The organism is Salicola sp. Rm-C-2C1-2, from assembly GCF_040196175.1.
GTDB lineage: Bacteria > Pseudomonadota > Gammaproteobacteria > Pseudomonadales > Oleiphilaceae > Halospina.
On sequence record NZ_JBEFNF010000001.1, the window covers coordinates 283,730 to 341,400 of the forward strand.

Annotated in this window: 50 protein-coding genes and 3 tRNA genes (1 of these 53 cut by a window edge); 38 read left to right on the top strand and 15 right to left on the bottom strand. The window is 59.6% G+C overall.

Annotated features, from left to right (window positions below):
* Positions 1-24 precede the first annotated feature (24 nt).
* The gene (map, locus tag AAF659_RS01285) at positions 25-795 is read right to left on the bottom strand and encodes a type I methionyl aminopeptidase (protein WP_349749892.1); all 771 of its coding nucleotides are present in this window, start codon (positions 793-795) and stop codon (positions 25-27) included.
* Between the two features lie 302 nt (positions 796-1,097).
* Between map and rpsB the strand changes: the two genes are divergently transcribed.
* From rpsB to rnhB, 15 genes are all read left to right on the top strand, one after another.
* Positions 1,098-1,847 (top strand): 30S ribosomal protein S2, encoded by a 750-nt coding sequence (rpsB, locus tag AAF659_RS01290; protein ID WP_349749893.1) that lies wholly within the window; start codon positions 1,098-1,100, stop codon positions 1,845-1,847.
* A 53-nt stretch (positions 1,848-1,900) separates the two neighbouring features.
* Entirely contained in the window at positions 1,901-2,761 is an 861-nt protein-coding gene (tsf, locus tag AAF659_RS01295) for a translation elongation factor Ts (RefSeq protein WP_349749894.1), read from the top strand.
* A gap of 118 nt (positions 2,762-2,879) precedes the next feature.
* Positions 2,880-3,614, top strand: coding sequence for a UMP kinase (pyrH, locus tag AAF659_RS01300; RefSeq protein ID WP_349749895.1), 735 nt, complete (start codon positions 2,880-2,882; stop codon positions 3,612-3,614).
* 17 nt (positions 3,615-3,631) lie between these two features.
* Positions 3,632-4,189, top strand: coding sequence for a ribosome recycling factor (gene frr, locus AAF659_RS01305; protein WP_349749896.1), 558 nt, complete (start codon positions 3,632-3,634; stop codon positions 4,187-4,189).
* Between the two features lie 22 nt (positions 4,190-4,211).
* A complete protein-coding gene (uppS, locus tag AAF659_RS01310; RefSeq protein ID WP_349749897.1) occupies positions 4,212-4,997 on the top strand; it encodes a polyprenyl diphosphate synthase in 786 nt (261 codons plus the stop codon).
* A gap of 9 nt (positions 4,998-5,006) precedes the next feature.
* Positions 5,007-5,843, top strand: a complete 837-nt coding sequence (locus tag AAF659_RS01315) for a phosphatidate cytidylyltransferase (protein ID WP_349749898.1) — start codon at positions 5,007-5,009, stop codon at positions 5,841-5,843.
* 25 nt (positions 5,844-5,868) lie between these two features.
* A complete protein-coding gene (gene ispC, locus AAF659_RS01320) occupies positions 5,869-7,062 on the top strand; it encodes a 1-deoxy-D-xylulose-5-phosphate reductoisomerase (RefSeq protein WP_349749899.1) in 1,194 nt (397 codons plus the stop codon).
* Positions 7,059-8,408, top strand: a complete 1,350-nt coding sequence (gene rseP / locus AAF659_RS01325) for an RIP metalloprotease RseP (protein ID WP_349749900.1) — start codon at positions 7,059-7,061, stop codon at positions 8,406-8,408. Before ispC ends, rseP begins: the two co-directional genes overlap by 4 nt.
* Before the next feature lie 136 nt (positions 8,409-8,544).
* A complete protein-coding gene (bamA, locus tag AAF659_RS01330) occupies positions 8,545-10,857 on the top strand; it encodes an outer membrane protein assembly factor BamA (protein ID WP_349749901.1) in 2,313 nt (770 codons plus the stop codon).
* Between the two features lie 88 nt (positions 10,858-10,945).
* Entirely contained in the window at positions 10,946-11,482 is a 537-nt protein-coding gene (locus tag AAF659_RS01335) for an OmpH/Skp family outer membrane protein (protein ID WP_349749902.1), read from the top strand.
* A 28-nt stretch (positions 11,483-11,510) separates the two neighbouring features.
* A complete protein-coding gene (gene lpxD, locus AAF659_RS01340) occupies positions 11,511-12,536 on the top strand; it encodes a UDP-3-O-(3-hydroxymyristoyl)glucosamine N-acyltransferase (RefSeq protein ID WP_349749903.1) in 1,026 nt (341 codons plus the stop codon).
* Positions 12,537-12,553: 17 nt separating this feature from the next.
* A complete protein-coding gene (fabZ, locus tag AAF659_RS01345) occupies positions 12,554-12,988 on the top strand; it encodes a 3-hydroxyacyl-ACP dehydratase FabZ (protein ID WP_349749904.1) in 435 nt (144 codons plus the stop codon).
* Positions 12,988-13,779, top strand: a complete 792-nt coding sequence (gene lpxA, locus AAF659_RS01350) for an acyl-ACP--UDP-N-acetylglucosamine O-acyltransferase (protein WP_349749905.1) — start codon at positions 12,988-12,990, stop codon at positions 13,777-13,779. The genes fabZ and lpxA overlap by 1 nt, the downstream gene beginning before the upstream one ends.
* A gap of 6 nt (positions 13,780-13,785) precedes the next feature.
* The gene (lpxB, locus tag AAF659_RS01355) at positions 13,786-15,000 is read left to right on the top strand and encodes a lipid-A-disaccharide synthase (RefSeq protein ID WP_349749906.1); all 1,215 of its coding nucleotides are present in this window, start codon (positions 13,786-13,788) and stop codon (positions 14,998-15,000) included.
* Entirely contained in the window at positions 14,997-15,587 is a 591-nt protein-coding gene (gene rnhB, locus AAF659_RS01360; RefSeq protein WP_349749907.1) for a ribonuclease HII, read from the top strand. The genes lpxB and rnhB overlap by 4 nt, the downstream gene beginning before the upstream one ends.
* A gap of 9 nt (positions 15,588-15,596) precedes the next feature.
* Here the strand turns inward: rnhB and AAF659_RS01365 are convergent, their stop codons facing one another.
* Positions 15,597-16,802: a TraB/GumN family protein gene (locus AAF659_RS01365; protein ID WP_349749908.1), complete on the bottom strand. Its 1,206-nt coding sequence runs from the start codon at positions 16,800-16,802 to the stop codon at positions 15,597-15,599.
* A 183-nt stretch (positions 16,803-16,985) separates the two neighbouring features.
* On the opposite strand from AAF659_RS01365, the gene AAF659_RS01370 reads away from it, so the two are divergent.
* A complete protein-coding gene (locus AAF659_RS01370) occupies positions 16,986-18,041 on the top strand; it encodes an NAD(P)-dependent alcohol dehydrogenase (RefSeq protein WP_349749909.1) in 1,056 nt (351 codons plus the stop codon).
* 28 nt (positions 18,042-18,069) lie between these two features.
* Here the strand turns inward: AAF659_RS01370 and AAF659_RS01375 are convergent, their stop codons facing one another.
* Entirely contained in the window at positions 18,070-19,191 is a 1,122-nt protein-coding gene (locus tag AAF659_RS01375) for a CaiB/BaiF CoA transferase family protein (RefSeq protein ID WP_349749910.1), read from the bottom strand.
* A gap of 112 nt (positions 19,192-19,303) precedes the next feature.
* Here AAF659_RS01375 and AAF659_RS01380 point away from each other — a divergent pair, with 112 nt between their 5' ends.
* A complete protein-coding gene (locus AAF659_RS01380) occupies positions 19,304-20,314 on the top strand; it encodes an AraC family transcriptional regulator (protein ID WP_349749911.1) in 1,011 nt (336 codons plus the stop codon).
* Here the strand turns inward: AAF659_RS01380 and AAF659_RS01385 are convergent.
* A complete protein-coding gene (locus AAF659_RS01385; RefSeq protein ID WP_349749912.1) occupies positions 20,290-21,327 on the bottom strand; it encodes a GGDEF domain-containing protein in 1,038 nt (345 codons plus the stop codon). The two genes, AAF659_RS01380 and AAF659_RS01385, sit on opposite strands and share 25 nt — an antisense overlap.
* Positions 21,328-21,574: 247 nt before the next feature.
* Between AAF659_RS01385 and AAF659_RS01390 the strand changes: the two genes are divergently transcribed.
* Positions 21,575-21,651: transfer RNA gene (locus AAF659_RS01390), tRNA-Met, on the top strand.
* Positions 21,652-21,991: 340 nt separating this feature from the next.
* Here the strand turns inward: AAF659_RS01390 and AAF659_RS01395 are convergent.
* The 3 genes from AAF659_RS01395 to AAF659_RS01405 are packed head-to-tail and all read right to left on the bottom strand — an operon-like array spanning position 21,992 to position 24,380.
* Positions 21,992-22,915: a 5-oxoprolinase subunit C family protein gene (locus AAF659_RS01395; protein WP_349749913.1), complete on the bottom strand. Its 924-nt coding sequence runs from the start codon at positions 22,913-22,915 to the stop codon at positions 21,992-21,994.
* Entirely contained in the window at positions 22,912-23,628 is a 717-nt protein-coding gene (gene pxpB, locus AAF659_RS01400; RefSeq protein ID WP_349749914.1) for a 5-oxoprolinase subunit PxpB, read from the bottom strand. Before pxpB ends, AAF659_RS01395 begins: the two co-directional genes overlap by 4 nt.
* Positions 23,625-24,380: a 5-oxoprolinase subunit PxpA gene (locus tag AAF659_RS01405; RefSeq protein ID WP_349749915.1), complete on the bottom strand. Its 756-nt coding sequence runs from the start codon at positions 24,378-24,380 to the stop codon at positions 23,625-23,627. The genes pxpB and AAF659_RS01405 overlap by 4 nt, the downstream gene beginning before the upstream one ends.
* A gap of 213 nt (positions 24,381-24,593) precedes the next feature.
* On the opposite strand from AAF659_RS01405, the gene AAF659_RS01410 reads away from it, so the two are divergent.
* The 5 genes from AAF659_RS01410 (at position 24,594) to AAF659_RS01430 (ending at position 33,095) form a co-directional block, all read left to right on the top strand.
* Positions 24,594-26,789 (top strand): putative bifunctional diguanylate cyclase/phosphodiesterase, encoded by a 2,196-nt coding sequence (locus AAF659_RS01410; RefSeq protein ID WP_349749916.1) that lies wholly within the window; start codon positions 24,594-24,596, stop codon positions 26,787-26,789.
* Positions 26,790-26,904: 115 nt separating this feature from the next.
* Entirely contained in the window at positions 26,905-28,218 is a 1,314-nt protein-coding gene (locus AAF659_RS01415) for a sensor domain-containing diguanylate cyclase (RefSeq protein WP_349749917.1), read from the top strand.
* A 112-nt stretch (positions 28,219-28,330) separates the two neighbouring features.
* Positions 28,331-29,944: an FAD-binding oxidoreductase gene (locus AAF659_RS01420; RefSeq protein WP_349749918.1), complete on the top strand. Its 1,614-nt coding sequence runs from the start codon at positions 28,331-28,333 to the stop codon at positions 29,942-29,944.
* On the top strand, positions 29,941-31,539 hold the full coding sequence (locus tag AAF659_RS01425) for a glycerol-3-phosphate dehydrogenase/oxidase (RefSeq protein ID WP_349749919.1): 1,599 nt from the start codon (positions 29,941-29,943) through the stop codon (positions 31,537-31,539). Before AAF659_RS01420 ends, AAF659_RS01425 begins: the two co-directional genes overlap by 4 nt.
* On the top strand, positions 31,536-33,095 hold the full coding sequence (locus tag AAF659_RS01430) for an FGGY-family carbohydrate kinase (protein WP_349749920.1): 1,560 nt from the start codon (positions 31,536-31,538) through the stop codon (positions 33,093-33,095). The genes AAF659_RS01425 and AAF659_RS01430 overlap by 4 nt, the downstream gene beginning before the upstream one ends.
* A gap of 548 nt (positions 33,096-33,643) precedes the next feature.
* Here AAF659_RS01430 and AAF659_RS01435 read toward each other — a convergent pair.
* Both AAF659_RS01435 and AAF659_RS01440 read right to left on the bottom strand, forming a co-directional pair.
* Positions 33,644-34,606, bottom strand: a complete 963-nt coding sequence (locus tag AAF659_RS01435; protein WP_349749921.1) for a response regulator — start codon at positions 34,604-34,606, stop codon at positions 33,644-33,646.
* A gap of 129 nt (positions 34,607-34,735) precedes the next feature.
* On the bottom strand, positions 34,736-36,091 hold the full coding sequence (locus AAF659_RS01440) for an AmpG family muropeptide MFS transporter (RefSeq protein ID WP_349749922.1): 1,356 nt from the start codon (positions 36,089-36,091) through the stop codon (positions 34,736-34,738).
* A gap of 77 nt (positions 36,092-36,168) precedes the next feature.
* Here AAF659_RS01440 and AAF659_RS01445 point away from each other — a divergent pair, with 77 nt between their 5' ends.
* From AAF659_RS01445 to gspD, 6 genes are all read left to right on the top strand, one after another.
* Positions 36,169-36,687: an FxsA family protein gene (locus AAF659_RS01445; protein ID WP_349749923.1), complete on the top strand. Its 519-nt coding sequence runs from the start codon at positions 36,169-36,171 to the stop codon at positions 36,685-36,687.
* A gap of 128 nt (positions 36,688-36,815) precedes the next feature.
* Positions 36,816-37,106: a co-chaperone GroES gene (groES, locus tag AAF659_RS01450; protein WP_349749924.1), complete on the top strand. Its 291-nt coding sequence runs from the start codon at positions 36,816-36,818 to the stop codon at positions 37,104-37,106.
* A gap of 55 nt (positions 37,107-37,161) precedes the next feature.
* Positions 37,162-38,820: a chaperonin GroEL gene (gene groL / locus AAF659_RS01455; RefSeq protein ID WP_349749925.1), complete on the top strand. Its 1,659-nt coding sequence runs from the start codon at positions 37,162-37,164 to the stop codon at positions 38,818-38,820.
* A gap of 231 nt (positions 38,821-39,051) precedes the next feature.
* Positions 39,052-39,762 carry a type II secretion system protein N gene (gene gspN, locus AAF659_RS01460; protein ID WP_349750738.1) on the top strand — a complete coding sequence of 237 codons (711 nt, stop codon included), beginning with the start codon at positions 39,052-39,054 and terminating at the stop codon, positions 39,760-39,762.
* Positions 39,759-40,571, top strand: a complete 813-nt coding sequence (locus tag AAF659_RS01465; RefSeq protein WP_349749926.1) for a type II secretion system protein N — start codon at positions 39,759-39,761, stop codon at positions 40,569-40,571. The genes gspN and AAF659_RS01465 overlap by 4 nt, the downstream gene beginning before the upstream one ends.
* A 47-nt stretch (positions 40,572-40,618) precedes the next feature.
* A complete protein-coding gene (gspD, locus tag AAF659_RS01470; RefSeq protein ID WP_349749927.1) occupies positions 40,619-42,610 on the top strand; it encodes a type II secretion system secretin GspD in 1,992 nt (663 codons plus the stop codon).
* A gap of 61 nt (positions 42,611-42,671) precedes the next feature.
* On the opposite strand, the gene AAF659_RS01475 is transcribed toward gspD, so the two are convergent.
* The 3 genes from AAF659_RS01475 to purE form a co-directional block, all read right to left on the bottom strand.
* Positions 42,672-44,720 (bottom strand): putative bifunctional diguanylate cyclase/phosphodiesterase, encoded by a 2,049-nt coding sequence (locus tag AAF659_RS01475; protein ID WP_349749928.1) that lies wholly within the window; start codon positions 44,718-44,720, stop codon positions 42,672-42,674.
* Between the two features lie 106 nt (positions 44,721-44,826).
* Positions 44,827-45,933, bottom strand: a complete 1,107-nt coding sequence (locus AAF659_RS01480) for a 5-(carboxyamino)imidazole ribonucleotide synthase (protein WP_349749929.1) — start codon at positions 45,931-45,933, stop codon at positions 44,827-44,829.
* 28 nt (positions 45,934-45,961) lie between these two features.
* Positions 45,962-46,459, bottom strand: a complete 498-nt coding sequence (gene purE, locus AAF659_RS01485) for a 5-(carboxyamino)imidazole ribonucleotide mutase (RefSeq protein WP_349749930.1) — start codon at positions 46,457-46,459, stop codon at positions 45,962-45,964.
* Between the two features lie 164 nt (positions 46,460-46,623).
* Between purE and AAF659_RS01490 the strand changes: the two genes are divergently transcribed.
* The 4 genes from AAF659_RS01490 (at position 46,624) to AAF659_RS01505 (ending at position 47,954) form a co-directional block, all read left to right on the top strand.
* Positions 46,624-47,448 (top strand): hypothetical protein, encoded by an 825-nt coding sequence (locus AAF659_RS01490; RefSeq protein WP_349749931.1) that lies wholly within the window; start codon positions 46,624-46,626, stop codon positions 47,446-47,448.
* A gap of 1 nt (position 47,449) precedes the next feature.
* Positions 47,450-47,707, top strand: a complete 258-nt coding sequence (locus AAF659_RS01495) for a hypothetical protein (protein ID WP_349749932.1) — start codon at positions 47,450-47,452, stop codon at positions 47,705-47,707.
* Positions 47,708-47,794: 87 nt separating this feature from the next.
* Positions 47,795-47,871: transfer RNA gene (locus AAF659_RS01500), tRNA-Asp, on the top strand.
* A gap of 6 nt (positions 47,872-47,877) precedes the next feature.
* Positions 47,878-47,954 (top strand) — tRNA-Val (locus tag AAF659_RS01505).
* A gap of 150 nt (positions 47,955-48,104) precedes the next feature.
* Here the strand turns inward: AAF659_RS01505 and AAF659_RS01510 are convergent.
* Entirely contained in the window at positions 48,105-49,532 is a 1,428-nt protein-coding gene (locus tag AAF659_RS01510; RefSeq protein ID WP_349749933.1) for a 3-oxoacyl-ACP reductase, read from the bottom strand.
* Between the two features lie 357 nt (positions 49,533-49,889).
* Between AAF659_RS01510 and AAF659_RS01515 the strand changes: the two genes are divergently transcribed.
* Complete coding sequence (locus AAF659_RS01515; RefSeq protein WP_349750739.1) at positions 49,890-51,164, top strand: acetyl-CoA C-acetyltransferase; 1,275 nt, start codon at positions 49,890-49,892, stop codon at positions 51,162-51,164.
* Between the two features lie 5 nt (positions 51,165-51,169).
* Here AAF659_RS01515 and AAF659_RS01520 read toward each other — a convergent pair whose 3' ends face one another.
* Together AAF659_RS01520 and AAF659_RS01525 are read right to left on the bottom strand one after the other, a co-directional pair.
* Entirely contained in the window at positions 51,170-52,639 is a 1,470-nt protein-coding gene (locus AAF659_RS01520) for an amidase family protein (RefSeq protein WP_349749934.1), read from the bottom strand.
* A complete protein-coding gene (locus tag AAF659_RS01525; RefSeq protein WP_349749935.1) occupies positions 52,636-53,697 on the bottom strand; it encodes an ion transporter in 1,062 nt (353 codons plus the stop codon). Before AAF659_RS01525 ends, AAF659_RS01520 begins: the two co-directional genes overlap by 4 nt.
* Before the next feature lie 134 nt (positions 53,698-53,831).
* Between AAF659_RS01525 and AAF659_RS01530 the strand changes: the two genes are divergently transcribed.
* The 4 genes from AAF659_RS01530 to AAF659_RS01545 all read left to right on the top strand — a co-directional run.
* The gene (locus AAF659_RS01530) at positions 53,832-54,098 is read left to right on the top strand and encodes a hypothetical protein (protein WP_349749936.1); all 267 of its coding nucleotides are present in this window, start codon (positions 53,832-53,834) and stop codon (positions 54,096-54,098) included.
* A gap of 121 nt (positions 54,099-54,219) precedes the next feature.
* The gene (locus AAF659_RS01535; protein WP_349749937.1) at positions 54,220-55,623 is read left to right on the top strand and encodes a WS/DGAT/MGAT family O-acyltransferase; all 1,404 of its coding nucleotides are present in this window, start codon (positions 54,220-54,222) and stop codon (positions 55,621-55,623) included.
* A gap of 57 nt (positions 55,624-55,680) precedes the next feature.
* Positions 55,681-56,331 carry a PAQR family membrane homeostasis protein TrhA gene (gene trhA, locus AAF659_RS01540; protein WP_349749938.1) on the top strand — a complete coding sequence of 217 codons (651 nt, stop codon included), beginning with the start codon at positions 55,681-55,683 and terminating at the stop codon, positions 56,329-56,331.
* A 58-nt stretch (positions 56,332-56,389) separates the two neighbouring features.
* Positions 56,390-57,671: the 5' portion of an autotransporter assembly complex protein TamA gene (locus AAF659_RS01545; RefSeq protein WP_349749939.1), read on the top strand. The gene runs 443 nt beyond the window's last position; only the first 1,282 of its 1,725 coding nucleotides appear in the window; its start codon is at positions 56,390-56,392; its stop codon lies off the right edge, out of view.

Sequence of the window (57,671 nt, forward strand, 5' to 3'; positions counted from 1 at the left end):
CCGCGAGGCAGATGATGACAGGGGTCAGGCCGGCTCCTCACCGTTACGCAGGGTCAGGACCTCGTAACCCGCGGCGGTCACCAGCACTGTGTGCTCCCATTGAGCGGACAGTTTGCGGTCCCGGGTAACCACTGTCCAGCCATCCGGCAGAACCTTGCTGTGGCGCTTGCCCTGGTTAACCATCGGCTCGATCGTAAAGGTCATGCCCTCTTGTAGTTCGAGTCCTGTACCAGCCTTGCCAAAGTGCATGACCTGGGGCTCTTCGTGGAAGCCCTGACCGATACCGTGGCCGCAGTACTCGCGCACGATGCTGTAGTGGTTGGACTCGGCATGTTTCTGGATGGCGGCACCAATATCACCGAGTTTGGCGCCTGGGCGCACCATTTCGATGCCACGGAAAAGACATTCCCGGGTGACACGGTTGAGCCGCTCGGCCGCAGGGTTGGCTTTGCCGGCGACGAACATCTTGCTGGTGTCGCCGTGATAGCCGTCCTTGATGACGGTGACATCAATATTGAGAATGTCGCCATTCTTCAGAACCTTTTTCTCACTGGGTATGCCGTGACAGATCACCTGGTTGACGGAGATGCACACAGACTTGGGGAAGCCCTTGTAGTTCAGCGGCGCCGGGGTGGCCTCGTGTCCAACAATGTACTCGTGGCAGAGCCGGTCGAGTTCCTCCGTGCTCACACCCGGTGCGATGTGCTCACCAATCATCTCCAGGACACTGGCGGCCAGCCGCCCGGCTGCCCGCATCTTTTCGATTTCCTCAGCCGATTTGATCTGAACGCTCATGCCGCACTCACAGTCTGTTGATTCAAAGGGGTGTTATTCTACCGACTCACGCCCCTGGATTGAACCTACCTGAAGATCCGGAATAAGTCGCCGTTACACCGGGTTTGTTCGGCGGCGTAACTTCCTTTCAGGCGCGTTTTATGGTAAAAAATGCGCGCCTCTGCGGGGATGAACCGGCAGCGGTAAAATCAAATACACACACGCATCGGCACATTGTCCCGGGTGCTCCGAGAGCCGGGTGGCTTCGGGGTCGGATAATGGGGTGCGTGGAGGCGTAACCCAACCAGAAAAAGGTGATTACCATGGCACAGGTTAGTATGCGCGACCTGCTCAAAGCGGGCGCACACTTCGGGCACCAGACACGCTACTGGAACCCGAAGATGGGCAAGTACATCTTCGGCGCGCGCAACAAGATCCACATTATCAACCTCGAACACACGGTTCCGGCTCTCAATCAGGCGCTCAGCCAGGCGCAGAAAATGGCTGAGAACAAGAACCAGATCCTGTTCGTCGGCACCAAGCGGTCCGCGAGCAAGATCGTGAAGGAAGAAGCTGAACGCTGCGGCATGCCCTTTGTCAACCATCGCTGGCTGGGCGGCATGCTCACGAACTATAAGACCATCCGTAATTCCATCCGCCGCTACCGTGACCTTGAGCAACAGGACCAGGACGGCACCCTGGATAAGCTGACCAAGAAGGAAGCGCTGGACCATCGTCGCGAGATGGAAAAGCTGGATCGTCATATCGGTGGCATCAAGGATATGGGTGGCCTGCCGGACGCGCTTTTTGTGATTGACGTGGACCACGAGGACATCGCCATCAAGGAAGCCAACAAGCTGGGCATCCCGGTGATCGGCGTGGTGGACACCAACAGCGATCCCAAGGGCGTTGATGTAGTCATCCCGGGTAATGATGACGCCATCCGGGCAGTACAGATCTACGTGCGCGCCGTTGCCGATGCTGTGATTGAAGGCAAGCAGGCCGGCGGTGGTGCCGCAGACGAGTTTGTTGAAGTCAGCGAAGAGGAACAGCAGACGCCGGCGGCTGAATAAGCCGCAGCTCTGGATGTGGAAATAACCGAATTGATACAAGTGGGGAACAGATAATGGCTGCAATCTCTGCCGCACAGGTTAAAGAGCTGCGTGAGCGCACGGGCCTGGGCATGATGGAATGCAAGAAGGCGCTGGTGGAGGCGGAAGGCGACGTCGAAACGGCGATCAGTGATCTGCGGAAAAATTCCGGCCTCAAGGCTGCCAAAAAGGCGGGTCGTACCGCCGCTGAAGGTGTTGTGCGCCTGAAGGTCGCCGATGATGCAAGCGTTGGCATGATGGTGGAGGTTAACTCAGAAACAGACTTTGTCGCGCGTGACGAAGGGTTTCTGGCGTTTGCGGATCGCGTGCTCGATGCTGCGTATCAGAATGGCGAAACCGATATCGAAAAGCTCGTTGTTGACGACCTCGAGAAGGAACGTGAAGAACTGGTTCAGAAGATCGGTGAAAACATCACTGTCCGCCGTGCTGTCTGTGTTAAGGGTGAAGCCGTTGGTGGCTATGTCCACTCCAACAACGGCATGGGTGCACTGGTCGTTCTGACGGGCGGCTCCGGAGAGCTGGCGCGGGATCTGGCTATGCATGTAACGGCCGTGAATCCGCGCGTGGCAACGCCGGATGACATGCCTGAGGACGAGGTCGAGAAAGAGCGCCAGGTGATCCGTTCGCAGCCTGATATGGAAGGCAAAAAGCCGGAAATCGTCGAGAAGATGATGACGGGCCGGATCCAGAAATTCCTGAAGGAGAACAGTCTCGTTGAGCAGGGATTCGTGAAGAATCCGGAGCAGTCCGTGAAAGACCTGCTTAACGAGCACGGTGCCGAAATTATCAGCTTTGTGCGCTATGAAGTGGGAGAAGGCATCCAGAAGGAAGAGTCGGACTTCGCCTCCGAGGTTGCGGCGCAACTCGGCGACTGAGCATTGCGTCCAGGCGGGGTGCCCCGTCATCGATTCGGGCCGCATCTTCCGGCGTTTGACGCGTTCGGGGAGTTGCGGCCGGTTTGTATACAGAATACCGGTCAGGAGATGACAGACCATGCCCCCCCAGAGTACGACTCAGATCCGATACAAACGCGTTCTGCTCAAGCTCAGCGGCGAGGCCCTGATCGGTGATCACGAATTCGGGATCGATCCCAAGGTTCTTGACCGCATGGCGGCTGAAATTGACTCGCTGGTCAGCATTGGCGTTCAGGTGGCCATTGTCATTGGTGGCGGTAATCTGTTCCGCGGCGCTGTGTTGAGTGAGGCGGGTATGGACCGCGTCACCGGCGATCACATGGGGATGCTTGCTACCATGATGAATGGACTGGCCATGCGGGACGCGCTTGAGCGGTCCAATATCCAGAGCCGGGTGATGTCAGCCATTCCAATGAGTGGCATCGTGGAGCATTACGACCGCCGGGAGGCCATGCGTGACCTTAAGGGTGGCGATGTGATGGTTTTTACCGCGGGTACCGGCAATCCGTTTTTTACTACTGATTCCGCAGCATGCCTGCGTGCCATCGAAATCGATGCCGATGTGGTGCTCAAGGCAACCAAAGTGGATGGTGTTTACAATGACGACCCGGTCTCCAATCCGGAGGCGTTTAAGTATGATCGGCTGACCTACGATGAAGTGTTGCAGAGCCGTTTGGGGGTGATGGATCTCACGGCCATCTGCCTGTGTCGTGACCACAATATGCCCGTGCGTGTGTTCAATATGGGCAAGCCGGGGGTGCTACGTGACATTGCCATCGGTGGCAACGAAGGAACACTCATTGAAGAAGCCTGAACAAAGGGGCGGAAACCGTGTTAGACGAGCTTAAGCAAGACACTGAACAACGAATGCACAAGGCGGTTGAATCCGTTAGCAAGGCCTTTGCGCGCATCCGCACCGGGCGGGCCCACCCGAGCATCCTGGATGATGTGCAGGTTGAATACTATGGCATGGATACGCCGCTCAAGCAGCTGGCCAATGTGTCCGCCGAGGATAGCCGGACACTCGCTGTCTCGCCTTATGAGAAGAAGCTGGCGCCCAAGATCGAGAAGGCCATCATGAAAGCGGATCTGGGCCTCAATCCGGCAACGACGGGCGAGGTGGTCCGGGTGCCGATGCCTACCCTGACTGAAGATACGCGTAAGGAATACGTGCGTCATGCGCGTAATGAAGCTGAACAGGGGCGGGTTGCAGTGCGCGGTGTGCGCCGGGATGTGAACAGTGACATCAAGGAACTGCTCAAGGAAAAGGAAATCACCGAAGACGAAGAAAAGAAGGCCGAAAACGAGATTCAGAAGCTTACAGACAAGTACGTTGCCAAGATCGATGAGCTTCTCAAGGAAAAGGAAAGCGACCTGATGGCCATTTGAGGCCGGGTGCCCAGGGGCAAGCATGACCGAGACGGAACAGGAAACGGCCATACCGCCGCTGGCTGGCTGTCCGCGCCATGTGGCGGTGATTATGGATGGCAACAACCGCTGGGCCCGTGCTCGTGGTCAGCGCGGTATGAGCGGCCATAGGGCAGGGGTGAAGTCTGTGCGGGCAGCGATTGAGACATGCGGTAAATCCGGTGTCGAGATTCTCACCGTGTTCGCGTTCAGCAGCGAGAACTGGCGGCGCCCGAAAGACGAAGTGAGCGCCCTGATGACGCTGTTCCTGCGGTCGCTGCGCAAGGAAGTAAGGCGGCTGCGGGAAAACAACATCCGCCTGTCGTTCATTGGTAACCGTGAGCGTTTCAGCCATACGCTTCAGCAGCATATGGCGAGGGCGGAACAGGAAACAGCGCACTGCGAGGGTATGGAGCTGGTGGTCGCTGCGGATTATGGCGGTCATTGGGATATGACCCAGGCAAGCCGGCGAATCGCTGAAGACGTGGCGTCAGGCCGTCTCCGTCCGGACGAGGTGAACGAGGACCTGGTGCAGCAGTACATTAGTCTTGGTGATCGACCGATGCCGGATCTGCTGATCCGTACTGGCGGTGAACAGCGCATCAGTAACTTTCTGCTGTGGCAGTTTGCTTATACAGAATTCTATTTCTCGCCGCTGTATTGGCCTGATTTCCAGCATTCTGCCATGCGCGAGGCACTGGAGAACTTTGCCGGTCGCCAGCGCCGTTTTGGTCAGACCGGTGAACAGGTGGCGGCTGAACCAGCCCTGGCGCAGACCCGCTATGCATAAGGGGGCGCGGTGCTGAAACAGCGAGTGATTACAGCGCTAGTCCTGGCACCCATTGTGCTGGGCGGTGTCTTTATGCTGCCCCCCGAAGGGTTTGCCGTCTTTACCGGCGCCCTGCTGGCTATTGCTGGTTGGGAATGGGCCAATCTGTCCGGCTTTGTGGGGGGCGTGCAACGCTGGGTCTTCGCCCTGGTGCTTATTGCGATCATGGGCGTGTGTAAGGCGTTGCCTGTGGTGCCGCTTCTGGGCGTGATGGCGGCGTTCTGGCTGTTGGTGACTGGTCTGGTGGTCGCTTATCCCCGAGCTACAGCGCTCTGGGAGCCCCGACCTGTGCGCCTGGCCTTTGGCGGGCTGGCGCTTGTTGGAGCCTGGTTGGCGTTGAATCACTTGCGTGGCGGTGAACTCGTTCTTGGGCATACCGGGAATAATCTGCTGCTGATCCTGTATACGTTGCTGATGGTCTGGGGGGCGGATATCGGAGCTTATTTCGCTGGTCGGGCTTTCGGGCGGCGCAAGCTGGCACCCGCGGTCAGTCCGGGTAAGACCTGGGCCGGCGTCTGGGGGGGGGTTGCAGTAGTGGCCGTGCTGGCACTGGCAATCAGCTGTTGGCTTGACCTGGCTGCCACGGTGGTGATTCAGTTGCTGCTTGTGTCGCTGTTGACCGCGCTCGCTTCGGTGTTGGGCGACCTGTTTGAGAGCATGCTCAAGCGCCACCGCGATATCAAGGACAGCAGTCAGCTTCTGCCAGGCCATGGCGGCGTATTGGATCGTATTGACAGCCTCTTGGTCGCGATCCCGGTACTGGCGTCCTGTTTCACTCTTTTGGGCTGGCTGACGCCAGTTCAGTAACGCTTCGATACGGACTGGAACCCGGATGGGTGAAACCTCACCACAGACCCTGACCATACTCGGCGCTACGGGTTCGATTGGCACCAGTACGCTCGACGTTGTTGCACGTCACCCAGACCGTTTCCACGTCCACGCGTTGAGCGCCCACGCCAATGTGGAAGGGCTTGCCGATCTGTGTCGCCGGTTTCGCCCGCAGCTTGCGGTGATCAGTGATCCATCACGGGAGCAAGCCCTCCGCGAGGCCCTGAGTGATCTCGCAATTACTGTCCTCAGCGGTGAGTCCGGCCTTTGCGAGGCCGCCTCAGCTGAAGTCGTGGATACGGTTATGGCCTCCATTGTGGGGGCGGCAGGTCTCACTCCGACCATGGCGGCCATCGAGCAGGGCAAGCGGGTGCTGCTGGCCAACAAAGAAGCCCTCGTGATGTCCGGAGGGCTTTTCATGGAGGCTGTCGAGCGCCACGGCGCAACACTTCTGCCAATCGACTCTGAACACAATGCTATTTTTCAGTGCCTGCCGCGCGCTGGTGCGGGTGTCAGAGAGTCTGGTGTCACGCGTATCCTGCTGACCGCTTCCGGGGGGCCCTTCCGGACAACCCCGGCTTTGGAGCTTGAAAACGTGGGCCCGAACCAAGCCTGTGCTCATCCCAACTGGGCCATGGGGCGTAAAATCTCTGTGGATTCAGCAACCCTGATGAATAAAGGGCTGGAGCTGATTGAGGCGTGCTGGTTGTTCGGAACGACCCCGGAGCATGTTCAGGTGCATGTGCATCCCGAAAGCATCATTCATTCAATGGTCGAATATCGTGACGGTTCTGTGCTTGCCCAGCTCGCAAGCCCGGACATGCGCACTCCAATAGCGAATGCATTGGCCTGGCCGGAGCGTATTGACGCGGGCGTGGCACCGCTGGATCTGTTTGAGCTGGCCTCTTTCCATTTTGAGCGTCCGGACCTTGAGCGGTTTCCGGCTTTGCGTTTGGCTGCCGAGGCCTTCCGCGCAGGGGGCACAGCGCCAGCCATCCTGAATGCAGCCAATGAAGTCGCGGTGGATGCCTTCCTGTCGGGTCGTATCGGCTTTACCCGTATTTCAGGTCTGGTGGAAGAGGCGTTGGCGGCACTTACCCCACATCCTGTGGACGGCATTGAGGCGGTTATGGCCTGTGACACCCGCGCCCGGGAATGGGCCATGAACCGTCTCAATACCATGGAGATTTCCTCATGAGCGTGATCCAGACTGTTCTGGCGTTGATTGTCACTCTCGGCATCCTGGTCACGGTGCATGAATTCGGGCATTTCTGGGTCGCCCGTCGCCTTGGTATCCGGGTGCTGCGCTTTTCCGTTGGTTTCGGCAGGCCGCTTTTCATGCGGCGTGACCGTCATGGCACCGAATTCGCGCTGGCTGCGATCCCTCTCGGTGGCTATGTGAAGATGCTGGACGAGCGCGAGGGCGAGGTTCCGGAGGCGGAGAAGCATCTGGCCTTCAATCGCCAGACACCACCGCGGCGCATTGCCGTGGCGGCAGCCGGGCCGATTGCCAATTTCATTTTCGCGGTTTTTGCCTACTGGCTTCTGGCTGTGATTGGTTTTTCCACACTGGCTCCTGTCATAGGCGAGGTTGAGCCGGAAACACCGGCGCAACGCATGGCGCTTGAGTCCGGTATGGAGGTACTGGAAGTTGATGGCCGACAGACTCCCTCCTGGCGTCACGTGGGTATGGCGCTGCTTCAGCGGGCTGGCGAGCAGGGTGAGATCAGCCTGACTCTGGAGCAGGAAGACCGCAGACTGGAGCGCAGTACCCGCCTGCAGGGCTGGCTGGGCGGCGCTCGGGATCCAAATCCGGTGCGCGAGTTCGGCATTGAGCCCTGGCGGCCTGACATTCCACCTGTTCTGGGCGAAATTCGGCCCGGGTCGCCCGCTGAGCAAGCGGGCCTGCAATCGGGGGATCGCGTTGTAGCGGTGAACGATGAGCCAGTGGCGGACTGGTTTGCACTGGTCAAGCGTATACGCGCTGCGCCTGGCGAATCCCTGTCGCTCCGGCTCGAGCGTGATGGGAGCGAACGCACGGTTACTGTGACACCAGCTGTTGAAACGGGTGGTGAGGGTGAGTCCATCGGGCGTATCGGGGCGGGCGTTCAGTCAGTGTCCTGGCCTGACGAGATGCGGCGCCAGACCCAGCTTGGCCCGATTCGTGCTGTGCCTGAGGCATTCAGCCATTTCTGGAACGATACCCGCACGACCCTGGTGGCAGTGGGTAAGATGGCCAACGGGTTGCTTTCCGTGCGCAACATCAGTGGTCCCATCACAATCGCGCGTGTGGCTGAGACAACGGTTACTACCGGTTTCGAGTCCTTTGTGAGGTTTCTGGCGTATCTGAGCATCAGCCTGGGTATCGTCAATCTGTTGCCAATTCCCATTCTCGATGGTGGGCACATTTTGTTCTACGCGTGGGAATGGGGGCGTGGGCGCCCTGTGTCAGAGGCGGTACAAGGGCTTTGGCTGCGGCTTGGTCTGTTGCTGATCGCCATGTTGACGGTGTTTGCGCTTTACAATGACGTACTCCGGTTGTAAGAATTGCCCGGCTTTATCGGCGCCCTGTCGCCATGACATTTCCGTAATGGGGCGGTTTGTTCGGCAAGCTGATGCTATCCGTTAGGCTGAAGCCCCTGTTTTTCAAGTCACGCGATCAAAGGCATTTAGCGAATCCATGAAAGGCCTTTTACGGACGTTGCTGCCGGCGGTAGTGCTGGTACTTGCCAGTTTGTCGGTTACAGCCGAGACCTTCCGGGTTTCGGACATTCAGGTGGAAGGTCTTCAGCGGGTCTCGGCGGGCAACGTCTTCAGCGCCCTGCCTGTTGACGTTGGCGACGAGGTGGGTAATGCCGCGGCGGCCGATGCTATTCGCAATCTTTTCCAGACCGGTCTTTTCGCTGATATCAGTCTTGCCCGTGAAGACAGGGTGCTCGTGGTATCGGTTGAAGAGCGCCCCTCGATTGCCCGCATTGACGTTGAAGGTAACCAGAACATCAAGACTGAGCAGCTCAAGAAAGGCATGCGTCAGGCCGGCGTCGAGGAGGGTCAGATCTTCCAACGCGCCACCCTTGAACGGCTTGAGCTCGAAATCCTGCGCTCCTATGTGGCTCAGGGCCGCTACAATGCGGACGTAAACGCGCAAGTCGAGGAACTGCCCCGGAATCGTGTGGCCATCGACTTCAATATCAGCGAAGGCGAAGTCGCCGCTATCCAGCACATCAATATCATCGGGAACGAGAAGTTCACCGACGAGGAATTGATCAGCCTGATGGCGCTTCGCGAGACCAGCTGGTGGAACTCCATCACCAACGCCGACAAGTATGCCCGCGAAAAGCTTTCCGGGGATCTGGAAAACCTGCGTTCGCATTACCTGAACGATGGCTATGTGGAATTCAGTGTTGAGTCCACCAATATTTCCCTGGCCCGGGACAAAAAGCAGGTCTTTGTGACTCTAGCCGTGGACGAAGGCGAACAGTTCAAAGTTCGGGATGTTGAGCTCAATGGCAAGCTGATTGTGGACGAAGAAGAGCTGCGCAAGCTGGTGGTTCTGGAAGAGGGTGAACTCTTCTCCCAGGAGCGCATGACGATGACCACGGACCTGATCACCCGCAGGCTTGGACGCGAAGGCTATAGTTTCGCCAACGTCGAAGCGACACCGCGCACTCACGATGACGGAACCGTGACCGTGGTTGTGGATGTTCAGCCGGGTAATCGTACGTACGTGCGGCGGATCCGCTTCCGCGGTAATACGGCCACTCACGATGAGGTCCTGCGTCAGGAAATGACGCAGATGGAGGCCGGCGTCGCCTCTTCCAGCCGCATCGAGAACTCGCGCAGTGAACTGGAGCGGACCGGCTTCTTTGGAAAGGTCAAGGCTGATACATCGCCGGTTCCCGGAACGGATGACAAGGTGGATGTCACCTACACGGTGGAGGAGCAGCCAACCGGCAGTCTCTCGGCCAACATTGGTTTCTCTCAGACCTCGGGCCTGATCTTCGGTGCCAGTGTTTCGGAAAAGAACTTCCTGGGCAGTGGCCGTCGCGCTTCGTTCGGTCTCAACAAGAGCGATTCTGTGACCAGCGCGAACCTTTCCTACACCAACCCCTTCTATACGGTCGACGGAGTCAGCCGCGGCTTCAGTCTGCAGGCGCGTGAGACCGATTATGAGGAGGAAGAGGTGTCGTCCTTTGTTCTGGATACGCTCAGCGCCCGGATGAATTTCGGCTATCCCATCAGCCAGTACACTCGGCTTAACTTCGGACCCGGCTATGAATACAACCGGATTGAGGCAGGGCGATCCCCGGCAAAGGAGGTCAAAGACTTTATCGCTGAGGAAACCAACTCCCAGAGTGCCTTCCTGCTGCGTGGCTCCATCGTGCGCAACACCCATAACCGCGGTCGCATGCCGACGGCGGGGTCGCGCAACAGTCTTACGGTGGAAACAGCGGTGCCCGGTAGTGACCAGACCTACTATAAGCTTACCCAGAAAACCGATGCCTATTATCCATTGACCAGCAACCAGCGCTGGGTCGCGCGGCTGCGTACCAAGTTTGGCTATGGGGATGGTTTCTCGGGTACGGGCTCTCTGCCGTTCTATGAGCATTACTACGCTGGCGGTTACCACTCGGTGCGTGGCTATGAAGCCAACAGCCTGGGGAACAGCGCTACTCCCAAGGGTGGGTTAAGAAACGATCGGCCATTTGGGGGTAACGTCCTCGCCGAGGCCAGCGCCCAGCTGATCTTTCCGGTGCCGTTTGCGCCTGACAGCCGCAGCATGCGCTCATCAGTGTTCTTTGATGGCGGCAATGTGTTCGATACGGCGCGCGGTTTTGATCCGGCGCTCAGAAAGATCCGTTACAGCGCCGGGGTGAGTTTTGAATGGATTACCGCAATTGGGCCGCTGGGCTTCAGCTTTGCGGAGCCACTCAACGACGAGGCTGAAGACGACACGCGCCGGTTCCAGTTCTCCCTCGGGCAGCAATTCTAAGGGGACTCTGGAACAATCCCGCTGAGGCGGGCACAATAGGTGGCATTCACTCAGTAAAATGACGAAAATCAATACAGGGAGGCGATCCATGAGGCGGACGCTGACAATTGCTGCGGCGCTGCTGATCTTCGCAGTATCAGTGCCGACCGTGGCACAGGAGCGCATCGGCGTGGTTAACCTGCGTGAGGCAGTGTTCTCCTCGGATGCCGGCGCTGAGTTCGGGGATGTGATTCAGGGGCAGCTCAAGCAGGAACAGCAGGCGATCAGCAAGCTGGAGTCTGAGGCTCAGGACATGCAGAAGCGCCTGGAAAGTGATAGCGCGATGATGAACGAGTCTGAGCGTGAGGATCTTCAGTCCCGGTTTGAGAAGAAGGTTCAGGAATATCAGCAACGTCGGGCACGTTTCCAGAAGGCGGTCAATCAACGTCAGCAGCAGTTTCTCCAGCAGTCCCGTCCTGCGGTCGATGCGGCCATGGAAACCCTGCTGGATAAGCATGATCTGGACATTGTGATTCCGGCTGAAGCAGTGATCTATGCCAAGCCGGACATGGACCTGACCGACCAGATGATCGAGCTGCTCAATCAGCAGAACAGTGGCAGTACTACGAATAGCAACAACAACTGAGCGGCGCTGATCCGCGGCGGGAGTGTGGATGAACAGCGTGGAGCGAACCCTTTCCGAACTGGCTGAACTGCTGGGCGCCGAGCTCCGTGGGGATTCCAGCAAGCGGATTACCGGCTTGGCTACGCTCGCCAGCGCCGATGGGGATGACGTTAGTTTTCTGGCCAATGACAAATACGCGCGTCAGCTCGCGACAACCCGGGCTGGCGCGGTTCTCGTCCGGCCAGGTGAAACCAGTCAATGTCCGACCAACGCGCTCGTAACCGACGATCCCTATCGGTGCTTTGCAAGGCTGAGTCATCTTTTCAATCCAGAGCCGGTACCCGAGGCTGGAATCCATCCTTCTGCGTGCGTTGCTGACAACGCCTCAGTTGCCGAATCCGCCTGGGTTGGCCCCGGGGTCGTGATTGAGCAACATGCGGAGGTTGGCGAACGCGTACGATTGGGCGCTAATTGTGTGGTGGGCGCAGGCGCTTGTGTTGGTGCGGATACAGTGCTGGCCGCGCATGTAACGCTCTATCATGGTGTGAGTCTGGGCGAGCGCTGTCGGATCAGCAGCGGGGTTGTGGTCGGGAGCGACGGTTTCGGGTATGCGCATACCGGCGAGAGCTGGGAGCGGATAGCACAGATCGGAGGCGTGCTTATTGGGGATGATGTGGATGTAGGTGCCAACGCAACCATTGACCGGGGTGCTCTGGACGATACTGTCATTGGCAGTGGCGTGAAGATCGATAACCTGGTGCAGGTCGGCCATAATGTACAGGTTGGCGATCATTCCGCCATGGCAGCCCAGGTGGGTATCTCAGGCAGCACGCGCATCGGGCGGGACTGCGTTTTCGGCGGTGCCTCCGGAATCGGTGGCCACCTGACCATCGCCGATGGCGTGCAGCTTACCGGTATGACCATGGTTACCCGTAGCCTCAAGGAAGCGGGAGTGTATTCCTCAGGGACAGGGGTGGAACCCAATCGTGACTGGCGTCGCAGTGTGGTCCGGTTTCGTCAGCTCGACGATATGGCTCAGCGCCTGCGCCAGATTGAAAAAAAACTCAGTGAATGACGTCGGGGCTTTGGCGCATGCAGATTGAAGAAATCATGGAATACCTACCGCACCGTTATCCGTTCCTGATGGTGGATCGGGTTACTGAGGTGCGTGCCGGCGAATACATTGCGGGCGTCAAGAATATTTCCATTAATGAGCCTTACTTTGAGGGCCATTTTCCCGTCAAGCCTATTATGCCCGGTGTGCTTATTGTGGAGGCAATGGCTCAGCTTTCCGGAGTTCTTGGCTTCGTCACGGTGGGCCGCTCACCAGCGGACGGCTTCACCCACTATTTCGCAGGCTGCGAAAAGGTCCGGTTCAAGCGTCAGGTGGTGCCCGGCGACCAGCTGACGCTGGAAAGCACACTGGTAGCGGACAAGCGCAATATCTGGAAGTTCGACTGTAAAGCCTGGGTCGGCGATGAACTGGCTTGTGCTGGTCAGATCATGACCGCCGAGGGGGCCATTTAATGACCGCCCACGCTCATCCGGGAGTGCACCCCCAGGCCATAGTTGATCCCGGAGCCCGTCTTGGGGAAGGGGTTACTGTGGGTCCCTGGACCTGGATCGGGGCTGACGTGGCGATTGGTGACAACACTGAGATCCGCTCGCACGTGGTCATCAACGGCCCCACTCGTATCGGTGCCAATAACCGCATCTTCCAGTTCGCCAGTGTTGGGGAAGAGTGCCAAGACCTCAAGTACGGGGGTGAGCCCACTACTCTGGTGATTGGTGATGGCAATATCATCCGTGAAAGCTGCACTTTGCATCGTGGCACGATTCAGGATCGGGGCGAGACCCGAATCGGTAGCAGCAATCTGTTCATGGCCTATGTGCATGTGGCCCATGATTGTGTAATCGGAAGCAACACCGTTCTGGCCAACTGTGCAACTCTGGCCGGCCATGTGGACATCGATGATTATGTCATTCTCGGCGGCGGCACTATGGTGCATCAGTTCTGTCATCTAGGCGCTCACGCGATGACTGCTGGTGGCAGTATCGTACTTAAGGATGTGCCCGCTTTTGTCATGGCCGGAGGTCAGTCCGCCGGGGCGCACGGGCTCAACATAGAGGGTTTGAAGCGCCGTGGCTTCAGCAAGAGCATCCTGCATGAGCTGCGGCGCGCCTACCGTATTGTCTACCGTGAGGGTCTGACTCTGCAGCAGGCGATTGAACGCCTGGAAAATGAGTTTGAAGGCAGTGATGAAGTTTCACTTTTTGCCAGCACCCTGCGGCGGGCGGAACGCGGCATCGTCCGCTGAATCGCTATGGAACCGATGCTTGCCCGCGGATCAGTGCCGTCTCCCGGCCCTGTTATTGTGCTCGTCGCCGGTGAGGCTTCCGGTGACCTGCTGGGCGCGGATCTTATTCTCAGTCTGAAACGTCACTTTCCCCACGCCCGGTTCGTTGGCATTGGAGGCGAGCGGATGATTGCTGCTGGTCTTCAATCCATTGTACCCATGGAGCGCCTTTCGGTAATGGGGCTGGTGGAAGTGCTCGGGCGCATCCAGGAGCTGTTCGATATCCGTGCCCGGGTGCGTGACTATTGCCTGAACAATCGCCCCGCCGCGCTCATTGGCATCGACTCGCCGGATTTCAATCTCGGGCTGGAACGCCAGGTTCGGGATTCGGGTATCCCCACTGTCCATTATGTCAGCCCCTCGGTCTGGGCCTGGCGGCGCGGGCGCCTTAAAGGCATTGCTAAAGCGGTGGACTTGATGCTGACACTGCTGCCGTTCGAGGCCAGCATCTATCGCGATCACGGTATCCCGGTGCGCTTTGTTGGTCACCCAATGGCGGATCAGATCCCGCAAGAGCCGGATCAGCATGCGGCCCGCCAAGCCCTTGAGCTATCTGAAGCCGGGCAGGTTGTAGCGTTGCTGCCCGGCAGCCGGGGCAGTGAAGTTGCTGGTCTGGGGCCGCTCTTTCTGGAGACCGCCGAGTGGCTTGCCAGGGCCATGACAGAGGCGCCCACCTTCGTGATCCCCTGCATCAATCGCCAGCGGCGGCAACAGCTTGAAACCATGATCCGGGACAATGCAGCCTGGCAGGCTTTGGATGTGAAGCTTGTGGACGGCCAGTCCCGGACCGTGATGACAGCCGCCGATACCGTTCTTCTGGCATCCGGTACCGCCGCTCTGGAAGCAGCTCTGCTCAAGCGCCCCATGGTGGTGGCCTACCGCGTGAATGCATTGACGTTCTGGATCGCCTCGCGTCTGGTCTATGTCGAGCACGTGGCATTGCCCAACCTGTTGGCTCCGGAGCCAGTGGTGCCCGAGTTTCTTCAGGAAGACGCCGCAGCCGAGGCGCTGGGCGAGGCACTGCAAACGCGCCTGACAGCGCCGGAGACCATTGAGCATGAGCGCGCCATCTTTTCGGACATTCATCATCAGTTGCGGCGTAATGCCAGCGACCGCGCTGCTGAGACGGTGGCCGCGTTGATCCGTGGTGACCCCCTTCCGCAGGACCTGGAGGACACATGAATCCATATGACCTGATGGTGCCCTACGAAGGACGTTATCTGGCGGGTGTGGATGAAGTGGGCCGCGGGCCACTGGCCGGCCCGGTGGTCACTGCGGCTGTGATCCTGGACCCGGACAATCCGGTGGCAGGCCTCCGGGATTCGAAAAAACTCAGCGAACGCAAACGTGAGGCCCTTTTCAACGTTATTCAGGAACAGGCTCTAAGCTGGGCATTGGGGCGCTGCGAGGTGGCTGAAATCGACCGACTGAATATCCACGGTGCGACCATGCTGGCTATGAAGCGAGCAGTAGCGGCGCTGGCACCCCCGGCCGAATACGTGCTGGTGGACGGTCATCGCTGCCCCCAATGGCGTTGGCCGTCACTGGCGGTCGTGAAAGGGGATGGGCGCGTGGATGCCATCGCTGCTGCCAGCATTCTGGCCAAGGTCAGCCGCGACCACGAAATGGTTGCGCTGGATGAGCAATACCCGGGTTACGGGCTTGCCGGCCACAAGGGGTATCCCACCAAGGCTCATATTCAGGCATTGCATGCCCAGGGCGCCAGCCCGATTCACCGGCGCTCCTTTGCCCCAGTCAGCAGGCTTTGAGAGGCGCTCTCAGGCGCCCACCAGCTGATCGAAAATCCGGAATCCGGCAATGTAGGTACCGGCTGCCGAGCCCACCGAAGATAGGATGAAAATCAGCAGAGTGCGTGAAACCCGGTTGCGCCACCATCCCTTCATCTCGGCCACGTCATGACGCAGATTCGAGAAATCCGCCACTTTGGGCCGACGCAGCATGAGTTCCACGCCGGCCGCCACAAAGCCGGCGCCCACCGTCGGGTTGAGCGAGGTCAGGGGGGCCGCCAGGAAAGTTGCCGCAATGGTCAGCGGGTGGGCCAGGGCAATGGCCGAGCCCAGGGCTGAGAGCGCGCCATTGATCAGGAACCACTCGGAGACCAGTCTGATGCCGAGATCGGTATCCCGACTGAATCCGATCGCAAAGCCCGCAATCACCAGCGCTGCCACCACCCAGGGCAGGTAACGGAGGAAACGCCCTCCAGCTGGCACCTGCTCCAGAGTTGCGCGCTCCTCTGCTGGCTCTGGGGAGGGCTCATCCTCAAGGTGGTTGCGCAGCCCTTTCAGATGACCGGCACCAATGATGACCAGCACATTGCGATGGTTCTTACCGGCCAGTGACTCCATCAGTCGCAGCGCCATGTAGCGGTCACGCTCGGAGATCAGCGGGTGATAGAGCTGCTCCGACTGCTCTGCGAATTCCGCGAAAGTGGACTCCAGAACGTCGCCTTCCTTGAGCTGCTCAATGCTCTCCGGGCTCACCGTCTCACGAGTGAGCAGGCTGGCGAACAGGCCACTGCCGAGCTGCATGCGCTGCCACCAGGAGACACCACGCCAGACCCGGCGCAGGGTGGCGCCAATGTCGCGGTCGATCATGGTTACGGGCAGGTCAGCGGCCTGGGCTTCATGCAGGGCTGCTTTCATCTCTGCTCCGGGCTCAATACCGGATTCCTCAGCCACGCGCTGCTGGAACGCGCCCATGGCCAGATGCGCCGCTACCATCCCGGCCTGGCCGTTGCGCAGCACCTGGAACAAGTCCATCTTGGCCATACGGTCCGGATCGGCCAGGTTCTGGTAGCGTGAATCGCACAACTCCAGCGCCACGGCGTCGTAATCGCCAGAGCGGATCAGCTCGGAGACTTCATCCGCAGACGCTTTCGAGACGTGGGCCGTGCCCACAATGGTGAAGGTGGTTCCGGCGTGTTCTACAACAGCGCGCGGGCCCTGATGATCCTGTTCGCCCATGGGGATCGTACTCACTGGCGCAAAAGCGCGATTGTCACCTGTAGGCGCCCGCCCCGCAAGCGATCGGAAGTCAGACTTCGAGGCCTGTGATCACCGATGGGGGTGGTTTGACCGGGTCGCGGGTTAAGCGCATCATCAATGTGTGATTGATGTCACACTAATTCAGAACGAGGAACGATAGTCATGGCCAATACCAAAGCCTACGCCGCTACCGCGCCGGATTCCGGCCTTGCACCCCACGGCATTGATCGCCGGGAACTGCGAACCGATGACGTTGCCATAGAAATTGACTATTGCGGGGTTTGTCACACGGACATTCACTTCGCTCAGAACGACTGGGGCATCACTCAGTATCCGCTGGTACCGGGGCATGAGATCGTCGGGCGTGTCACGGCTGTTGGCGAGCAGGTTCAGGGGTACAGCGTGGGAGACCGCGTTGGCGTTGGCTGCATGGTGGATTCCTGCCGCGAATGCGAAGCTTGCAAGGATGGCCTGGAGCAGTACTGCCTGGATGGCATGACAGCCACCTACAATGGCCGAGACCGCCATGATGGGTCAGTTACCTTTGGCGGCTATTCCGAGAAGGTCGTTGTCAGTGAACGCTTCGTCGTCAGCATCCCGGAAAAGCTGGAAATGGCTCACGCTGCACCGTTGCTGTGTGCCGGCATCACCACTTATTCGCCGCTGCGCCACCACGGTGTGAAAGCTGGTCACAAAGTGGGCGTCATCGGCATGGGCGGCCTTGGCCACATGGGTGTCAAATTTGCCCGAGCACTGGGCGCCGAGGTGACAATCTTTACCCGCTCCGAGAGCAAAGTGGCGGAAGCGAAGAAGCAGGGTGCCCATCATGTGGTCATCTCCACCGATGAGCAGCAGATGAAGGAAGCATCCGAGACCTTCGATTTCATGCTGGATACCGTCCCCGTTCAGCACGACCTCAACCCTTATCTCAACTGCCTCAAGTATGATGGCACCCACATCCTGGTAGGCTTGCTGGAACCGGTGGAACCGGCCGTGAATGCGGGCGCCCTCGTGGGTAAGCGCCGGGTGCTGGCCGGCTCCCTCATCGGTGGTATGCCGGAGACTCAGCAAATGCTGGATTTCTGCGCCGAGCATGATGTGCGGTGCGATATCGAGATGCTCGATATGCACAACATCAATGACGCGTTCGAGAAAGTAAAGAAGGGTGAGGTGAAGTACCGCTATGTGATTGACATGGCGACCCTGAAAAGCGCCTGAACGGTACCACTGATCGCTTGCGATCCGGTCAATCCTGATGGGGATTGTCCGCCCCTAGAGCTCGTCCGATGAAAGCGCTCTCGCAGGGGGTGGTGCTGAATTTCAGCGGATGGCCAATCTGCTTCTGGCAGGTGCCGTCGCCACGATCGACTTCGATCACCATATGCCGTGCCTGGATGTGGGGATGGTGTGTTGCTTCGCTCAGGGTCAGCACCGGCTCCACACAGGCGTCCTGCTCACTGAAGATTGCCTGCCATTGCGCCAGTGTCTTCGCCGCGATGGCGTCCCGCAGTGCGTTCTTGAGGGTCTGTTGGTCTTCCGGTTTCGGGCTGAGTCCTTTAGCGGCCAGTTCCGGGCGGCCGATCACGCTGAAAAGCTGCTTGGCGAACGGTGGTTCCAGACTGCCGACGGAGAGCCAGCGTCCGTCCGCCGTCTGGTAGTAATCATAGAAAGCGCCGCCATTGAGCATGCCGCTCTCGGGCGCCGGTTCTTCTCCGGTGGCCAGCCAGGCAGCGCCGGCCATGGCGTTCATGGCGAAGGCGGCGTCCGTCATGCTGATGTCCACATGCTGGCCCTCGCCAGTCTCGCGCTGGTGGATCACGGCTGCCAGTATGCCCATGACCGCGTGATGGGAGCCGCCGGCCACATCCGCCACCTGGATGCCCAGCGGCGGCGGGCCACTTTCAGCGCGACCGCTGTAGCTGGCGACTCCAGACAGTGCCAGGTAATTAATGTCATGCCCAGCGCGGTCGCGGTAAGGGCCGGTCTGGCCGTAGCCGGTAATGCTGCAGTAGATCAGGGCCGGGTTGATCGCTTTCAAGTTGTCGTAGTCCAGCCCGAATCGCGCCATAACCCCTGGGCGGAACTGTTCGACCACCACATCGTATTCTTGTACCAGTTCCTTGACGCGTTCAACCGCCTCTGGCTCCTTCAGGTTTAGTGCCAAGCTGCGTTTGCCCCGGTTCAGGTAGGCGTGGGCAGTGGCGACCCCGCCCTCATGGGGCGGGGTCATGCGTGTCAGGTCCATGCGATCCGGTGATTCTACCCGCAGCACTTGCGCGCCCATGTCCGCCAGCATCATGGTGGCGTAGGGACCTGGAAGCAGCGTAGAGAAGTCGAGCACTTTTACGGAGGTAAGGGGTCCGGCCATCTGGGTTTTGTCCTCTCTTCTGGATGGCTCTACCATACCCGTCTGTAGGCAGGCGTCCACCGGCGTCGACGCTCAAATCCATTGACCAATCCGCTCACGGAAACACACGCCCATGACTCGCCTTACCGTTTCCGCTCATTTTGTGACTGCAGCTCTGGCCGGGGCCAGGCGCCAGGGGTATGACACGCACGCGATGATGCGCGAGGCGGGGATTGATCCGCAGCTGATTGAGCAGGAACAGGCGCGCGTGACCGGCAACCAGTACACACGGCTGATGCAGGCCATCTGGGCGGCCATGAGTGACGAATTCATGGGGTTGGCGCCGGCGCGCAGCCGCCCTGGTACCTTTGCAACGCTGTGCCAGCTGGTGATCCACTGCGATAATCTGGATTGTGTGCTGCGCCGGGCGTGCCATTACTACGGTCTTTTCGAAACCGGGATCACCATGCCGTTGGTAATTCGCGGCGAGGAGGCACAGATCAGGATTCAGGCCGAGGTACCGCTGGACGAAGACAGCCATCACTTCCTGCAGGAGTCATTGCTTGTCATCTGGCACCGACTGAGCTCCTGGCTCATTGGTCAGGGCATCCCCCTGACCCGGGTAACCTTCAACTACCCTGAGCCGTTCCACAGTCATGAATACCGCGGCATCTTCCACGCCCCACTGCTGTTCGACCAGCCTGAAACCGGGCTGGTCTTCCCCGCTCGTTACCTGCAGGAACCGGTGATCCGGGACGAGCTGGAAATGCGTCACTTTCTGATGACGTCGCCAGCCGATCTTCTGGCCCGCCCAGACGACCGCAACAGCTATACCGCTCGCATTCGGGCGCTGATAGGGCGGGACTTCACCCAGCCCATCTCCGATTTTGAGACGATTGCCCAGCAGCTCAATACCAGCCCGCAGACCCTACGTCGGCGTCTGCGGGCCGAGAATACCTCCTTTCAGGAGATCAAGGATAACCTGCGGCGGGATATCGCCATCGTTCATCTGACAAGGGACCAGCTGTCCATCAATGAAATCGCCCACCGTGCGGGTTTCACGGAGACCTCAACCTTTCATCGCGCGTTCAAGAAATGGACGGAGGTAACCCCCGGGGCCTACCGTTCACGCTTCTGCTCGTAAAGGCGCTGGTCCGCGTAACGCAGCAACGTGCGGGAATCCGCCAGGCCCGGCTGCTCATTGCCTGCTACGCCAACGCTGAACGCAACAGGAATGCGGTGGCCTCCCCACTCCAACGGCTCTTCAGCTATACGTTCCTGCAGGCGGGATCCGACCTGTGTGGCGGTCTGCATACTCTGGTTAGGCAGTACGACCACAAACTCGTCACCGGCGAAACGGAAGACGCTGTCGTCCTCGCGCAAGAGCCGGCGCAGGGTCTCTCCTAGATGGCAGAGGTAAGCATCGCCACACTCGTGGCCATAGTCGTCATTGATCCGCTTGAAGCTGTCGCAGTCTATGAACAGCAGCGACAGCGGCATCTGATAGCGACGGGAACGGCTCAGCTCTTTCTGTAGGACCGTTTCCATCTCACGGCGGTTGCGTAGGCCGGTCAGCGAATCCCGGGTTGCCAGGCGCCGCAGTTGCTCACGTGCCACTGCCGAGTCCAGGCCCAGAGAGGTTTTAACGGCCAGCTGTTCCAGAAAGAAAGCATCCATATCCCGGCTGTATCGCCCAGCGTCCCGTGTGCCGAGAATCAGGCCTCCGGCGAGACGATCCTCAACCACCAACGGCAATATGGCCATCGAACGGATTGCGTTTTGCCAGAGCGGGGGAACGAGGTATTGGTAACCCCGGGTATCGGGAATCAGTAAAGGCGCATGACTGGCGCCGGTCAGGTGAAGGAAATCCGCTGCTGGGGCCGTGATCAGCAGACTGAGCGCTCCCTCTTCAGCCAGCATGCCATGCAGCGGCTGGTTGGCTTCTACATCCGTAAGCACCAGCCAGACTTCGTCCAGTCTGAAGCGTTCCCGCACACGGTCCACCAGTCGATCGACGAAGGCCGCACAGTCCCGGCACCCCATGATCTCGCGCTCAATCTCAAAAAGATTACGGGCAATCTGCTCATTGCGGCGGGCATGCTCGAGCAGCGATTCCAGTGAAATGTCGTCAGGGTAGTGTTGGAAGGCTTCCGGCATGGCCGTGTTTCACCCCATCGTGTTTTACCGCGCAGGCCCCATGAACTGTTTCGAACCCTATCACGGCTGGTGCCCGTCGTCAGTCCACAGGGTCCCAACGACTATATAAAGTGGGGGACCGACATTGGAGGCACGCTGCGAAGCACTATTTGTCCCAAATTCTTAATATAATCCTTGACGGGCGGGGCGCTTTTCCCTATTGTACGCATCACATCGGCGGGCAGTGGCCCAACGGTGACAAAGCAGTTGCGGGGTGGAGCAGTCAGGTAGCTCGTCGGGCTCATAACCCGAAGGTCGTTGGTTCGAATCCAGCCCCCGCTACCAGATTCCAAAGAAGCAGATCAGTTATGACTGGTCTGCTTTTTTTTATGTCTTTAACTATCGGAAAGCTTCCCGGAGGGCGTGTTGACGGCGCTTCAGCTGTATTCATTCCCCGATCCGCCATCAGGCACTGCTGCGGGAAAGCGGCAATCTGTTGCGCCAGTTCCAGTCCGCAGGCCACGGCGTAACCGGAAACGGCCGTACTAACCGGTTTGTTGAGCGTCATCCGTGTGGGTCCCATGGGGCCGGGACCCGTGCCTGCCGGATCCACGCTGTTGCGTGCGCTCGGGCCGCTCCCAGTGCATCCGCTGTTTCCTGATCCACTGCGTTCTTTTTCTCTAGTCTATCCAAGGGGTGTTGTCAGGCGAGCTTTTTCCATGCCGCAGGCTTGGAAATGGACGGGATGCCCGGCGGGGCACTGTGCTAGGCGCGCTCGCGCAACTGGGGTGAGGGTACCAACGCGGGGATAACCGCCAATGGTCTGGCGGTCATTCATGAGGCAGATGGGCTGGCCGTCAGGGGGGACCTGAACGGCGCCAGCGGGGATACCTTCGGAGACCATGGCGGCGTTGCGGCAGACCAGTTCGGGGCCGGTGAGGCGGATGCCCATGCGGTCGGCGCGCGTGTCGACCGCCCACTGTCGGTTAAAGACCCAATAGAGGCTGTCGCCATCAAACCCGGCAATCTGTCCCCCGGGAATGAGCGGGAGCCCGGCTGGTTGTTGATAGTCGATGCGCTGTGCTTGCGGAACCGCGGTGTTGGCAGGCAGGTCGTTTGGCGGTTTCTTCGGAAATTGCAGTTCGTCTCCGGTTTCCAGGGGCTGGCCTCCGCCCTTGTGGCCACCGAATCCTTCACGCGTCACACAAGCGACGCTGCCAAGGCTGACCTCCCCCAGCCATCCGCCGGGAGCCGCCAAATAGGCGCGCAGGCCGCCGCGCGGCAGGTCGAATGTCACCCGATCACCACGATGTACGCCAAATCGCTGCCAGGGCAACAGGGTGGTTCCGTTAAGGCAGGCGCCAAGGTCCGCACCGCAGAGCGCCAGCGTGGTGCGGCATTGAGCGACCAGTGACAGGCCGCCAATGGCAATCTCCAACACCGGGGCCCCGCTGTCATTGCCCAGCAGCGCATTCGCCCAGCCGGCTGCATGCCAGTCCACGGGGCCGCCCTGGGTTATACCCAGGTGCCGCACGCCGAACCGCCCGGCATCCTGGAGCAGGGCCTGGGGGCCGGCTTTCTCAACATGCAGGGCACCGGTCTGGTTCATACGCTTGACTCTGCAACGGGTGTGGGGTCGCCGCCGAGTTCGATGAAGTCGTCACGGCTGACCGATAGGAAGCGGACGCGGTCGCCGGCTTCGAGCACGGTCATGGGCTCACGCCCGGGGTCGAAGAGCGTCAGCGGCGTACGGCCGATGAGGTTCCAGCCACCAGGTGTAACCTGCGGATAGGCCGACGTCTGGCGTTCTGCGATGGCAATGCTGCCCCGGGGAACATGCTGGCGTGGTGTCGCCAGCCGTGGTGTCGCCAGTGGTGCTGTCACCAGCCCCATGAACGCAAACCCTGGAACAAACCCCAGCGCGAAAACCTGGTATTCGGTCGCCGCATGGGTTTCGGCAACCTGCTGGGAGGACCAGTTGTTGCGTTCCGCAATCAATGCCAGTTCCGGGCCCACGCTGATGTCATACCAGACCGGGATTTCCACCAAACGTCCGCTCGCCTCATCGTCATCGGGAGCCAGCTGTTCGAGGATTTGTTCCAGCAGGGCTCGTGAGCTGGTGTCGGTTATCCGCCCGGGGTCGTACTGCACCAGCACGGTTGTATAGGAAGGCACCAGTTCGACGAGTGCTTTGCCAAAGGTGCTCTGGCAGTTCCGGCAGAAAGCGGTGATCCAGCGGCGATTGGCCGGGTCGATCCGGTCGGCGAATCGCACGATCCAAGCCTCGATACCGGCATTTTCAATCCGGGGCACCATAGTCATGCATCAGAGGCTGGTGGGTTTACAACCTGGCGGATACGCTGGATGGCGGCGATCGATTCCGGGTTGTCGCCGTGCACGCAGAGCGTACTCGCCTCCATGATGAGATCCTGGCCGTGCCTGGTCGTAATCGGTTCGCCGAGGGCGATGCGGCGAGCCTGTTCCACAATGGCCTCCGTGTCCTGGTGGACGGCCCCGGGTTCGCGTCGGCTGACCAGGTGGCCGCCGCTGTCGTAGGCACGGTCGGCAAAGGCTTCCAGCCAGAGGGTGATGCCGTGCGAGGCAGCGAGTGATCGCACCGGGTGGTTGTCGCGGGTGGCAAGCACCATCAGCGCCAGCGCGGGATCGAATGCTTTAACCGCGCGCATCACGGCGGCGAGTACGTCATGATTGTTCATCATGTCGTTATAGAGTGCCCCATGTGGTTTAACGTAACCCACCTCAGTGCCTGAGGCACGGCAGAAGGCGCTCAAGGCACCGATCTGGTAGAGCACCAGATTTTCTATTTCATCATGAGAGCAGGCCATGGAACGCCGACCGAAGCCCATCAGATCCGGATAGGCTGGATGTGCCCCAATGGTAACGCTATGGCTTACGGCGAGCTGTACAGTGCGCCGCATGTGATCCTGGTCTGAAGCGTGGAAGCCACACGCCACGTTGGCTAGATCCACAACGGGCATGACGGCCTCGTCCATACCCATGGCCCAGGGTCCGAAACTTTCGCCCATGTCGGCGTTCAGTCGCAGTGCTGTCACGATGGTTTCGTCACCTCGGAGCTGAAGGAAAATGGGATCGTAGGCCAAGGATACTGCAATCTTAGGGGGATAGAACAAGTAAGGGGCTGCCCCATGTGGCGTGAGCTGAGGTGGACCCATCGGCGATGAGTTGCTTGCTTGTCGGATATTATTAACTACACATTAGGGGAGGCAGAAAATGATGCCATCACTCAATATCAGGGCCACCAGTTGATGACAGCGCAGCAGCCGCTTCTCCATACCCAGCAGAAAATTCAGGAGATGATCGCCGAGCACAGGCCCCTTGAAGAAGTGCTGGCCGAGATCACGCGTTTCGTTGAGCAGATGCTCCCGGGGGCGCTTGTGTCAGTGATGCGATATGATGCCCACAGCGATACGTTGAGTCTGGTCCCCTCCTATCGCTTTTCCGCCCGTTTTACGCAAGCCATGCAGGATGTGCCTGTGGGTCCGGATGTGGGGGCCTGCGGCAGTGCGGCGTATCACCTGGCCATGGCGGTGACCCCGGATATCCGGGTGGATTCGCGCTGGGAGGGGTACCGCTCAGTCGCGCTGGATGAGGGACTTCGAGCCGCCTGGTCCGTCCCCATTCTGTCCTCGGAGGGTCATGCACTGCTGGGCACCTTTGCAACCTACTATGGCTATTCGACTACCCCTTCAGAAACCGATGTTTTCAATCTCCAGCAGGCAGCCGGGCTGGCGGCGCTGGCGATCGTTCGGGATCAGGATCTGCGTCGCTACCGTGATCTGACAGCGCGCTATCAGTCTCTCTATGAGCATCACCCGGATGGTGTTTATGAATTGGATCTGGAAGGGCGCCTGCTGCGGGGCAATAAAGCCCTGGAGAGTATTACTGGCTATACCGAGGCTGAGTATGTGGGCCGTTTCTTCAATGACTTCGTTGACGGTGCCTATCAAGCCCTTACTCAGCGGTGTTTCGAGCAAGCCAGGGTCGGAGGCGCTCCCACTCATGAAGCACGGGGCCTCTATCCCAACGGCGGGATCTATGACCTGGAGGTGACTCACTTTCCCGTGCGGGTTGAGGGTGAAATCGTCGGGGTTTTCGGTATCTGCCGGGATATTACCGAACGCAAGGAGCAGCAACGGTTGATCGCGTACCACGCGAACTACGATGCGGTTACCGGGCTTCTCAACCGGGTGGCCTTTGAGGAAAAGTTGCTCACAACTCTGCATGAGGCGCGGAGAACCGGGGACCAGGTCGCTGTCATGTACCTTGATCTGGATGGATTCAAGCCGATCAATGAGGGCTTTGGTCATCAGGTGGGCAATAAGCTGCTGGTGCGCGTGGCCGAGCGACTCCAGGAACTGCTTGATACGGACGCTGTTGTGTCGCGGGTTGTGGCGGATGAATTTGTGCTCTTGTGGCGGGGTGTTGAGAATCGGCAAAAGATGGAACAGCTTGCCTGTGTGATTCTCGAGTCACTCTGCCGGCCGCTTGAGGTGGGTGGTCAGGCGCTGCATCTGAGCGCCAGCGTGGGCCTTGTGCTGGATGATGGTGAAACAGAGTCCCCCATACTCGTCCAACATGCCAATATCGCCATGGAAGCGGCCAAAAGCCGTGGCATGAACACCTGGCACTGGTACGAGAAGGAGCGCTGCCCGGTAACTCAGGATGAGATCCTGCTGCGTCATGATCTGCGCCTGGCTCTGGATCAAGGGGAGCTGGCGCTGCATTACCAGCCACTGATTGATGCTGCGTCCGGTGAATGGCACGGGGTGGAGGCACTGGTGCGGTGGTATCACCCTGAGCGGGGCTTGATTTCACCCAGTGTTTTCATACCGCTTGCTGAGCAGACAGGGCAGATCATCGAGGTGGGGCGCTGGGTACTCAGGCGCGCCTGCGAGGATGGCATGAGACGCTGGCGGGAGGGTTATGAAGTTGTGCCCGCGTCCGTGAACATTTCCACAATGCAGTTCCGGCGCCGCAACTTCGTGGAGGACATCGAGAAGATTCTTGAGGAAACCGGTCTGCCGGGCCACCTGCTTGAGCTGGAGGTTACCGAGGGGGTTCTGCTGGATGATGCGCATGAGACCATTGAGCTGATGAGCCGGCTTGCGGGGCTGGGAGTCAGCGTATCCATTGACGACTTCGGTACCGGCTACTCCAGTCTCCGATACCTGCGGGACCTGCCCGCCAGCAAGATCAAACTCGACATCTCTTTCATTCGCGACATTCTTACCAATCCCGACAACATGGCGATTGTCCAGGGCATTATTACCATGGCGCACCACATGGGTCTCAAAGTAGTCGCAGAGGGTGTTGAGACTGAGCAACAGCGCGATGACCTCATCACCCGCGGCTGCGACATAGCGCAGGGTTTTCTGTTTTCCCCGGCTGTGCCGCTTGGCGAACTTGGGGCGCTGCCTGCCCGGTTTGCTGATCGGCGTTGAGCCGTTTAGGTTTAATAACCGGTTTAGAGCCACATTACGTATTATCCACACTTTGAACGGGGAGTAGCTTCTGTAGGGTGAATAGTTTGATGGATCCCGGTTTTTGGAGTGAGGTATGGGGCAGTCCCGGATTTTTGGAGATCGAATTTCCGCCCTTGAGACCATTATCGATGTTGCTGAGCTTGGAACCTGGATGTGGAACGTGCAGACCGGTGAAACCGAGTTCAACGAATACTGGGCTCAGATGCTGGGATATACGCTCCACGAACTCGCACCGACATCCATCCAGACCTGGCTCGATTTCCTTTATGAAGAGGATCGCGGCGTATCGGAAAGAGCGCTGAAAGCGCATTTTGAGGGAGAGTCGTCCGTCTACGACTGCGAGGTACGGGTATATCATCGTGATGATCGGTTGATTTGGATCCGGGATTTTGGCCGCGTGATCAGCTGGACGCCTCAGGGTGAGCCGGAATGGGTGAGCGGGGCCCACTTGGATATTACCTCCCAGAAAGAGATTGAGCAGAGTCTTCGCCGTGAGTCTGAAGCCAATCGCGAGCTTGTACAAACGCTCGAAAAAGCCCAGGAAATCGGCAACCTGGGTTACTGGAAAGCAAGCCTTGAGACGGGCGAGTTGTACTGGTCGAACAAGGTGTTTGAAATATTCGGCGTTACGCGCGAGACGATTGTTCCGTCGGTTGCCGCGTTCAAATCCTTTGTTCATCCGCAAGATCTGGCCCAAGTGGAGGCGAGTGAGGAGCGGGCCAAGCAGACAGGACTCCACGACGTGGAACACCGGATCATTCTGCCGGATGGCGCTATCCGATGGGTCCATGAGCGGGCAGACTACACACCGGTGGGAGAGGATAAGGTTCTGATCGGTACTGTCAGAGATATCACCGAGCAGAAAGAGCAGGAAGAGCTGCTCCGGCATATGTCGCTGACCGACCCGCTAACCCAGATCAACAATCGTCGGGTTTTCATGGAGCGCCTTCATGAAAGTCATGAACTGTTTCAGCGTCGGGGTATCCCTGTAGCAGTAATCATGTTCGATATCGATCATTTCAAGATCGTTAATGACACCTACGGCCATAGCGCGGGTGACGCGGTTATCCAGAGTGTTGCTCAGACCCTGTCGGACAGTGTTCGTGAGAGTGATCTACCCTGCCGTCTTGGTGGCGAAGAATTCGGTCTGTTACTGCCGGGGACTGGCTTTGCTGAGGCCTGTCGGCTGGCGGAGCGCCTGCGGGTGGAAATCTCGCAGCACTGGTATCCACTGGCTGATGGAGGGGGCTTTCGCGTAACGGTGACCGCTGGCATCAGTTCATTGAGTGTAAATGATCAGAGCCCCGAGCAGGTACTCCAGAGAGCTGATGCGGCGCTCTATCGTGGCAAGGCGGCTGGTCGGGACAGGGTCAGGAAACAGCGGTGAGGTTGTGAGTGACTGTTGGCATTTAGAGCAAAAGCTCTAAATGTTCTAGACAGTCGATCCCCCGATGGTGTATCAAGGGCTTCAAACAAGAGCCTGACGGGAGAACCATCACATGCGACGCTGGAATGGCTGGGGGGATGCCAGCTTCCATCTGCCGTTACCGCCGCCGGGGCAGGATTTTCTGAAAGCCCGCATCGGAAGCGCAGCGCCATTGGCCGAAGCCGACTTTGAACAGGTGTGTGCACGGGTTCCGGAGTCCCGCATTCCGCAGAACCCTGGCGTTTACACGGACGCTGAGACACGTGTGCGTCATGCCCGTGGGCAGAGCCTCTCCGACTGGCTCGCCATGCGCAGTGGTGAGTTCGGTATTTTTCCGGATGCGGTCGCGCTGCCTGAGCACAGCGACGAAGTCACGCAACTGCTTGAATGGGCCAGAGAGCAGGACCTGGTTGTGATTCCCTACGGTGGCGGTACAAGCGTTGCAGGCCATATCAACCCGGAGGCCTCTTCCAGGCCCGTTCTCACGCTCTCGCTGGAGCGCATGACTCGCCTTCTGGATCTGGATGATGAGAGCCAGATCGCCACGTTTGGTGCTGGCACGCCAGGGCCGCTGGTCGAGGCGCAACTACTGGCCCGGGGCTATACCCTTGGCCACTTTCCCCAATCCTTTGAGCTGTCCACTATTGGTGGCTGGGTTGCCAGCCGGTCCAGTGGGCAACAGTCCCTGCGTTATGGGCGGATTGAGCAGCTCTTTGCCGGTGGTCGCGTTGAGACCTTCAGGGGCAGCTGGACTATTCCGGCTTTCCCGGCCTCCGCGGCCGGTCCCGATCCACGGGAGATGCTACTGGGATCGGAGGGACGCTTCGGGGTCATCACCGAGGTGAAGGTGCGTGTCACGCCGGTGGCGGATCGCGAATCCTTTCATGTGCTTTTCTTTCCGGACTGGGAGAGAGCACGCCTGTGTGCGCGTCAGCTGGTGCAGAATCGAACCCCGCTGTCCATGCTGCGGCTGAGTAACGCGGTGGAGACAGCGACTCAGTTAGCTCTGGCTGGCCACCCCCGGATGATCGGTGCGCTGGCGCATTACCTGGATTGGCGCGGCGTGGGCAATGACAAATGCATGATGACCATCGGAGTCACCGGCACCCGATCCCAGTGCCGAACCGGGCTGCGAGAGCTGAAGCGGTTCAGCCGTCGTCATAATGGCGTCTATACCGGTACCTACCTTGGCCGAAAATGGGAAAAGAAACGCTTCACCATGCCCTACCTGCGCGAGACGCTCTGGGAGCAGGGGTACGCGGTGGATACGCTGGAGACCGCCACCGACTGGGACAACGTGGATGCCCTGATGAACCGTATCGAGTCTACCCTGCGTGAGGGGCTTCAGGCCGAGGGGGAAACAGTGCATGTGTTTACGCACCTTTCCCACGCCTACGGCCAGGGCTGCAGCATCTACACCACTTATGTATTCCGGTGTGGCGACAACTACGAAGTGACCCATGAGCGCTGGGCGCGGCTCAAACGGGCGGCTTCGGAGGTTATCGTCAACAACCGGGGAACCATCAGTCATCAACACGGGGTGGGTAAGGATCATGCCCCTTATCTGCAAACGGAAAAGGGGCCGGTGACCGTTGGTATGCTGCATACTATGAGTCATTACATGGATCCGGAACAGCGTCTGGCTCCCGGGGTATTACTGCAGGGCGACCCGGAGGAGCACGTATGACAGATTCGGTCGCAATCCGGGAGGAGCGCGTTGATGAGGCCGCGCTGGTGGCAGGGGATGACCCCTGGGATATGGTGATCATCGGTGGTGGCATTACCGGCGCCGGCATTCTTCGTGAGGCGGCTCGAGAGGGGTACCGCGTACTGCTGGTGGAACAACGTGACTTCGCCTGGGGTACCTCCAGCCGCTCTTCCAAAATGGTGCATGGAGGCCTGCGTTATCTGGCAAGCGGCGATTACCGCCTCACCCGGGATGCGGTGCAGGAGCGTGAGCGCATGATGAACGAAGCGCCGGGGCTGGTGGATAACCTCTACTACATCATGCCCCATTTCCGCCGTCAGTTCCCGGGGCCCGGCCTGTTCGGAATGCTGCTGCGGCTCTATGATTTCCTGGCGCAGCGCCGTACTCGTCGTTTCTATCCCGGTGAATCCGTTCTGCGCTGGGTGCCAGGACTGCGGCGCAAAGGCTTGCGTGGGGGGACCCGCTTTTCGGATGCGGTCACCGATGATGCCCGTCTGGTGCTTCGTATTCTGCAGGAGTCGATGGCGGCGGGAGGCAGGGCGCTGAATTACGCCCGTGCCGAGTCCGTGACGCCTCCTGGCGATAGCCGGGAAGGGCATGTGATGGTGCATGATGAGCTCGCCAACAGGCGCTATGACGTGCATGCCCGTCACATTGTTCATGCGACCGGTGCCTGGACGGACCGGCTGCGCGGCCAGCTCGGAGCCGGCCAGCGCATCCGCCCGCTGCGTGGCAGTCACTTGGTTTTCCCGTTCTGGAAGCTGCCGGTCTCGGTGAGCCTGTCCCTGATTCATCCCCGGGATCAAAGGCCCATGTTCGTCTATCCCTGGGAAGGCGTGACGGTAGTGGGTACCACCGATCTTGACCACGATGAGGACCTCCAGAAAGAGGCCGTTCTGAGTCGGGACGAAATGGATTATCTGCTGGAGGCGGTGCATGACGCCTTTCCGGACGCCCATCTGGCGAGTTCGGATCTGATCAGCACCTGGTCAGGGGTGCGCCCGGTGGTGTCCAACAGCGGAGAGCGCAAGACGGATCCCTCCGATGAGAAACGGGAACATGTGATCTGGAATGATCAGGGCGTGATCAGTGTTGCCGGTGGCAAACTGACGACCTTCCGGCTGATTGCGCTGCAGGTTCTGGACCATGTGCGCACGGATAACGGCATTCGTCGTGAGCTGGATGACCGGGTTTTCTCGCCAGCACCAATGAGGGCGCGGCCCAACGCTTTAACGGCATGGCAGTGGCGGCGATTGTGCGGCCATTACGGCAGTCGGGTGGCGGAGGTTCTGGAAGCCGGTCCGCTGATCCCTGTTGGCCATACGGATACGCTGCTGGCGGAGCTTGTCTGGAGCTGTCGCAACGAACAGGTTAGGCACCTTGACGATCTGCTGCTGCGCCGTACCCGGCTGGGGCTGCTGTTGCCGGAGGGCGGCGAGCACTGGCTCGCAACCCTCCGTGAGTATTGTCAGCCGGCGCTTGGCTGGGATGACAACCGCTGGCAGCAGGAGTGCACGCGTTATTGGAATCTCTGGCGTGACAGCTACCATCTGCCTCCGGAGCCCGTGGCGTGAGTGTTGAGCCACTCATTCTCGCCATCGACAACGGCACCCAGAGCACCCGGGCACTGCTGTTCAACAGCCGCGGTGAGCTGGTGGGTAAGGGGCGGGCGGAAATCGAGCCCTATCGCTCTCCCGAGCCGGGCTGGGCCGAGCAGGATCCGGCGTATTACTGGCAGAGCATTGGTCGGGCCTGTGCCCAGCTGTGGGCGAGCACTGATGCGGCGCCTGACGCTGTGGCCGGTGTGGCCCTGACAACCCAGCGCGGCACCGTTGTGAATTTGGATGCCAATGGCGAGCCTCTGCGTCCCGCCATTGTCTGGCTCGACCAGCGCCGTGCCTGTGGCCCGGTGCGTGTGCCGCCTCTCTGGCGTGTATTACTCAGGGCATCAGGGCTGTCTGAAACCATCCAGAAACTGGGAGAACAGGCTCAGGCCAACTGGATCGCCGAGAATCAGCCGGAGGTTTGGGCCCGGACCAGTCACTTTCTGCTGCTTTCCGGGTATCTCAACTGGTGTTTGACTGGGCGCTTTGTGGACTCCACCGGCAGTCAGGTGGGTTATCTACCGTTCAACTATAAGCATCACAACTGGTGCCGGCCGAATGATCTGAAGTGGCAGCTGATGGCTGTCAGGCGTGGCATGCTGCCAGAGCTGGTCCGGCCCGGGGAGCGTGTGGGCGAACTGACGCCGGAGGCGGCAGAGCTTCTGGGGCTGGCACCGGGTGTACCGGTGCTGGCTGCGGCTTCGGATAAAGCCTGCGAGATTCTGGGCTCAGGAGGTCTCACGCCGGATACTGCCTGCATGAGCTATGGCACTACGGCCACCATTAACACGACGAATCCGCAATACGTGGAACCGACCCGTTTCCTGCCACCCTATCCCTCTGCGGTACCGGGCTGCTATTCCGGGGAAGTAATGATCTATCGTGGTTTCTGGATGGTGAGCTGGTTCAAACGCCAGTTCGGCCACCGCGAGCAAGCCCTTGCCGAGGAGCGGGGTGTCGCGCCGGAGGCGCTGTTCGATGAGCTGGTGCGTGAGGTGCCACCTGGTTCCATGGGCCTGATGCTGCAACCGTACTGGTCGCCAGGCGTGCGCCAGCCGGGGCCTGAGGCCAAGGGCGCGATTATCGGCTTTGGGGACGTGCACACTCGGGCTCACATTTACAGGGCTATTCTGGAAGGGCTGGCCTATGCTCTGCGTGAAGGCAAGGAGCGGCTGGAGCGGCGCAACCGTGTTCCGGTGCAGCGATTGCGTGTGGCTGGTGGTGGTTCCCAGAGTGATGAGGCGCTGCAGCTCACCGCGGACATCTTCGGTCTCCCTGCGGAGCGCCCGCACACCTGCGAGACGTCCGGGTTGGGCGCGGCCATCAATGCCGCAGTGGGGCTGGGATGGCATGCGGATTACGATTCGGCGGTGGCAGCCATGACGCGGGTGGGCGAGCGGTTTGACCCTGAGCCTGATCGCCAGGCGCTCTATGATCGGCTTTACCGCGAGGTGTATCAGCGGATGTATTCAAGGTTATCGCCACTGTATCACCGCATCCGGGCTATTACCGGATATCCCGAGTAATCAGCGTTTCTGCGGGCATGGTGCGGGTAGGCTCTCCGGGTAGTTATCCATAAAAAAGGCGGACCATGGGTCCGCCTGAAGAAGAAGTCTTAGGGAAGAATGAAAAGCCTGAAAAATTCATAATCCCTGGGACCCTGTGCAGTTCCCGGTTGCCGGCGGAAGTACTACTTTTTCTCCCGCCCCGGGGGATACTGCTCAAATCCACATTTGGATTATGTTCTGTGATCTTTGTCACGTCTGTTGGGCGTTGGTGAGCGAACGTAACATTACGTAATGACTGGTTTGCTTCGGAGTTTGTTGACATCGACGCCTTGGGGCGCCGGTGATTTCTGGACCGCTAAAGGATAGCGTCTACACGGATGAGGAACTCCCTCTGGAGAAAATTACTTTTTCCCCCCTGTTACTTCTGGCCGGTTGTTCCAAAGAGTCCCAGACTACCCTTTCCAACAATGAGAAAGAGATGCTGATAACCAATTTGATTGGCGGATCTGCCACTCTCTCCAAAGGTTGGTTGAAGAGGCTTCCTCAAAACAATACCAAATGGCTTCTCAGGTCGTGACGTTAGGCCGCGCCCGTGTCAGCGTCCGCGACTGGCGGGCGTTGCCGAGACCTTCTTCTACCGCCGTTTCCACGGAATCGATTGCCGGAACCGCTTCCCTTTTGCTGGCGATGCAGAGGGTTGCGTCGGCTTCCACTGAAATGAAGCCACGGCTGGTCTTGAAGGCCTTGTGGTTGATGCCTTCGTGCAGGCGACGAAAAGCTGCCGGGCGGCAGTGGTCCGCGTCCGGGAAGTAGGCGATGACTGTATAGCGGTCATCGCCGACACGGCACAGGGCATCCAATGGGCGGATCAGGGAGGTCATCCGGCGTGCCAGGGTTTCCAGAAGTTCGCGCTGGAGTGGGCCGGGCAGCTCCCTGGTGTGGCGTTCCCAGTTGCGGATGCCGATGAGCAGGTAGCCCACAGCGCCGCCACGCGCTTCGGTGTGGTCCAGGGCCTGCTGCAGACGCTGGCGCGCGTAGCGCGTGTTCCCCAGTCCCGTTTCCGGATCCACAATGTTGTGCGTCTCCAGCTGGCGGTTTTCTTCCATGAGCAGCTGGTTGGTGTGAAGCAGGGTGTTCTGGCGTTCCACCAGTCTGTCCGCGGCAAAGACCCGGGGAACGAGTTGGCGGGTCATTTCGGACTTGTAGATGAAATCGTCCACGCCGCGGTCAAAGGCGCTGCTCAGCGCTTGTACGCTTTCCTTGCCGGTAAGCAGGATGGTGTAGGTGTAGTGGTTATTCTGTTCGTCCTGCTGACGGACCTGGTCGGTCAGCTCCAGCCCATCCATCTCCGGCATCAGCCAGTCTGCGATCAGTATGCTTGTGGGCTCCCTTTCCAGGGCTTCCAGTGCTGCTGGTGCTGAGTTGACGATCTGTAGATTGGTGTAACCCGCCTGTTTGAGGGTGCGGCTGATGATGGCGCTGCTGAAGCGGGCATCGTCCACAACGAGAATGGGTAGTTCGGGCGTCATTGGGAGCTGCGGCTGTCTGTCGGCATGAATGGGCCATTATTATAGACAGCAGCAGTCATTGATGAACGTCAGCAATGCAAAACATTTTCAGCGATGGCTGGAGTGTGAGCCAGATCGCATTCAAGGCGCTTACAGGGGCCTGTTGTCGTCCGGATGGGCGAGCCACAGCAGGCCAATCGCCAGCAGAATGGCCGGGATACCCAGGCCGGCGGTGATCAGAAAGAAGCCGATCCAGCCCACATTCTCGGCAACGACCCCGGTAAAGCCGCCCAGAAACTGACCGGGCAGGGTCATCAGGGAACTGAAAAGGGCGTACTGGGTGGCGGTGTACCGGGTGTTGGTGAGGCTGGAAAGGTAGGCGATGAACACCGAGATGGAGAGCCCGCCGGTGACGTTGTCCGCTACGATAGCGGCCACCAGGCCGATGGTTTCCGGGCCGATGCCAGCCAGCCAGGCGAAGGTTAGGTTGGTGATCGGCGCCATGAAGGCGGTTCCAACCAGCATGCGGGCAATGCCGAAACGCGCCACCATGAGGCCGCCCAGGGCGGCGCCCACCAGGGTCATGGCGAGGCCGAAGGCGGCCGCAATATTAGCAATCTGCTCTTTGGTGAATCCCAGATCCAGGTAGAAGGGGTTAGCCATCACGCCCATGAAAATATCGCTGATCCGGAAGGTGGCTATGAACACCAGGATGATGATGGCGGCCCTGCCATAACGCCGGAAAAAATCCGTGAAAGGGCAGACCACGGCGCCAATCAACCAGGCTGTGGCGCGCTGGCGCAGACCAGTGTGGTGGGTGTCGGCCAGATACTGGATGACCCGCTCTTCGGACTCTGGTGCAAAACGGTCGGCTTCCGCTACTGGTTCGCGGCTAATCAGGGTGGTGATCATGCCGATGGCCATGAGCGCCGCCATGACGCCATAGGAAAGCGACCAGCTGCCAATGGCGGCCACGTGGAGTGCCCCGGCACCGGCCGCCAGGATCGCCACCCGATAGCCCGTTACATAGGTGGCGGCCATGGCCGCCTGGTGGGTGTCAGGGGCGGCTTCCACGCGGTAGGCATCAATGGCCACGTCCTGGGTGGCGGAGCCAAACGCGGCCATCACCGCCCAGGCTGCGACCAGCCAGAGCTGTTCCCGGGGGTCGGTGAGCGCCATGCCCAGCAGGCTCACCGCAACAGCTACCTGTGCGGCCAGCATCCAGGCCCGACGCCGGCCCAACAACGAGCTGATGAGCGGAAGAGGAAGACGGTCAACCAGTGGCGCCCAGAGCACCTTTATGGAATGCGCCATGCCGACCCAGCTGAGAAAACCGATGGCGGCCAGTTCAACATTGAGGTCGCGCAGCCAGGCGGTAAAGGTGCCCCCCACCAGCAGCAGAGGCAGTCCTGCTGAGAACCCCAGGAACAGCATGCCGATCACACGCGGGTTCAGGTAGACCTTCCAGGCGGGGTAGAGGGTGCGCTGGGACGCCGGATCATTCATGGATTACGATACCGTATGGTTGAACTCGGGCACCGTCGCCCCGATGCTAAAAACATACTCATTTACCTGGAGACTGCATGCCCGTATTTCTGATCGCCTTCATCATCATTCCCGTCATCGAGATGGTCATCCTCATCGAAGTCGGGGGGCTGATCGGCGCCCTGCCCACGGTGGGCCTGGTGCTGCTGACGGCTGTGATCGGAGCGGGCATGCTGCGTCAGCAGGGAGCTGCCACGCTTCTTCGCGCCAACCAGCGCATGGCCAGCGGCGAGCTGCCAGCCCAGGAAATGGCAGAGGGCCTGCTGCTGGCCGTGGGCGGAGCCCTGTTGCTTACACCCGGATTTGTGACCGATGCCGTGGGCTTTGCCTGCCTGATTCCGTTCACGCGGCGCTGGCTCAGCGGCTATGTGGTGAATCGTATGGTGTTCGGCGGGGGCGCGTCCATGGGCGGGCATTACCAATACCACCAGTCCGGCCAGTTTCACGATCGGGGGCCACGCCGGGATGCCTATGGCAATATCATCATTGAGGGTGAGTTCGAGCAGCAGGAACAGCCCAGGGATGATCACGATCCCGACCGGCTGGACCGTCAGTAAATTTTTTTGCCGGGTGGGGATTGAAAACTGGCAGCGTATCCCCAAATTCACTGATCACAAGGCCAATGTGCTTTGGGTAACCTTAACTCATTGCTTAACCGACGAACCGACACTGGAGACAAGCAGCAATGAAAATCCGTCCGTTACACGATCGCGTTGTCGTGCGTCGCAAGGAAGAAGAAGAGAAGACCGCTGGTGGCATCGTGCTGCCCGGTAATGCCCAGGAAAAGCCCTCCCAGGGCGAGGTTCTGGCCGTGGGCGAGGGTAAGACCCTGGATAACGGCGAAGTACGCAAGCCGGCGGTGAATGTCGGCGATCAGGTTGTGTTCGGGCAGTTTGCCGGTAACACCGTCAAGGTCGACGGCGAAGAACTGCTGATCATGAGCGAGAACGATATCTACGGTGTACTGGAAGCCTGAGACGGCTTCCGGCATCTGACGAGTTTCAACAGTCAACGAACAGGAAACGAGCACTATGGCGAAAGAGATCAAGTTTTCCGATCACGCCCGCACTCAGATGGTCAACGGGGTCAATACCCTGGCTGACGCGGTCAAGGTCACCCTCGGTCCCAAGGGCCGTAACGTGGTGATGGACAAGTCCTTCGGTGCACCGAACGTCACTAAAGACGGTGTAAGCGTTGCCAAAGAAATTGAACTGGAAGACAAGTTCGAGAACATGGGCGCTCAGATGGTCAAGGAAGTCGCTTCCCAGACCAATGACAACGCCGGTGACGGCACCACTACCGCAACCGTTCTGGCACAGGCCATCGTGCGCGAGGGTGTTAAGGCTGTAACCGCGGGGATGAACCCCATGGACCTCAAGCGTGGCATCGACAAGGCCTGCGAGGCAGCGGTTGAAGAGATCCGCCAGCTTTCCACCCCCTGTAACGATTCCAAGACCATCGCCCAGGTAGGCACCATCTCCGCTAACAGCGATGACACTGTTGGCGAACTGATTGCGGACGCGATGGACAAGGTTGGCCAGGAAGGGGTCATCACCGTTGAGGAGGGCCGTGGCCTTGAGGATGAGCTGGAAGTGGTTGAAGGCATGCAATTCGACCGCGGCTACCTCTCGCCCTACTTCATCAACAACAACGAGAGCATGACCGTCGAGCTGGACGACCCCTACATCCTGCTCGTCGACAAGAAGATCTCCAATGTTCGCGACCTGTTGCCGACGCTGGAAGCGGTTTCCAAGTCCGGCAAGCCGTTGCTGATCATTGCCGAGGACGTTGAAAGCGAAGCGCTGGCGACTCTGGTGGTCAACAATATGCGCGGCATCGTCAAGGTTGCTGCGGTCAAGGCTCCCGGCTTTGGTGACCGTCGCAAGGAGATGATGCAGGACATCGCCGTTCTTACTGGCGGTACCGTGATCTCCGAGGAAGTCGGCCTGACCCTTGAGAATGTCTCCCTGGATGACCTGGGAAGTGCTAAGCGCATCAACATCAGCAAGGAAGACAGCACCGTTATCAACGGCAATGGTCAGCAGCACGACATCGAAGCCCGCACTGGCCAGATCAAGAAGCAGATCGAGGACAGCACCTCTGACTATGACAAGGAAAAGCTCCAGGAGCGCCTTGCCAAGCTGGCTGGTGGTGTCGCCGTGATCAAGGTGGGCGCTGGCTCCGAAGTTGAGATGAAGGAGAAGAAGGCCCGCGTTGAGGATGCGTTGCACTCCACCCGCGCTGCGGTTGAAGAAGGCATCGTATCCGGCGGCGGTGTGGCTCTGGTGCGCGCGCTGCAGGCTATTGAAGGACTTAAGGGCGATAACGAAGAGCGCCAGATGGGCATCAACCTGCTGCGTCGTGCCATGGAAGCGCCGCTCAAGCAGATCGCCTACAATTCCGGTGATGAGCCGGCCGTTGTGGTCGATAAGGTGCTTCAGGGTGAGGGCAACTACGGATACAACGCCGCAACTGGCGCTTACACCGACATGCTCGAAGCCGGCATCATTGATCCGGCCAAGGTAACCCGCTCTGCACTGCAGGCAGCGGCGTCCGTGGCTGGCTTGATGATCACCACCGAGTGCATGATCGCTGATCAGCCGGAAGAGAGCGACGGCGGCGGTGCCGGTGCCGGTGGCGGTGGCATGCCCGATATGGGCGGCATGGGAGGTATGGGCGGCATGATGTAAGCCCCCTTTCCTCACCGCCGGTGTGACCGGCTCCAAGAAAACCCCCGGTGGCGGTTCGCCTCGGGGGTTTTTTATGGTTATCCTGTCGTCGCCGCCATCGCAGTAGTTGTCGTAAGGATGCGTAGATCGTCCCCTCAAAACGCTGAATCGTCCTCCGGAACTGAGCCCCCCCGCTTCCGGCTCGGGCCGTTTCGGTTGTTTTTTCTCGTCCTGGTTCTTGTATTGACCTGGATGCTCGCACTGGTTATCCATCTTCCCGCCGGGTGGGTATGGGCTCAGGTGGCGCGTCAGGTGCCCGTGCCAGAGGTGGTTGAGGTCCAGCAGGTGGGGGGGACCGTCTGGTCCGGTGATGCCTGGCTACACGTTCAGGGTTTGCCCTTGCGCTTGAGCTGGCAGCTTCAGCCAGGGTCGGTGATTCACGGTTTTGTCCCGCTGGAATGGCGACTCCAGTCACGGGGGTCCCGAGCCGAGGGCAGTGTAACCACCATGCTCGATGGCCGCGTGCGGGTGCTGCTGCGTCATGCCCGTGTGGATCTGGCCGAGATCACCGCTCATGATCTGGGCGTGAAGCCACTCCGGGTCCCCGGCGTTGTGACGCTTGAAAGCTTTTTCGGGGTCTGGGATCCGGAGCGTGGTCTTAGCGATTTTCAGGGACAGGGTCAGTGGCCGGGGGGCACTGTGACCTGGCCCATGGGGAGCCAGGTTCGCCAGTCCGGCATGCCACCGATAGAGGGGCAACTCACCAGCAGCAATGGGCAGCCCGAGCTCGTACTCATGGAACAGGGCAGTTCGCAGCCGGCAGTGCGTGTGCTTTTGGATGCCGGAGGCAGGGCGCAGGTTGAGCTCTACAAACGCTGGATTGAGTTCCTGGGGCTGGATTTCGCCCCGGGGGCAGCACCGGGAGATGTGGTTTTCCGTGTCAGTCAGCAGGTGGCGCCATGAGTCGCTGGCCGGTTCGTCTGGCTCATCTGCTATTGGTGGTGCTGGCGATCCAGCTCGGCTGGAAGGGCGGTCAGTGGAGTTGGCGTGTGATCTGGCCGGAGCCGTCAGAGCCGGTGGAGCTCACGCTTTCGGGCAGTGCACCCCGGGAAAGCGCAGGTAGCGCCGTTGTGCTGGGTGAGATGGCGCTCTTTGGCCGCGCGGCCTCGGGCGATGGTGATGATGTCTCCCGCGTGGAAAGGGAAACTGCTCCTGAAACAGGGCTTACACTGACGCTTCATGGCGTGTTTCTGGCCACCCGCGGTAAAGGCTCCAGTGCTATCCTCTCCGGGCGGGGCGGGACCGCTGAGCGCTACAGCGTGGGCGATGAACTCCCAGGTGGCGCGCAACTGGTGGCCGTGGAGTCCAATCGCATTCTGTTGCGGCGCAACGGCGAAGTGGAGTCGCTGAGTTTTGATGACGAGGGGCTCACACTTGGTGGGGTTGCGGCTGTAGGAGAAAGCACGGAAGATAACCGGGCCGGAGTTGAGCGCGCCGTTGCCGCACTTGAGGACAATCCCCGGGAGACAATTGCCAAAGCTGGTTTCCGACCCAACGACAACGGTCCTGGCTATGTCTATGACGGCACCAATGAACAGCTTTCGGCCATGAACCTGCAACAGGGAGATGTGATCATCTCCGTCAATGGACAGCAGCTGGGCGATATCGAGGCAGATCGGGCAAACCTTGAACGCTGGATGAACTCGGATCGGCTCGAGCTGGAAATTGAGCGTGGGGGAACACGCTTTTCATTCACGGTTCCGGTTCCGTAACCGGCTTACCAGAGACAATCACAGGCACTGGTTATCCGATGATCCGCATGCAACGACTGTTTTTCGCGTTTGCGCTGGCACTACTGGCATCCATGCCCCTCATGGCCCAGGACAACCCCCAGCCCGCAGATGAGGCCGCGGCTGAAACCGGGAGCCCTGAAACCTGGACGGTGAATCTCAAGGATGCTGATATACGGGCCCTGGTGGATCAGGTTTCGGATATCACTGGCTACAGTTTTGTGGTGGATCCGCGCGTGAAGGGCAAGGTCACGGTGGTCTCTGAGACGCCGATGAATAAGCAGGAGGTCTATGATCTCTTCCTCTCGGTGTTGCATGTGCATGGCTTCACCGCTATTCCCGGGGAAGAGTCCATCAAGGTGATCCAGCAAAGCGATGCCAAGCAGACCGCCGAGGACATCACCCGCTTTATGGATGTGCCGTCCGAGCAGCTGATGACGCGCGTTATCCATGTGGAGAACGTCAGCGCCATGCAGCTGGTGCCCATCCTGCGCCCCATGGTGGCCAGTTACGGGCATCTTGCGGGGGTTTCCGCCGCGAATGCGCTGATCATCAGTGACCACAAGGCCAACATTGAGCGCATGCAGGGCCTGATTGATGACCTGGATAAACCCACCGACTCCGAGGTTGAGGTGGTCCAGCTGGAAGAAGCCTACGTTGGTGACATGGTGGAATTGCTTCAGGAACTGGGCCCGGATCAGCTCAGTGGGCGGGGCGGCAGTGACGACGGCAGTTCCGCCAGCGTGGTTGCCGATGAGCGCAGTAATCGCCTCATCCTGCGTGGCACCAGCACCTTCCGCGAGAAAGTGCGGGAGCTGGTCGAAAAGCTTGATACCCCCAGTACCAGCCGGGGTACCACTAAGGTCATACGGCTGAGCCATGCCGATGCCACCAAGCTCAGTGAGATGCTGAGTGGATTGATGGGTGACATCACAGAGGGCGAAAGCGGCGGCCAGGGCAATGGTGGCCAGACCGACGCTTCCGTCTATGCGAATAAAGGCCTCAATGCTCTGGTGGTGCGCGCCGAGCCGCAGGTGATGAGCGAGATCGAATCCATCGTGAATCAACTGGATGTGCGTCGTGCCCAGGTTCTTATTGAGGCGGCGATCGTGGAGATCAGCAATGAAGCCGGTCAGGATCTGGGTGTCCAGTGGGGCGCGGGGGATGAATCCGGTAACTCCACCGCACCCGTGGCTGGCACCAACTTCAATAACGTGGGTGTCAGCCTCAACGCCGTACTCGGCCAGATCCTGGGTGGATCGACCGGTAGCAGTGAGGGCAGCAGTAATCTTGGGTTGGGGGCTGGACTCTCCATTGGGGCCGGAGACCGCGATTCGAGTGGCATAACCTGGGGGGTTCTGATTCAGGCCCTATCCACCTCCAGTAAGGCCAATCTGCTGTCCACACCGTCGATCATCACTCTGGACAACGAGGAATCCGAGATCATCGTGGGCCAGAACGTGCCTTTTCGCACAGGGCAGTCCACCAGTACCGGTGATGGTCTCCAGAACCCCTTTACAACGATTGAGCGCAAGGACATTGGCCTGACCCTGAACGTCAAGCCCAGCATCAGCGCGGACGATGTGGTCAAGCTGGCGGTGGAGCAGACTACCGAGGATATTGGTCAGTCACTGGACAGCGCCGCCGATCTGATTACCGAAAAGCGCGAGATCAAGACCACCGTGCTGGCTGACGATGAAGAAACCATCGTTCTGGGCGGTCTGATCAATGAGGATTACAGGGTGAGCAAGAGCAAGGTGCCGCTGCTTGGTGATATTCCGTTGCTTGGGGCACTGTTCCGCAGCGAAACCAAAACACGACAGAAGCGCAACCTGATTGTCTTCCTCAGGCCGACCATTCTGCGTGAGGAAGGTGAAGCGGATCAGGTCGCCCGCACCCAGTTCAAGCGCCTGTGGCGGGTGAATCTGGGGATGAACGGGGACGAGCAAGGCGAGGATCAGCCGCAGCGGCCCGCGATGGAGGAAATGTTCCGGGGCAACCCGCTGCCACCGGTGGAGTGAGGCCCCGCTCCGGCCAGCGGGGCGGCACAGCTGATCTTAGGTTGCTGGTGCCGCCCTCGTATTATGGCGTGGTTTCGAATGTGTCGATGAAGGACAGGAACTGCTCTTCATCTACCGGTTTGCTGAAGAAGAAGCCCTGAGCCATGATACAGCCGCGATTCACCAGGTAGACGCTCTGCTCCTCGGTTTCCACGCCTTCGGCAATCACATCAAGGCTCAGACTGCGGCCGAGGTCAATAATGGTGTTGGCGATCTGGGTGTCTTCCTCGTTGGCCAGAAGATCCCGTATAAACTGTTTGTCGATCTTCAGATGGTGTACCGGCAGCCGCTTGAGGTAGGTTAGTGAAGAATAGCCGGTGCCGAAATCATCCACTGCCACACGGATGCCTTCGTCACGCAGACGTGAGAGCTTGCCGATGGCGTCATCCAGGTTCTGCATGAAACTGGTCTCAGTGACCTCCAGCTCCAGCCGGGAAGGTGGCAGGTCATGCTGACGCAGGGTGCCGAGGATTACATCCACGATGTTGCTCTGACGCAGCTGCACCGGTGAAAGATTCACGGACATCCGAAGGGCCAGGCCCTGATCCATCCATTCCCTGGCTTGGCGGCAGGCTTCATCCAGCACCCAGTAACCGATCTCAATGATGGACAGGTTGAGTTCCGCCAGGGGAATGAACTCGTCCGGTGGGATGAAGCCACGTTCCGGATGGTGCCAGCGAAGCAGCGCCTCTGCGCCCAGGACACGCCGGTTGTCCATGTCCACCTGGGGTTGAAACAGCAGATGGAACTGGCGCTGGGCCAGGGCCACGTCCAGGTCTCGTTCCAGGCTCTTACGCTCGCGGATGGCCTGGTCGACGCTGGCCACATAGAACTGGAACTGGTTGCGGCCCTCGGACTTGGCCAGCGTCATGGACTGTTCAGCTTTCTGGAGGAGGCGGTCGGATTGCAGGGCATCGTCCGGGTAGACCGCAACGCCAATGGTCGCGGTGATGCTGATTTCCTTGCCGCCAACATTCACGGGCCGGCTGATCTCGTGCAGCAGCCAGTCGGCCATGGCTGCTGCCTGGAACGTCTCGCTTATCCCGCTCTGGATGATGGCGAACTGGTCGGCGCCAAGTCGCCCGCCGTTGATCAGCTCCTCGTGATTGTTGTTGATGATCCTTTCGGCGATCACCTGTAGGAGCTGGTCGCCACTGGAGAAGCCATACTGCTCGTTGAGTGTCTTGAAATCATCCAGTCCCAGGCAGAAGATTGCCACCATGCCTCGCTGGCGGCGCGCTGTTTCCAGAGCCCCGTTGAGCAGGCTGAGGAACATGTCCCGGTTAGGCATGCCGGTCAGTGCATCATAGCGCGACAGGCGCGTGATGCGATCCTGGGCGTCCTGGTGTTTCTGTTGGGTTTCGGATATGGCCGTCAGCAGCTCATTGGTGGCCTTGACCCAGGTGTCGAGCTCGTCGCGGTCATGGCCCCGGGGGGTCTGGAGCAGGTGGCGACCAGGGTCGGCGGGATCCACATTGGACAGATCTTCGGCGATGCGGAAAAGAGGTCGTGTGACCAGTAGGTGATAGACCACATACAGAACCAGGCCAAGAATAACCGCACGCGCAACGCCTGAGAGCAGAATGAGGAAGGCGCGTTCCAGCCAGAGCGTGGCCTGCGGTGCGGTATCCACCTTGATGACCAGCTCCCCGTACTTAACCTCCTCGCCGGACTGGGATCGAACCAGATCCACCCTGTAGGTGCGCTGCTGCCCGAAAATCATATCCGTCAGCGAGCGATACGGGCTTTCAGTGAGCGGACGTTGGTTCCGGGCCAGGGGCATGCCGTCAGGGTGGGTGATCTCGCCACCACGGATGGAGTGCTGCTCGAACAGACCATCGATCACCTGCTTCGCAAGATCCTCGTCAATGCTGTAAACCGCTTGGGTTGCCGGTTCCCGGACCAGAGCGAGCGTTTGATAGGCACGATCATCGAGTTCCTCTGAGATGGTACGGAAGTCGATAAAGATCTGAGCGCTGCCAATCACCAGACCGACAGTAAACGCGGTAATCAGTATCCAGCGCAGGATGCGGTAACCGAGGCGGCGTTCAGGCTGGAAAAGTGTCCTCATGGGGCAGTCCGGATTCCTTGTCACTCCTTCCGGGAAATCCCGGCACAGCACAAGCGTAGCAGGTCTGAGTTAAAAGCTAAAAAATCAGTGACAAGGCGCTTGCAGGCTAGGGTCGCCACTCGAAATCCGGGCAGCCGGGCAGCAGGCTGGCGGTGTTCATGGCGCGCCAGCGCAATTCCTCCAGGGAATCCGCCAGGATGTTGATGTGGCCCAATTTGCGGCCCAGTCGCTCCGACTTGCCATACAGGTGAAGATGCGTGTAGGGCAGTTTGAGGATGTCCGCCACCCGACCGGTCTCGCTAATCAGGTTGATCATGCAAGTGGGTTGGAAGGCGGCTGTTTCACCCAGTGGCAGCCCGGAAACGGCACGGATGTGATTCTCGAACTGGCTGGTCACCGCGCCGTTCTGACTCCAGTGGCCGCTGTTGTGAACACGTGGTGCCATTTCGTTGGCCACCAGACCTTCGTCCGTCTCGAACATTTCCAGCGCCAGAACTCCCACATACCCCAGTTCATTCATCAGCGTTCGGATCATGCGCTGGGCCTGATCTTCGAGTTCCGGCTTAATGTGCGGCGCTGGAGCAATGGAAAAGCGCAGAATGCCCTGATGGTGAATGTTTTCGGCCAGCGGGTAGAAGGCGAGCTCACCATCCTGGCCGCGGGCAGCGACGATGGACAGCTCCCGGTGGAAGGGCACAAAGGATTCGGCGATGGCTGTATTACAGCCGATGCGTGGCCATGCATCCGCCGCCTGTTCCGGTGATTCCAGCACGGCCTGCCCCTTGCCGTCGTAACCATCGGTGGCGGATTTGGCCACCACGCGCCCCCCCATTCGCTGGGTAGCAGCCTGCAGTGCCGCCGCGGAGTCCACCACTTCAAAGGGTGCGGTGCTGATGCCCAGATCCCGGAAAAGCGCCTTTTCAAGGGTGCGGTTCTGACAGTACTGCAGAGCCCTGGGCAATGGGTGCACCGGTTTTTCCATTGCGATGCGGTTGACCAGATCAAGTGGCAGGTGCTCGAATTCGTAGGTCACCACATCCGTATCGTTGAGGAAGGTTTCCAGATGCTCGCCTTCGGCGTCGTTGTAGACGGTGCCTACGCCGGCCGAGCCCTTGCCAGTCGGGTCATAGAGGCTGAACTCGTGACCCAGGCGCAGGCCATCCAGTGTCAGCATGCGGCCCAGCTGGCCCGCACCGAGAATGCCGATTTTCATCGTGCCCTCCTGCCGTGAAAGGGGTGGTTCAGTCCGCTGCTGGGTCGGGGTTGTCCAACACGTTCTGCGTCTGGTTTTCCCGGAACGTCTGCAGTGCCTGTGCAATGGATGCATCGTAAACAGACAGGATCTGGGCGGCCAGGAGGCCGGCGTTACGCGCACCCGCCTTGCCGATGGCGAGAGTGCCAACAGGAACGCCGCCGGGCATCTGCACAATCGAGTACAGGGAGTCAACGCCGCTCAGCGCGCGCGATTCCACGGGGACACCCAGAACCGGCAGCGTGGTGTTGGCCGCCACCATACCGGGCAGGTGGGCGGCACCACCAGCTCCGGCAATGATGACCTTCAGGCCCCGTGCGCGCGCTTGCGCGGCGTAGCTGCTGAGCAGATCCGGTGTGCGGTGGGCTGAAACCACCTGGCGTTCGTAGGCGACGCCAAGTTCCTCCATCACGGTGGCCGCATGCTCCATGGTTGGCCAGTCCGATTTTGAGCCCATGATGAGTCCGACCTGAGCCTGTTGCGCCATGGGTGACTCCACATCACTGTCCAGCGGGAAAGCGCGTTATTCTATGCTGGCAGGCGTAACAGTGCAAATGGTGACCATCCCCCTGGGCTTTGCCCAGTGCAGTGCCGGGGGTACCATGCGGTGAGCCGATCAAAGGCAGTAGCCGTTAACACTGGGAGAACCGCATGGAGTCACTGAAACCCGATGACGATCAACTGGCCGAACGTGAGAACGCGGCAGCGCAGCATGGCAGACATAAAGGCTCTGAAGACGGTTACAGGCCTGCCGGGATGCGGCCGCTGTGGATGATGCTGTTGTTGGTCGTGGTCTGTGCCGGTGCCGGTGGCTGGCTGGTCTGGGAGCAGGCACAGCGGATCGCCTCGCTGGAGCGCACACTGGCAACAGTTAAAAGCGATGTCCGCACCAACCAGATGGAGCTGGGGGTGGTGGACGAGGAGCGCGAGGAGACTGGCCAGGCGGTTTCCGAGCAGCTTGAGATGCTCGACAGTGAGATGCGCAAGCTCTGGGTCGTCGCTCACCAGACCAATCAACCTCGCATTGAGGCGCTGGAGGAGCAGATGGGCACACTGAATTCCAGTGTTGGCGAGCTGGATTCCGGGCAGTCGCGCCAGAAAGACCGGCTAGATGAAATTGCAGGTTCTGTCGAGGGATTGCCCGATGCGGATGAGCTGCGCGCGCCCCTGGAAGAGGCCATTCAGGCCGTGCGTGATGATCTGGACAGCCGTACCCGTTCCCTTGAACAGGATCGCCGGCTGGCGCTGGAAGAGATGCGTGCCCGTCTTGACGGTCTGGAAGACGGTGTGGCGACTTTGGAAAAAGACGTGTCCGGCAGCGGTGAGGTCAGCGAACTGAAAGCTCAGCTGGCAGAGCTTGAGTCCGTGGTCGACTCTATCGACAGTTCACGGGCCCAACTGACCCAGCGCTTTGTGCGTCTGCAGGAGCGTGTGGATCGTCTGGCCAACAATCAGAAGGCGGGGGAGGGCTCCTGACATGGTTCGTCAATGTGGATCCCGGGCGCCGTTGCGGCGGCGTTTGGCACGCTGGAACGCTCGCCAGAGCGAACAGCTGGCCGGGGCGACCAGCGTGGTTATACAGCGCCTGGATGCCCTCAATCGGGCTCTGGCCCAGCACGCCGTGCCTAGATCCCGGCGTGCGGGCGTTGAGACTCTGGTGCGCGAGCGCCAGCGACGTGGTCCGACCCTGGAGGTGATCGAAGGCGGTGATGGCCACGAATCCAGGGAGCGCTGAAAAAATTCAGGAAAGGGGTTTGACAGCTCCTCTGAAATGTTTAGAATGCGCATCTCGTTCGGCAGGGAAATCCCTTAAGAACGATTCGGAGCGGTAGTTCAGATGGTTAGAATGCCGGCCTGTCACGCCGGAGGTCGCGGGTTCGAGTCCCGTCCGCTCCGCCATCTTTTGGGTGGTTAGCTCAGTTAGGGAGAGCATCGGCCTTACAAGCCGAGGGTCGCTGGTTCGATCCCAGCACCACCCACCATTTTATTTTCCCCTCTTCTTGGATTGTCGGATCGCAACGCACAGTTGCATCTCTTGAAATCCGTTCTCTCAGTTACTTTTAGCTCGCCTTAGCGTCTATGCAATGACGGCCACCTGTGAGCCAGAGACCCACAGGCGGGATTTTCTGGGTTTATTTGCCCACCAGGCTCTGTCCGCAAACGCGCACCACATTGCCGTTGATGCCGCGCGAAAGCGGGTTGCAGTACCAGGCAATGGTCTCGGCCACGTCCACCGGCAGGCCGCCCTGTGAGAGGCTGTTCATACGCCGGCCCGCCTCGCGCATGGTCATGGGCATGGCGGCGGTCATCTGAGTCTCAATGAACCCGGGCGCCACAGCGTTGATGGTGATGCCGTTTTTCAGGTGCCGTGCCATGCTTTCGACATAGCCGATCACGCCGGATTTGGACGCAGCGTAGTTGGTCTGGCCGAAATTGCCCGCAAAGCCGGCTATGGAGGATACACACACAATACGCCCGTTCTCCCGGATCAGCTCACGCCCGCTCAGTTCCTCGTCAATGCGTTCCTCAGCGGTCAGATTCACAGCAATCGCCATGTCCCAGAAGTGTTCCGGCATGCGAGCCAGGGTTTTATCCCGGGTTACACCGGCGTTGTGCACCACAATGTCCACACCATTGAAGGCATCCTCCAGATGATCCGCAATCAGCCGTGGACCATTTTCCTCCGTGATGTCCGCTGCCAGCGGGGAACCGTCAATATCCTCGGCCACACGGTTAAGGTCTTCCATGGTAGCGGGAATGTCCAGGCAGACGACGCGGGCACCATCTCTGGCCAGGGTTCGGGCAATCGCCTCACCGATCCCCCGGCTCGCGCCGGTCACCAGCGCAACCTTGCCGGTTAGCGGTGCATTGGTGTTAACCGCGGTGCGGCCTTTCGTGCCACTACCTTTGCCAATGCGCACCGGTTGGCCGTTCACGTAGGCGGATTTGGGTGACAGGAAAAAGCGGACTGAGGATTCAATCTGGTTCTCCGCATTGGGGGCAACCCACAACAGCTGGGCGGTGGCGCCGTTTTTGCCGATCTCTTTGGCCATCGAGCGAACAAAGCCTTCCAGCGCCTTGTGTGCGGCTGCGCGGGCCGGCGTCTTGCAGGATGCCGGGTCCGTGCCAACGATCAGCACACGGCCACACTTGGCCATCTGGCGGATGGTCGGATGGAAGAAATCGTACAGGCAGCGCAGCTCGTTGGTGTCGCGGATGCCGGTGGCGTCAAAAACCAGTGCCTTGAACCGGTGCTCGGCGATGGCCTCATCCTCCATGGTCAGTGTCTTCGCAATGCCATTCTCCACCAGGGCAGAGGAATCTCCCAGTGTCGCCGGACCCTCCGGAGAATAGAGGGTGGCCGGGCTTTCGCGCAGGATATCGCCCAGTTCGGCCAGAGCTCGTGGGCGGGGGCCGGCGCCAACCAGGACCTTGCCATCGATAAACGCCTGGTCCTGGCGCTTCCAGCGTTGCAGCTCAATGGGTGATGGCAGGCCCAATGAAGAGGCAGCCTGTTTGCCCACCGATGTGTTCACGAATTTCAGATAGAAATCGGACATAGCAGTATCCTCTGTTCGGGTCAGTGGTAATGGAACATTTTCAGATTCATGACGCAGGCATGTTACATTCTGTGACTGGCTGAATTGTAACGAGTCGTCGGAAAAACCGGCAGTTATCCAATAAGGGACTTTTCAGTGGTCTCGGGCGACTGTATTGGGCGCGCTTACCCCTTTGAATGCAATGAACCCGCTGTCACCCGACAGCGTCACCTCAGCCAATGAGGCTTTGTGTGCAATCCGCAAAGTAGGCACCCGATACTTTCTCCATCTTGATATCAACAGGGGTATAACGCCATGGCAGAAGCGAAATCGACCTCCAGCAAAAGCAGGCAGGGCACCGGGAATGGGTTCGCCTCGATGTTGCCGCGCCAAGTGGCCATCCTGGGGGGCAACCGGATCCCGTTTGCCCGTTCCAATACCGCCTACAGCAAGCTTTCCAACCAGGATATGCTGACGGCGGCCCTGCGTGGCCTGGTGGACCGTTACGGTTTGGAGGGCGAACGGCTGGGCGAGGTGGTTGCTGGCGCCGTGATCAAACACTCGCGCGATTTCAATCTCACCCGCGAGACCGTTCTTGGCTCAGGTCTGGCGCCGGAGACCCCGGCCTATGATGTGCAGCAGGCCTGTGGTACTGGCCTGGAGGCGGCCATCCTGGTGGCTAACAAAGTTGCCCTGGGCCAGATTGAAGCGGGTGTTGCTGGGGGCACGGATACCACCTCGGATGCGCCCATTGGCGTGAGCGAAGGCCTGCGTGAGCTGCTTCTGGATCTCAATCGCGCCCGTTCCAACACAGAGCGGCTGAAGATTGCAGCCCGCTTCCGGCCAAAGCATCTGCTGCCGCTGATTCCTGAGAACAGCGAACCGCGGACTGGTATGTCCATGGGCGAGCACCAGCAGATTACGGCTGATGAATGGCGTATCGCCCGCGAAGACCAGGACCAGCTGGCGCTTGAAAGTCACCAGAAGCTGGCAGCGGCCTACGACGAAGGCTTTTTCAGTGATCTGATCACACCGCTCGCGGGGCTTGAGAAGGACAATATCCTGCGGCCGGATTCCTCCCTGGAAAAACTGTCCCAGCTCAAGCCGGTGTTCGACAGAGAAGACGGCACCATGACGGCTGCCAACAGCACGGCGCTGACCGATGGCGCCTCCTCAGTGTTGCTGGGCAGCGAGGAGTGGGCACGAGCGAAAGGCCTGAATGTGCGTGCCTACCTCACCCATGTTGAAACCGGCGCCGTCGACTTTGTCGATAAGAAGGAAGGTCTGCTGATGGCGCCTGCCTACGCCGTACCGCGGCTTCTGGATAAGGCCGGTCTCAGTCTGCAGGACTTTGATTTCTACGAGATCCACGAGGCGTTCGCCTCGCAGGTGCTGTGCACGCTGAAGGCCTGGGAGGATGCGACCTTCTGCAGTGAAAAGCTGGGCCTCGCCAGCCCACTGGGCCGCATTGACCGCAGCAGGCTCAATGTTAAGGGCAGCAGTCTGGCAGCGGGGCATCCTTTTGCAGCCACCGGTGCACGTATTCTGGCGACTGCCGCCAAACTGCTGGAGCAAAAAGGGAGTGGTCGCGCCCTGATCTCAATCTGTGCCGCTGGCGGCCAGGGCGTGACAGCCATTGTCGAGCGCGGTTGACCCCCTTAGAGGGGGTCGAATCCGCTCAGCCCCTCGGCCTCAAGCAGGCGCGCGAACTCAATGGTTGCCCGGTCCTGACCGGGAGCGCCTATAATCTGAACGTTGAAAGGTAGACCATTTTCATCCAGACCTACCGGAGCGGAGGTTGCAGGCAGACCCAGAACGGTGGCTAGGGCAATCCAGTGCATCTGGTCGGTGTAGGGGCGCTCCCGTCCGTCCACCAGAATCTTGCGGCGGAACATTGGCTGGCTGCGGTTGTGAGGGATGGCTGTGGTTGGCGTCACCGGCGTAAGCAGAACGTCGGCGTCGCCAAACAGGGTGTTGACCAGTGCCGCACGCGCCTGCTCCCTCTGCTCGGAATACTGGAGCCAGTTCAGAACCGGTTGATTCACGCCGATAATGTACTGTTCCAGTCCAGGCGGGATTCGCATCCACCGGCTGAAAAGTCGGACCAGATACCCCATCAGCTTCAGCTGCCGGCGTTGTTTAGGCCGGAAGCCGGTTCCGAGCAGGCTGCCGAGCAGGTTGTGGTAAAGCGGCATCAGGCGGCGGTGGTCAAGCCACTCATTCTCCGCTCGCGAAACACTTGTCCCTGCGTCCGCCAGTCGTGTTGCCAGATCCTCATAGTGGCGTGTGAGCGCATCAGCTACGGGTGATAATGCGTCATGGAAACAAGTGGCAACCCTAACATCACCGAGGCAGCTGAACCCGGGTTCAGGCAGCGATAGAGTCCACTGTGGGCCTTCATGGGGGCGTGGCCCCGCGATGACATCCAGCAGTAATGCGAGATCATCCGCCGTCCTGGCCATGGGGCCACCCTCGGCCAGATCAGGCTGGCTCAGAGTGCCGGGGGGTCCCGGGATATGGCCGCGCAGGGATACGATGTCACGGCTGGGCTTGTGCCCGAATACACCATTGAAATGGGCGGGCGTGCGGATGGAGCCGCCCACGTCCGAGCCGATTTCCAGTGGGGTCATGCCAGCCGCGAGCGCGGCGGCGGCACCTCCAGATGACCCGCCAGGGGTGAGGCTCAGGTCCCGCGGGTTGTTGGTGACACCAAACAACCGATTGTAGGTCTGAAGGTCTGAGGCGAAGAGCGGCACATTGGTTTTGCCGATAATGATGGCGCCCGCGTTTTCGAGACGTTGAATGGCATCAGCGTGGCGCTTGGGGTGATGCGTGCTCAGGGACGATGAGCCGGCGGTGGTGGGCATGCCAGCCACTTCCCAGACGTCTTTGACTGTCATGGGCAGGCCGTGAAGCGCGCCGCAGGGGGTGTTGTGCTCACGCTGGCGGTCGCGCTCCCGGGCCTGATCCAGAGCCCGTTCCCGATCGAGGTAGATGACCGCGTTGATCGGTGGATTGCGTGCGTCGATACGTGCTAGCAGCTCGGATGTCACTGTTTCGCTGGCGACTCTGCCGGTACGCAGAGCCTCAGTCAGTTGTCGTGCCGGTCGGTCCAGCCAGTCGCTCATGTAGATGCCTTCTGTGCTTTTCGGGCCGCTTTTTCGGCAGCCATGCGTTCATCCTTCTGTGTCAGGGCTTCCTGCCATCGTTTGACGGCGACCTGATCCTTCACCAGTTCCAGGGTCTCGATCACACCCTGAATGATCGCTTTACTGGCCTGGGAGTCGTCGCGGTCGTGGTGGGTCAGCAGCACATCCACCAGATCCTCAACAAAATCATGGTTATCCGGGGAACTCAGGTCTTCAAGGATCTGTTCGATTACTTCAGCGGTGATGTCACCCACCGCGCGGTCCAGGGTACCTGAGGCCCAGCTGCCGAATACCGGCAGCTCACGGATGCGTCCCAGATCCCGGTTGCGGTTCATGGCCGAGATCACGCGCGCGTTGAGGTAGGCGCGCAGCTCCTGTTGCTTTGGCAAATAGCCTTCCCGGGCGTAGCGACTGATCCGGGAGGAAAGGAAATCCACCAACAGATCCCGGCGGGGCAGCAGCACCTCCTCCTGGATGCGCTGGACCAGCGGTGAACCACGCTTTACTTCCTCTTGGGTACCGCTGAGCACCTTGGTTACCACGCGATCAGAGAGCTCTTCCATGAAAGCATCGTAATAGAACCGCAGGAACTCGAAGAGTCGGGTTTTGGTGATGTCGATAACACCGTACTTCTGAAGCCGATAGACAATGCTGAAAACACGCAGAAAGCGCAGGATCCGTGCACCGGATGCCGGGATACAGCCCAACAGGTCATACCAGTGCGCAATGGGGTAGAAGTACCAGCGCTGGTATTCGCGGCGGTAGACGGCGTGAATCCAGCGCACTGTGAACTCACTCAGGAATACCCCGATGAACATCAGATCGTAGAACAGAAAGTGGCGATGGATGGGGTCGTAGAACGCCGTTAGCGGCGGTACTTCCTGGCTGAGGAAGTCCCTGATGACATCCACGCTATAAAGGGAATCAAACAGGAGCCAGGCAAGGTTGACCACCAGCAGTACCAGCATGAGCGCATCCAGAGTGAACCAGATCAACTGATGGCTGGTGCGGAGGTTGCGTAAATTGATGGCGAACACACTACATCCTTATGACATGCCTTGAGGGCTCTGTTATAGCAAAGGTGAGCTTTCCACGCATTGGGTTGCCGCCGTTGACGGCACCACTTACACATCGGTGCTACTCTGAATCAAACGAGAGGAAGAGGTGAGTCATGCAGTTGGATAAAGCGTTGGTTGATCCAGCAGCTGTGTTTACGACGCCGGATGAAGTGGTTACTGCTGAAGGGCTGAGTACGGATCAGCGCATCCGGATACTGCGTCGACGGGAGTATGATGCGCTTGAGTTGACTGTTGCGGATGATGAGAACATGCCGGGCGATAGCACGCCTCTGCTTGAGAAGGTACTGGCAGCGCTGCACCGGCTGGGGTACACGCCGGATCCTGAACAGGAACCGCCCACCAAACAGGGAGGTGTCTGACCACCGGAGTGTTCACTCAATCACACGTGTCGAAAAGGGCCTTCTGTAACATAATGTTTCAGGTAGAATGCCCCTTCGCTTATACAACCATCCCGGCGTTAACGCAAGTAGAGGGCCCCCAATGAAGCGAATGAGTGTGCTGGACTCGTCCTGGCTCAAGGTCGAATCCGAAGACACCCCCATGCATGTGGGTACCATGCAGATATTCTCCCTGCCGGAAGGGGCGCCGGATACGTTCCTTCGGGATATGGTTGAGCGCATGAAAAACGCTGGCGAGATACAGGCACCCTGGAAGTACAAATTATTCAGTGGCACCCGGTTGGGGCGGAGCCTGGCGCCGGTTTGGGTTGAGGACCAGGCATTGGATCTTGATTACCACGTACGTCACTCGGCCCTTCCGAAACCCGGCAGTGAGCGTGAGCTGGGGGTGCTTGTATCCCGGCTGCACTCCCATCCTCTGGATTTCGCGCGCCCGCTGTGGGAGTGCCACATTATTGAGGGGCTGGAAGGTAACCGGTTTGCGCTCTATACCAAGATGCACCACTCCATGATTGATGGCATCAGTGGTGTGCGCCTGATGCAGAAGATACTTACTACGGACCCTTCGCGCTCCGATATGCCGCCGCCCTGGGCGGTGGAACCAAGCCAGCGCCGCTCCCAGGCTGGGCAGGGAGTAACATCTATTCAGGGGGCGTTTGAGCAGGCGCTTGAGGCGCTGCGGATCCAGGCTGGTTCCACTCCTCAGCTGGCGGCCGCCGTAGGGCGCTTGGCTGGAGCCGCGTGGAAGGGCAAAGACAGCAAATTGACCGCACCCTTTGTGGGACCGCAGTCCATCCTCAACAATCGTATTACCGGCCAGCGTCGCTTCGCGACCCAGCACTATGAGATTGACCGCCTCAAGGCGGTCTGCCGTAAGACCGATTCGTCACTGAACGATGTGGTACTGCAGGTCTGTGGCACAGCCCTGCGGCGTTTCCTGCTGGAACAGGATGCGCTGCCGGAAGAGCCGCTGACAGCGGGGATTCCGGTCAATGTGCGGCCTGCGGATGACGAGGGAACCGGCACAGCCATCAGTTTCATGATCGCCAGTCTGGCTACGGATGAGCCCGATGCCATGGCGCGGCTGGAGCAGATCAAAGAGTCGACAGAGACCGCGAAAGAACACCTGCAGAGCCTCCCTCGCCAGGTTCTGAACCAGTACACAATGATGTTGATGTCGCCCTACATCCTGCAACTTGTTTCCGGGTTAGGGGGACGGATGCGGCCGGTATTCAATGTCACCATCTCCAATGTGCCGGGGCCGACGGAACCGCTGTACTATGAGGGCGCGAGCATGGAAGCGATGTATCCAGTGTCACTGGTTACTCACGGTGGAGCGCTTAACATTACCTGTCTGAGTTATGCTGGATCGTTAAACTTCGGTTATACCGGGTGTCGCGATACGCTTCCAAGTATGCAGCGCTTGGCGGTGTATACCGGCGAAGCGCTGTGTGAGCTGGAATCACGGCTAGGCGCGAGTCAGTGATGGCGATAGGGGATGGCCGCTTTACAGTGCACATCTGTTCACTTTGTTGTCTGAATCATGACCGACACTGACTATCATCCTTTTGAAGAAATCTGGAATGCACTGACTCACGGCGTTGGAGTAGTGTTGGCGCTGGCAGGCACAACTGTTCTGGTTGTTCTGGCTGCGTTCAACGGCGATGTTTGGTCCATAACCAGCGCGGCGGTCTATGGGATCAGTATGGTGGTGCTCTTCCTGGCCTCGACCCTCTACCACAGTGCGCGCCAACCGGCGCTGCGTCGTGCCTTCAAGATGTTCGATCACTGCGCGATCTTTCTGCTGATTGCGGGGACCTATACGCCTTTTCTGCTGGTCAATATGCGGGGAACGCTTGGATGGATTCTGTTTGCCGTGATCTGGGGACTTGCCGCTTCCGGAATTGCGTTCAAGCTCATCTTCGGTCATCGCTATAAAGGGCTTCAGGTAGCCACGTATCTGGTGATGGGATGGCTGGTGGTGGTTGCCGCCACTGAACTGCCTTCCATATTGGGCGTCACTGAGCTGGCGCTATTGGTGGCCGGTGGGGTTGCCTATACGCTTGGCGTGGTGTTCTACCTTGGCGACCGGATTCCCTTCAACCATGTCATCTGGCACCTGTTTGTGCTGGCAGGGGGAACGCTGCATTATTTCGCGGTTTATAACGGATTCCTGAGCGCGTGGCAGGGCTGATGATTCGCCGGCGTTGACCCCCGTGGCTGCGTGCGTCGGGGCTGGTATCATACGTCCCATGATGATCCCGAACGTTTTCCGTCTTTTCCTATTTCCGCTGCTGTTGCTGGCTATTAGCGGCGTGCGGGCGGCAGAACTTGAGGTTATCGTCGACCCGGAAAACGATGCTCTCCAATCCAATATCCGCGCCCATGTGGGCGATCTCGGTCGTCGGAACGCAGCTTCTCTGCGCCGTTTCGCCTCCCATGCCCGGGACAGTGCCCGGGAGGCCATGCGGGCGCTTGGGTATTACCAGGGCGAGGTCCAGTACCGGGTGGTGGAGGCGCGAAACCCGGTGCTGCGCTTGCAGGTAACACCGGGTGAGCCGGTACGGTTGGTGAGCGTGCGGATTGAGGTGCGGGGTGAGGCGTCGCAACTGCCCTCGTTCCAGCTTCCCGAGCGCCTGCGCCCCGAGACGGGGGATGTGCTCAACCACGGGCGCTATGAGCAGGTGAAGCGTTTTTTCCGGGGGCGTGCTCAGACCCACGGTTTTTTTGATGGCCAGTTTGTAACCAGTGAACTGAGGGTGCGCCCAGCGGATCGCGAGGCAGAGATCCGGTTGCTGTATGACAGCGGTCCCCGGTATAGCCTGGGCGAGGCGGCGTTCCCTGATGACAGTTATTTCGAGCAGGATCTTCTGGCGCGTTTTGTCCGGTTTGAAGCGGGGGCGCCCTATCACTCGGATCGTTTGATTGAGCTTACCCAGGATCTCCGCGGGGCCGGCTATTTCAGTGAGGTTCGTTTGGATGCTGACCCGGAAGCGGCAGAAAAACGCGACATTCCGGTCAAGGTTAGTCTGGATGAGCGAACCCGCCATTCCCTTGGAACGGGCGTAGGCTTCAGCACAGACGTGGGCCCCCGCTTGCGGGCCACCTGGGATGAGCACTATGTGAACCCCCAGGGCCACAGTCGCGGGGCGGAGTTCGAGGTGTCGCAGCCGCGCCAGAATGCCGGTATCTACTACGAGCTACCACTTAATCCGCCAATGACGGACGCTCTGCGCTTTACCGGCTCCCTCCAGAATGAGGATATTGAGGATACCCGCTCCCGGAGGATCAGCCTTGGCGCCCAATGGCAGAGCCAGCTGGAATCCGGCTGGCAGCAGGTGGTTTCGCTACGGCGTGAAGAAGACCGTTTCACGGTTGGCGACGAGACTGAACGAACGCGATTGGTGCTGCCGGGATTGAGTTACAGCTATCTGAAACGTGACTCCCCTGTTGATCCCTCCCGGGGTTACCGTCTGCAGTTTGAGAGCTCTGGCGGTCAGCGCGATATGTTCTCGGACATTGACGTGATCCATC

Coding starts and splice junctions, on each gene's coding strand:
- map (WP_349749892.1), bottom strand. CDS start 795: ATGAGCGTTCAGATCAAATCGGCTGAGGAAATCGAAAAGATGCGGGCA.
- rpsB (WP_349749893.1), top strand. CDS start 1,098: ATGGCACAGGTTAGTATGCGCGACCTGCTCAAAGCGGGCGCACACTTC.
- tsf (WP_349749894.1), top strand. CDS start 1,901: ATGGCTGCAATCTCTGCCGCACAGGTTAAAGAGCTGCGTGAGCGCACG.
- pyrH (WP_349749895.1), top strand. CDS start 2,880: ATGCCCCCCCAGAGTACGACTCAGATCCGATACAAACGCGTTCTGCTC.
- uppS (WP_349749897.1), top strand. CDS start 4,212: ATGACCGAGACGGAACAGGAAACGGCCATACCGCCGCTGGCTGGCTGT.
- ispC (WP_349749899.1), top strand. CDS start 5,869: ATGGGTGAAACCTCACCACAGACCCTGACCATACTCGGCGCTACGGGT.
- rseP (WP_349749900.1), top strand. CDS start 7,059: ATGAGCGTGATCCAGACTGTTCTGGCGTTGATTGTCACTCTCGGCATC.
- bamA (WP_349749901.1), top strand. CDS start 8,545: ATGAAAGGCCTTTTACGGACGTTGCTGCCGGCGGTAGTGCTGGTACTT.
- AAF659_RS01335 (WP_349749902.1), top strand. CDS start 10,946: ATGAGGCGGACGCTGACAATTGCTGCGGCGCTGCTGATCTTCGCAGTA.
- lpxD (WP_349749903.1), top strand. CDS start 11,511: ATGAACAGCGTGGAGCGAACCCTTTCCGAACTGGCTGAACTGCTGGGC.
- fabZ (WP_349749904.1), top strand. CDS start 12,554: ATGCAGATTGAAGAAATCATGGAATACCTACCGCACCGTTATCCGTTC.
- lpxA (WP_349749905.1), top strand. CDS start 12,988: ATGACCGCCCACGCTCATCCGGGAGTGCACCCCCAGGCCATAGTTGAT.
- lpxB (WP_349749906.1), top strand. CDS start 13,786: ATGGAACCGATGCTTGCCCGCGGATCAGTGCCGTCTCCCGGCCCTGTT.
- rnhB (WP_349749907.1), top strand. CDS start 14,997: ATGAATCCATATGACCTGATGGTGCCCTACGAAGGACGTTATCTGGCG.
- AAF659_RS01365 (WP_349749908.1), bottom strand. CDS start 16,802: ATGGGCGAACAGGATCATCAGGGCCCGCGCGCTGTTGTAGAACACGCC.
- AAF659_RS01370 (WP_349749909.1), top strand. CDS start 16,986: ATGGCCAATACCAAAGCCTACGCCGCTACCGCGCCGGATTCCGGCCTT.
- AAF659_RS01375 (WP_349749910.1), bottom strand. CDS start 19,191: ATGGCCGGACCCCTTACCTCCGTAAAAGTGCTCGACTTCTCTACGCTG.
- AAF659_RS01380 (WP_349749911.1), top strand. CDS start 19,304: ATGACTCGCCTTACCGTTTCCGCTCATTTTGTGACTGCAGCTCTGGCC.
- AAF659_RS01385 (WP_349749912.1), bottom strand. CDS start 21,327: ATGCCGGAAGCCTTCCAACACTACCCTGACGACATTTCACTGGAATCG.
- AAF659_RS01395 (WP_349749913.1), bottom strand. CDS start 22,915: ATGAACCAGACCGGTGCCCTGCATGTTGAGAAAGCCGGCCCCCAGGCC.
- pxpB (WP_349749914.1), bottom strand. CDS start 23,628: ATGACTATGGTGCCCCGGATTGAAAATGCCGGTATCGAGGCTTGGATC.
- AAF659_RS01410 (WP_349749916.1), top strand. CDS start 24,594: ATGACAGCGCAGCAGCCGCTTCTCCATACCCAGCAGAAAATTCAGGAG.
- AAF659_RS01415 (WP_349749917.1), top strand. CDS start 26,905: ATGGGGCAGTCCCGGATTTTTGGAGATCGAATTTCCGCCCTTGAGACC.
- AAF659_RS01420 (WP_349749918.1), top strand. CDS start 28,331: ATGCGACGCTGGAATGGCTGGGGGGATGCCAGCTTCCATCTGCCGTTA.
- AAF659_RS01425 (WP_349749919.1), top strand. CDS start 29,941: ATGACAGATTCGGTCGCAATCCGGGAGGAGCGCGTTGATGAGGCCGCG.
- AAF659_RS01435 (WP_349749921.1), bottom strand. CDS start 34,606: ATGACGCCCGAACTACCCATTCTCGTTGTGGACGATGCCCGCTTCAGC.
- AAF659_RS01440 (WP_349749922.1), bottom strand. CDS start 36,091: ATGAATGATCCGGCGTCCCAGCGCACCCTCTACCCCGCCTGGAAGGTC.
- AAF659_RS01445 (WP_349749923.1), top strand. CDS start 36,169: ATGCCCGTATTTCTGATCGCCTTCATCATCATTCCCGTCATCGAGATG.
- groES (WP_349749924.1), top strand. CDS start 36,816: ATGAAAATCCGTCCGTTACACGATCGCGTTGTCGTGCGTCGCAAGGAA.
- groL (WP_349749925.1), top strand. CDS start 37,162: ATGGCGAAAGAGATCAAGTTTTCCGATCACGCCCGCACTCAGATGGTC.
- gspN (WP_349750738.1), top strand. CDS start 39,052: ATGCTCGCACTGGTTATCCATCTTCCCGCCGGGTGGGTATGGGCTCAG.
- AAF659_RS01465 (WP_349749926.1), top strand. CDS start 39,759: ATGAGTCGCTGGCCGGTTCGTCTGGCTCATCTGCTATTGGTGGTGCTG.
- gspD (WP_349749927.1), top strand. CDS start 40,619: ATGCAACGACTGTTTTTCGCGTTTGCGCTGGCACTACTGGCATCCATG.
- AAF659_RS01475 (WP_349749928.1), bottom strand. CDS start 44,720: ATGAGGACACTTTTCCAGCCTGAACGCCGCCTCGGTTACCGCATCCTG.
- AAF659_RS01480 (WP_349749929.1), bottom strand. CDS start 45,933: ATGAAAATCGGCATTCTCGGTGCGGGCCAGCTGGGCCGCATGCTGACA.
- purE (WP_349749930.1), bottom strand. CDS start 46,459: ATGGCGCAACAGGCTCAGGTCGGACTCATCATGGGCTCAAAATCGGAC.
- AAF659_RS01490 (WP_349749931.1), top strand. CDS start 46,624: ATGGAGTCACTGAAACCCGATGACGATCAACTGGCCGAACGTGAGAAC.
- AAF659_RS01495 (WP_349749932.1), top strand. CDS start 47,450: ATGGTTCGTCAATGTGGATCCCGGGCGCCGTTGCGGCGGCGTTTGGCA.
- AAF659_RS01510 (WP_349749933.1), bottom strand. CDS start 49,532: ATGTCCGATTTCTATCTGAAATTCGTGAACACATCGGTGGGCAAACAG.
- AAF659_RS01515 (WP_349750739.1), top strand. CDS start 49,890: ATGTTGCCGCGCCAAGTGGCCATCCTGGGGGGCAACCGGATCCCGTTT.
- AAF659_RS01520 (WP_349749934.1), bottom strand. CDS start 52,639: ATGAGCGACTGGCTGGACCGACCGGCACGACAACTGACTGAGGCTCTG.
- AAF659_RS01530 (WP_349749936.1), top strand. CDS start 53,832: ATGCAGTTGGATAAAGCGTTGGTTGATCCAGCAGCTGTGTTTACGACG.
- AAF659_RS01535 (WP_349749937.1), top strand. CDS start 54,220: ATGAAGCGAATGAGTGTGCTGGACTCGTCCTGGCTCAAGGTCGAATCC.
- trhA (WP_349749938.1), top strand. CDS start 55,681: ATGACCGACACTGACTATCATCCTTTTGAAGAAATCTGGAATGCACTG.